The 57,671-nt window shown below is 38.4% G+C and carries 56 protein-coding genes and 1 pseudogene (1 of these 57 running past the window's edge); 8 read left to right on the top strand and 49 right to left on the bottom strand.

The genetic code is table 11. The annotated features are described in order from the left end of the window. Positions 1-137 (top strand): annotated as a pseudogene (locus KFO35_RS08955) (IS30 family transposase); the annotation flags it as partial. Positions 138-165: 28 nt separating this feature from the next. Here KFO35_RS08955 and KFO35_RS08960 read toward each other — a convergent pair. The 29 genes from KFO35_RS08960 to KFO35_RS09100 form a co-directional block, all read right to left on the bottom strand. After that, positions 166-1,626, bottom strand: a complete 1,461-nt coding sequence (locus KFO35_RS08960; RefSeq protein ID WP_025477366.1) for an AcpB/EbpR/MafR family transcriptional regulator — start codon at positions 1,624-1,626, stop codon at positions 166-168. After that, entirely contained in the window at positions 1,616-2,911 is a 1,296-nt protein-coding gene (locus KFO35_RS08965) for an NAD(P)/FAD-dependent oxidoreductase (RefSeq protein WP_002315973.1), read from the bottom strand. Before KFO35_RS08965 ends, KFO35_RS08960 begins: the two co-directional genes overlap by 11 nt. Before the next feature lie 344 nt (positions 2,912-3,255). Beyond that, on the bottom strand, positions 3,256-3,933 hold the full coding sequence (locus KFO35_RS08970) for a type 1 glutamine amidotransferase domain-containing protein (RefSeq protein WP_002310684.1): 678 nt from the start codon (positions 3,931-3,933) through the stop codon (positions 3,256-3,258). A 29-nt stretch (positions 3,934-3,962) separates the two neighbouring features. Next, positions 3,963-5,054: an NADH-dependent flavin oxidoreductase gene (locus KFO35_RS08975; protein WP_002292552.1), complete on the bottom strand. Its 1,092-nt coding sequence runs from the start codon at positions 5,052-5,054 to the stop codon at positions 3,963-3,965. Between the two features lie 102 nt (positions 5,055-5,156). After that, positions 5,157-5,591 (bottom strand): MarR family winged helix-turn-helix transcriptional regulator, encoded by a 435-nt coding sequence (locus KFO35_RS08980; RefSeq protein ID WP_002315975.1) that lies wholly within the window; start codon positions 5,589-5,591, stop codon positions 5,157-5,159. A 147-nt stretch (positions 5,592-5,738) separates the two neighbouring features. Beyond that, complete coding sequence (locus KFO35_RS08985; protein ID WP_156272239.1) at positions 5,739-7,376, bottom strand: glycoside hydrolase family 13 protein; 1,638 nt, start codon at positions 7,374-7,376, stop codon at positions 5,739-5,741. A gap of 327 nt (positions 7,377-7,703) precedes the next feature. Further along, positions 7,704-9,017, bottom strand: coding sequence for an NCS2 family permease (locus tag KFO35_RS08990; protein WP_002292548.1), 1,314 nt, complete (start codon positions 9,015-9,017; stop codon positions 7,704-7,706). A 243-nt stretch (positions 9,018-9,260) separates the two neighbouring features. Further along, positions 9,261-9,485, bottom strand: coding sequence for a hypothetical protein (locus KFO35_RS08995; protein ID WP_002315978.1), 225 nt, complete (start codon positions 9,483-9,485; stop codon positions 9,261-9,263). 19 nt (positions 9,486-9,504) lie between these two features. Beyond that, on the bottom strand, positions 9,505-9,927 hold the full coding sequence (locus KFO35_RS09000; protein ID WP_172867800.1) for a VOC family protein: 423 nt from the start codon (positions 9,925-9,927) through the stop codon (positions 9,505-9,507). Positions 9,928-10,068: 141 nt separating this feature from the next. Continuing rightward, positions 10,069-10,779, bottom strand: a complete 711-nt coding sequence (locus KFO35_RS09005; protein ID WP_002315980.1) for a B3/B4 domain-containing protein — start codon at positions 10,777-10,779, stop codon at positions 10,069-10,071. A gap of 17 nt (positions 10,780-10,796) precedes the next feature. After that, positions 10,797-11,294 carry a GNAT family N-acetyltransferase gene (locus tag KFO35_RS09010; RefSeq protein WP_029743392.1) on the bottom strand — a complete coding sequence of 166 codons (498 nt, stop codon included), beginning with the start codon at positions 11,292-11,294 and terminating at the stop codon, positions 10,797-10,799. Positions 11,295-11,330: 36 nt separating this feature from the next. After that, complete coding sequence (locus tag KFO35_RS09015; protein WP_002292540.1) at positions 11,331-11,783, bottom strand: MarR family winged helix-turn-helix transcriptional regulator; 453 nt, start codon at positions 11,781-11,783, stop codon at positions 11,331-11,333. Between the two features lie 135 nt (positions 11,784-11,918). Beyond that, a complete protein-coding gene (locus KFO35_RS09020; RefSeq protein WP_002292539.1) occupies positions 11,919-12,524 on the bottom strand; it encodes an NUDIX hydrolase in 606 nt (201 codons plus the stop codon). 196 nt (positions 12,525-12,720) lie between these two features. After that, positions 12,721-13,341: a P-loop nucleotide/nucleoside kinase family protein gene (locus KFO35_RS09025; RefSeq protein ID WP_002341037.1), complete on the bottom strand. Its 621-nt coding sequence runs from the start codon at positions 13,339-13,341 to the stop codon at positions 12,721-12,723. A gap of 1 nt (position 13,342) precedes the next feature. Further along, positions 13,343-14,212: a class II fructose-bisphosphate aldolase gene (locus tag KFO35_RS09030; protein ID WP_002310673.1), complete on the bottom strand. Its 870-nt coding sequence runs from the start codon at positions 14,210-14,212 to the stop codon at positions 13,343-13,345. Positions 14,213-14,234: 22 nt separating this feature from the next. Beyond that, positions 14,235-14,642: a hypothetical protein gene (locus KFO35_RS09035; protein ID WP_002315984.1), complete on the bottom strand. Its 408-nt coding sequence runs from the start codon at positions 14,640-14,642 to the stop codon at positions 14,235-14,237. An 18-nt stretch (positions 14,643-14,660) separates the two neighbouring features. Then, the gene (locus KFO35_RS09040) at positions 14,661-15,950 is read right to left on the bottom strand and encodes a PTS sugar transporter subunit IIC (protein ID WP_002315985.1); all 1,290 of its coding nucleotides are present in this window, start codon (positions 15,948-15,950) and stop codon (positions 14,661-14,663) included. Positions 15,951-15,975: 25 nt separating this feature from the next. After that, the gene (locus KFO35_RS09045; RefSeq protein ID WP_002292534.1) at positions 15,976-16,278 is read right to left on the bottom strand and encodes a PTS sugar transporter subunit IIB; all 303 of its coding nucleotides are present in this window, start codon (positions 16,276-16,278) and stop codon (positions 15,976-15,978) included. Positions 16,279-16,313: 35 nt separating this feature from the next. Continuing rightward, positions 16,314-18,395: a BglG family transcription antiterminator gene (locus KFO35_RS09050; protein ID WP_156272237.1), complete on the bottom strand. Its 2,082-nt coding sequence runs from the start codon at positions 18,393-18,395 to the stop codon at positions 16,314-16,316. 694 nt (positions 18,396-19,089) lie between these two features. Then, positions 19,090-19,431, bottom strand: a complete 342-nt coding sequence (locus KFO35_RS09055; protein ID WP_002315988.1) for a type II toxin-antitoxin system PemK/MazF family toxin — start codon at positions 19,429-19,431, stop codon at positions 19,090-19,092. Further along, entirely contained in the window at positions 19,431-19,661 is a 231-nt protein-coding gene (mazE, locus tag KFO35_RS09060; RefSeq protein ID WP_025477367.1) for a type II toxin-antitoxin system PemI/MazE family antitoxin, read from the bottom strand. The genes KFO35_RS09055 and mazE overlap by 1 nt, the downstream gene beginning before the upstream one ends. Positions 19,662-19,927: 266 nt before the next feature. Beyond that, positions 19,928-20,692: a TIM44-like domain-containing protein gene (locus KFO35_RS09065; RefSeq protein WP_002292530.1), complete on the bottom strand. Its 765-nt coding sequence runs from the start codon at positions 20,690-20,692 to the stop codon at positions 19,928-19,930. Positions 20,693-20,803: 111 nt separating this feature from the next. Continuing rightward, positions 20,804-21,673: a triphosphoribosyl-dephospho-CoA synthase MdcB gene (mdcB, locus tag KFO35_RS09070; RefSeq protein ID WP_002315990.1), complete on the bottom strand. Its 870-nt coding sequence runs from the start codon at positions 21,671-21,673 to the stop codon at positions 20,804-20,806. A 21-nt stretch (positions 21,674-21,694) separates the two neighbouring features. Then, positions 21,695-22,780 carry an acyltransferase family protein gene (locus tag KFO35_RS09075; protein ID WP_002329651.1) on the bottom strand — a complete coding sequence of 362 codons (1,086 nt, stop codon included), beginning with the start codon at positions 22,778-22,780 and terminating at the stop codon, positions 21,695-21,697. 23 nt (positions 22,781-22,803) lie between these two features. Further along, positions 22,804-23,397 carry a malonate decarboxylase holo-ACP synthase gene (locus KFO35_RS09080; protein ID WP_002315992.1) on the bottom strand — a complete coding sequence of 198 codons (594 nt, stop codon included), beginning with the start codon at positions 23,395-23,397 and terminating at the stop codon, positions 22,804-22,806. Positions 23,398-23,400: 3 nt separating this feature from the next. After that, a complete protein-coding gene (mdcD, locus tag KFO35_RS09085; RefSeq protein WP_070704849.1) occupies positions 23,401-25,077 on the bottom strand; it encodes a biotin-independent malonate decarboxylase subunit beta in 1,677 nt (558 codons plus the stop codon). Further along, positions 25,067-25,366, bottom strand: coding sequence for a malonate decarboxylase subunit delta (locus KFO35_RS09090; RefSeq protein WP_002292523.1), 300 nt, complete (start codon positions 25,364-25,366; stop codon positions 25,067-25,069). Before KFO35_RS09090 ends, mdcD begins: the two co-directional genes overlap by 11 nt. Positions 25,367-25,467: 101 nt before the next feature. Then, positions 25,468-27,114 carry a malonate decarboxylase subunit alpha gene (gene mdcA / locus KFO35_RS09095; RefSeq protein WP_002292522.1) on the bottom strand — a complete coding sequence of 549 codons (1,647 nt, stop codon included), beginning with the start codon at positions 27,112-27,114 and terminating at the stop codon, positions 25,468-25,470. A gap of 6 nt (positions 27,115-27,120) precedes the next feature. Continuing rightward, a complete protein-coding gene (locus KFO35_RS09100; protein WP_025477368.1) occupies positions 27,121-28,032 on the bottom strand; it encodes an ACP S-malonyltransferase in 912 nt (303 codons plus the stop codon). 119 nt (positions 28,033-28,151) lie between these two features. On the opposite strand from KFO35_RS09100, the gene KFO35_RS09105 reads away from it, so the two are divergent. After that, positions 28,152-29,009, top strand: coding sequence for a LysR family transcriptional regulator (locus tag KFO35_RS09105; protein ID WP_025477370.1), 858 nt, complete (start codon positions 28,152-28,154; stop codon positions 29,007-29,009). A gap of 184 nt (positions 29,010-29,193) precedes the next feature. Here the strand turns inward: KFO35_RS09105 and KFO35_RS09110 are convergent, their stop codons facing one another. Continuing rightward, complete coding sequence (locus tag KFO35_RS09110; protein WP_002315996.1) at positions 29,194-29,556, bottom strand: MmcQ/YjbR family DNA-binding protein; 363 nt, start codon at positions 29,554-29,556, stop codon at positions 29,194-29,196. Between the two features lie 143 nt (positions 29,557-29,699). Here KFO35_RS09110 and mafR point away from each other — a divergent pair, with 143 nt between their 5' ends. Continuing rightward, positions 29,700-31,139: a global transcriptional activator MafR gene (mafR, locus tag KFO35_RS09115; RefSeq protein WP_002315997.1), complete on the top strand. Its 1,440-nt coding sequence runs from the start codon at positions 29,700-29,702 to the stop codon at positions 31,137-31,139. 6 nt (positions 31,140-31,145) lie between these two features. On the opposite strand, the gene KFO35_RS09120 is transcribed toward mafR, so the two are convergent. The 4 genes from KFO35_RS09120 to tdc all read right to left on the bottom strand — a co-directional run bounded on the left by KFO35_RS09120 (position 31,146) and on the right by tdc (position 38,728). Then, positions 31,146-33,698: an HAD-IC family P-type ATPase gene (locus tag KFO35_RS09120; RefSeq protein ID WP_002315998.1), complete on the bottom strand. Its 2,553-nt coding sequence runs from the start codon at positions 33,696-33,698 to the stop codon at positions 31,146-31,148. 112 nt (positions 33,699-33,810) lie between these two features. After that, positions 33,811-35,142 carry an amino acid permease gene (locus KFO35_RS09125; RefSeq protein ID WP_025477371.1) on the bottom strand — a complete coding sequence of 444 codons (1,332 nt, stop codon included), beginning with the start codon at positions 35,140-35,142 and terminating at the stop codon, positions 33,811-33,813. Next, positions 35,108-36,586: an amino acid permease gene (locus KFO35_RS09130; RefSeq protein ID WP_025477373.1), complete on the bottom strand. Its 1,479-nt coding sequence runs from the start codon at positions 36,584-36,586 to the stop codon at positions 35,108-35,110. The genes KFO35_RS09125 and KFO35_RS09130 overlap by 35 nt, the downstream gene beginning before the upstream one ends. Positions 36,587-36,892: 306 nt before the next feature. Further along, a complete protein-coding gene (gene tdc, locus KFO35_RS09135; protein WP_156272235.1) occupies positions 36,893-38,728 on the bottom strand; it encodes a tyrosine decarboxylase in 1,836 nt (611 codons plus the stop codon). A 469-nt stretch (positions 38,729-39,197) separates the two neighbouring features. Here tdc and KFO35_RS09140 point away from each other — a divergent pair, with 469 nt between their 5' ends. Next, positions 39,198-40,625: a helix-turn-helix domain-containing protein gene (locus tag KFO35_RS09140; RefSeq protein WP_002316002.1), complete on the top strand. Its 1,428-nt coding sequence runs from the start codon at positions 39,198-39,200 to the stop codon at positions 40,623-40,625. A gap of 160 nt (positions 40,626-40,785) precedes the next feature. On the opposite strand, the gene KFO35_RS09145 is transcribed toward KFO35_RS09140, so the two are convergent. Beyond that, on the bottom strand, positions 40,786-41,151 hold the full coding sequence (locus KFO35_RS09145) for a DUF1622 domain-containing protein (RefSeq protein ID WP_002292507.1): 366 nt from the start codon (positions 41,149-41,151) through the stop codon (positions 40,786-40,788). Beyond that, entirely contained in the window at positions 41,148-41,513 is a 366-nt protein-coding gene (locus KFO35_RS09150; RefSeq protein ID WP_002316003.1) for a DUF1622 domain-containing protein, read from the bottom strand. The genes KFO35_RS09145 and KFO35_RS09150 overlap by 4 nt, the downstream gene beginning before the upstream one ends. Positions 41,514-41,953: 440 nt before the next feature. On the opposite strand from KFO35_RS09150, the gene KFO35_RS09155 reads away from it, so the two are divergent. After that, entirely contained in the window at positions 41,954-42,082 is a 129-nt protein-coding gene (locus tag KFO35_RS09155; RefSeq protein ID WP_002287569.1) for a hypothetical protein, read from the top strand. Between the two features lie 56 nt (positions 42,083-42,138). Further along, a complete protein-coding gene (locus KFO35_RS09160) occupies positions 42,139-43,833 on the top strand; it encodes an oleate hydratase (RefSeq protein ID WP_002292503.1) in 1,695 nt (564 codons plus the stop codon). A gap of 403 nt (positions 43,834-44,236) precedes the next feature. Here KFO35_RS09160 and KFO35_RS09165 read toward each other — a convergent pair whose 3' ends face one another. Further along, the gene (locus KFO35_RS09165; protein ID WP_025477375.1) at positions 44,237-45,097 is read right to left on the bottom strand and encodes a hypothetical protein; all 861 of its coding nucleotides are present in this window, start codon (positions 45,095-45,097) and stop codon (positions 44,237-44,239) included. A 290-nt stretch (positions 45,098-45,387) separates the two neighbouring features. Here KFO35_RS09165 and KFO35_RS09170 point away from each other — a divergent pair, with 290 nt between their 5' ends. Further along, a complete protein-coding gene (locus KFO35_RS09170) occupies positions 45,388-46,521 on the top strand; it encodes an alcohol dehydrogenase catalytic domain-containing protein (RefSeq protein WP_025477377.1) in 1,134 nt (377 codons plus the stop codon). 30 nt (positions 46,522-46,551) lie between these two features. Further along, the gene (locus tag KFO35_RS09175; protein WP_002292499.1) at positions 46,552-46,866 is read left to right on the top strand and encodes a YrhK family protein; all 315 of its coding nucleotides are present in this window, start codon (positions 46,552-46,554) and stop codon (positions 46,864-46,866) included. 136 nt (positions 46,867-47,002) lie between these two features. On the opposite strand, the gene KFO35_RS09180 is transcribed toward KFO35_RS09175, so the two are convergent. From KFO35_RS09180 to ulaA, 12 genes are all read right to left on the bottom strand, one after another. Beyond that, on the bottom strand, positions 47,003-47,461 hold the full coding sequence (locus KFO35_RS09180; protein ID WP_002292498.1) for a GNAT family N-acetyltransferase: 459 nt from the start codon (positions 47,459-47,461) through the stop codon (positions 47,003-47,005). A gap of 221 nt (positions 47,462-47,682) precedes the next feature. Continuing rightward, positions 47,683-48,936 (bottom strand): PTS sugar transporter subunit IIC, encoded by a 1,254-nt coding sequence (locus KFO35_RS09185; RefSeq protein WP_002316009.1) that lies wholly within the window; start codon positions 48,934-48,936, stop codon positions 47,683-47,685. 28 nt (positions 48,937-48,964) lie between these two features. Next, positions 48,965-49,282 (bottom strand): PTS lactose/cellobiose transporter subunit IIA, encoded by a 318-nt coding sequence (locus KFO35_RS09190; protein WP_002292496.1) that lies wholly within the window; start codon positions 49,280-49,282, stop codon positions 48,965-48,967. Between the two features lie 24 nt (positions 49,283-49,306). Next, a complete protein-coding gene (locus tag KFO35_RS09195) occupies positions 49,307-49,627 on the bottom strand; it encodes a PTS sugar transporter subunit IIB (RefSeq protein WP_002316010.1) in 321 nt (106 codons plus the stop codon). A gap of 312 nt (positions 49,628-49,939) precedes the next feature. Continuing rightward, positions 49,940-51,355, bottom strand: a complete 1,416-nt coding sequence (locus KFO35_RS09200; protein ID WP_002316011.1) for a glycoside hydrolase family 1 protein — start codon at positions 51,353-51,355, stop codon at positions 49,940-49,942. A 16-nt stretch (positions 51,356-51,371) separates the two neighbouring features. Then, positions 51,372-52,688 (bottom strand): PTS sugar transporter subunit IIC, encoded by a 1,317-nt coding sequence (locus tag KFO35_RS09205; protein ID WP_002292491.1) that lies wholly within the window; start codon positions 52,686-52,688, stop codon positions 51,372-51,374. A gap of 149 nt (positions 52,689-52,837) precedes the next feature. Continuing rightward, positions 52,838-53,536 (bottom strand): FadR/GntR family transcriptional regulator, encoded by a 699-nt coding sequence (locus KFO35_RS09210; RefSeq protein ID WP_002316012.1) that lies wholly within the window; start codon positions 53,534-53,536, stop codon positions 52,838-52,840. Between the two features lie 276 nt (positions 53,537-53,812). After that, entirely contained in the window at positions 53,813-54,769 is a 957-nt protein-coding gene (locus KFO35_RS09215) for an aldo/keto reductase (RefSeq protein ID WP_181728966.1), read from the bottom strand. A 142-nt stretch (positions 54,770-54,911) separates the two neighbouring features. Beyond that, the gene (gene msrA / locus KFO35_RS09220) at positions 54,912-55,712 is read right to left on the bottom strand and encodes a peptide-methionine (S)-S-oxide reductase MsrA (protein WP_156272231.1); all 801 of its coding nucleotides are present in this window, start codon (positions 55,710-55,712) and stop codon (positions 54,912-54,914) included. A 234-nt stretch (positions 55,713-55,946) separates the two neighbouring features. After that, positions 55,947-56,690, bottom strand: coding sequence for a tRNA pseudouridine(38-40) synthase TruA (gene truA / locus KFO35_RS09225; protein WP_002316014.1), 744 nt, complete (start codon positions 56,688-56,690; stop codon positions 55,947-55,949). Between the two features lie 135 nt (positions 56,691-56,825). Continuing rightward, positions 56,826-57,563: a sugar isomerase domain-containing protein gene (locus KFO35_RS09230; RefSeq protein WP_002316015.1), complete on the bottom strand. Its 738-nt coding sequence runs from the start codon at positions 57,561-57,563 to the stop codon at positions 56,826-56,828. Beyond that, positions 57,564-57,671, bottom strand: partial view of a PTS ascorbate transporter subunit IIC gene (ulaA, locus tag KFO35_RS09235; RefSeq protein WP_044382708.1) — the final stretch only. It continues 1,143 nt past the right edge of the window; 108 of the gene's 1,251 nt are visible here — the last part of the coding sequence; the start codon falls outside the window, past its right edge — the gene reads right to left on this strand; the stop codon is at positions 57,564-57,566.

The following is a 57,671-nucleotide window of genomic DNA, read 5'->3' on the forward strand; positions in this document are numbered from 1 at the left end:
ATTCAGTAGATGAATTTTTTATTCAATCTGTCGCATCTAAACGAAATAATATTCCTAGAAAATCACTGGATTATCGAACACCTTTGGAAGTATTTTTGAGTTACGTAAGTATTGATGATCTGTCTAACTTAATTTGACAATTAAGATTATGATGCTAGTTTTTGATCAATTCTTTTCTTTTTTCAACATTTCTATTCTTCTTTTCAATCGGATAATGTCATAAGGCGACGCAAATTCTGATAGATAATATTCATTCTGTTGCTTGTTTCTCTGACAAAACGTTATGACCAAATCATAGTTTTTTCCTTCTTCATAACTTTCAATCTCAATACCGCTGACTCCTCTCAGTTCTCTGTTCAGATACTGTTGGAAAGCAATACGGTAAATAGGCAAACTTTCTAAATCGATCCCTATCACTACTGGTTTCGCAATATAAAAATCGATCATCAAAAGAACATTGGCATACTGGATCATCAGATAACTAAGTGCACTGTCTTCGGTGCTTTTCCTTGGCAATTGCTGCATCGCTGTTTCCTGTAGTTTCTCCAATAACTGTGTTAAGGAATGCCCAAGCATTTTTTGCTGCTGCTCCAAAAGCCGATCACGCTCGTAGACTTCGATCTTTCCAACAAAGAAAAACCATTCATTGTTGATTTGTGAAATTTGGTAGCCTACTGCTTTTTCCTCTTTGATTTTCAAACGACGAGGACGATAATGCCATAGCATCGTTTCCCGAATATAAGTATCCAAAACAGCGGTGGGTAACTTTTTGCTCCGTGTCAAATCATATTGATAAAATATTTCTTCGTCGACTATCGAAAAAGAAACAAAAAAGCTGTAAAACATCATTGTTTCGTATACATTCAGTTCTGCTGCTGTTCGACTAAGATGCATCACGATGATTGGATCGATTGCTTGATAAAGCCGGTCCGACTGATAGAGTAATTTCTTTTCTTTCAAGGTTTCGTACGTACTTTTTTCATTCAATAGTCTTTTTTTCGTGATCCCGAGCCAGCAAGCAATCTGTGCTTCTGCTGATGCCGTAAACGTCGTTTCTAATACGCGGCCCAATCCTAGAATGAATGGTCTTTTTTCTGGTGTATTTTGCAAAAAAAGCGGTCGTTGATCTTCCGGGATATATTGGAATAATTCATAATAAAAATATCGGATCTGTAGCTCTTCTCCGTATAATTGTCCGTTTTTGATTTGTAATCCAAATTCCTCTAAGAGCTGGTTTAATTCTTTGATCTTTCGAAAAACAGAAGACTCACTGATATTAAACGCTGTCGCTAATCGAACGATGGATACTTGCTGGTGTTCTAATAAATAGACAAGCATTTTAAACTTCAAGCTTTCCTGTAATAAAAACAAAAGAATTTTTTCCAAACTGACATCTTCGTCCAACACAAGCAGCGCCTGATACTCGTTTCGCTGTACTTCTACTTTTTTTCCCATCATCCGTCCAATCAATTCAATATCTTCCAAATATTGATCAAAAGAGGTTTTTGACAGTTGGACATGCTCTCTCAATCCATTGATAGAGGCTGTTCCCCCTTGCAGAACAAGGTTTCGCAAAATCAGGATCTGTAACTGCTCTTTTCTTTCTAATAATGCTTCAATCTTCATAGGCAGTATTCGCCACCTTTGACCACACCATATTAGGTACACGATATTCTGGCTGGAAAAACAGCTCATGTTCTTCTAACTGTTCGAACGTCCAGCCTTCTTCTACTGCGATTGTCAGTTGGTCAAGAAGATGGAACATTTCTTTTCTGCTTTGGAGCTGTGCTCCAAGAATCTTTTTTTCAGAATCAAATAGGAATTTGACTTTGACTTTGCTCTGGTTTATTGCTGCAAGCTTGTATTCCGCGTACCCTGTTTCAATTTTTTGGGGATAAAAAATGCTTTCTTCTTCTGTCATACCTACGCTTCCTAAGAAATAGCCAAACCACTGATTGCCGACTGGTCGATAGGTTCCCTGATCCTTTGTCGCAGAACCACTAATTGTCTTGCTGACATTTCGCGCTGTACGGACAGCGTTGTTTACTAGAGAAACGTACATTTTTTCATTTGTTGGGCGAAAAGTGACTTGGATTGCATCGCCAATTGCATAGACGTCTTTTTGAGACGTTTGCAAATAGTCATCTACCCAGATCGTTCCATCATCATTCAATGTTAATTGTTCTTCCCACATCTGATTGTTGGGGCGAGAATGGTTAGCCAGCAAAACAAGATCATAGTTTTCCCTTCTTCTTTCCGTCTCTACTACAGCGGTTTCATTTTCGGACAAAGATACGACTTGCTCTTCTAAGAAAAGCGATATCCCTTGATTTTTCATTTCCTTTACTAACGGCTCCGTCATTTCAGGGTCTAGGTAACGAAAAAGAATCGACTTTCGGCTTTCATAAAGATGGATTTGTGTTTTTCCTGATGCTAAGCCTTCAGCTATTTCGATCCCTGCTTGACCTGCTCCAATGATGGCAATTTTTTTTGCATCCATGATCTTTTGCTGAAGAGCAGCTATGTTTTGTATCTTTTTAACTGGGTGAATGAACCTTGCTTCTGCAGGAACATTTCGAAAATTTTGATTTGAACCAGTCGCCAAAATCAAACGATCAAAATCCAGTTTGTCTCCGCCTGCTAAAACGACTTTCTTTTCTTCCAATCCTATTACCGTCTTTTCTGTGTAAACATGGATACGATAGCGGTCGATCAGCTCTTCTTTGGTGATCCAAGAAAGTTGTTTTTCACTGGTGACCTTTCCTTTTACTATCAGATTGAACCCGCTGGGAATCCACCCTAACTTCGATTGCTTTTCAATCAAATATATTTCACTTGTTGGTATCAATTGGCGAAGATAAATAGCCGCATGAATCCCTGCAAACGACCCGCCGACAATTACAATGTTCATCTGTATTCCTCTTTCTTATTAAGTGTGCGACTGCCAACATGGGCTGAAATCACAATGTTCTTAAACCATGTTTACTCATTCCTATGATCCATAGCAGCGTAGCAGAAAACACTCTGTCCATCCTACCGTGTGACTAGGTCTGCTTCTCAGTAATAAATTAGTTGACCTAATTGAAGAGTATCATTTCTGAAGAGATGTTTCAAAAAATGTACTCTTAGAAAGGCAAAAAACCCGCCTTTTGCGTACCTCTGTCCAAATAGGAAACAGAAAAGAACGAAAAGACGTGTTTTAGCGTGTGTAATGTAATAGTTAGAATAGGCAAAACATTTTTATGCTGACAATTTTTAATGCTTTAATGCTTCAACCACTACTTCGCCCAATTGATGAGCAGATTGAGGGTTTTGCCCTGTAAGAAGACGTCCATCGATTTGAACGACTTCTGAAAAAGCTGGACCTGACTGATAGTCAGCTCCTTTTTCTTTCAAAGCATCTTCTGCTAAGAATGGTACTTCATTCGTTGTACCATTGGCTTCCTCTTCTTCATTACTGAATCCAGTCACTGTGCGTCCAGCTAAAATAGACTTTCCAGATTCATCTGTAACTGGCAACAATCCGACAACACCGTGACAAACAGCTGAGACCAGTCCTTCATTTCGATAGATTTGTGAAGCAACTTTCCCAAGATCTGTTGCTTCTGGAAAATCCCACATTGTTCCGTGGCCACCAGCATAATAAACTGCTGCATAATCTTTTGCATCCACATCATCAGGACGTAAGGTATTTCCCAAGGCCCGATTTCTGAAATCTTCATCTTTATAATAGGCCCAATCGATTTCATCCATATTCAAAACACTTTGCGGTTCTAAAGGTACATATCCGCCTTTAGGACTGACAAAATCTGCATCGATCCCATTTTTTACTAATACATCATAAAAATGAGTCAGTTCACTTAACCACAAACCTGTAGGACGCTCGATCTTTTCGTACTTTTCTACATTTGTTAATACGATCAATACTTTCATTTTTCCATCCTCTTTCTATAAAAATTGAGTTATTGATAACGTGCTTTCAAGAAATTATATAATGGACTTGGCAAATAAAGCTCTTTATATGCTTCTTCAAAAGGTTTCGTTACAAATTCATCCTCACGGTTTTCCAATAATTTCTCTGCCCAGTCAGGATCGACGATCATTTGCTGTCCAATTGCTGCAAGTTCTGCATATTTCAGTACTTGCTCTACGTCTTTGCGAGTACGGATGCCTCCGACACCAATTAAAGGGATCTTTCCTTGGATCGTGTCATGGACAGCTTCAAGAATCGACTGATCGCTGTATTTATCAGAACGGGCTCTTCGATCATACGCATTTAATGAAACATGCAGATAATCTAATTTTGTCTCACGTAATCGTTCAAGAAGCCAGATCGTGTCTTCAAAACGGATACCTGGTGTTTCATATTCTTCTGGCGAGAAACGATACCCTACGATGAATGGTTTTTTTGCATATTTTTCAACCGTTGAGAAAACCGTTGTTAATAATTCGTCAATAAAACGATAGCGATTTTCTAAGCTACCGCCCCATTGATCCTCTCGTCTATTCGAATGCGGAGAGAAAAATTGTTGGATCAAATACGTATTTGCTCCATGCAACTCGATACCATCAAATCCTGATTCAATCGCTCTGCGTGTGGCTTCGCCAAATGCTTGGATTGTTTCTTTGATTTCATTTTCACTTAATGCTCGCGGTGTTTCTGCATCAGGTCGTTCCGCTGCAACTGCACTTGCAGATACAGGCTGTTCTCCGGATAGAGTAGCTCGACTAGTCATTCGTCCACCGTGGAAAATCTGAACAATCGCTTTTGCACCTTCTCCTTGGATTGCTTTAGCTAGTTCACTTAACCGAGGAATCATTTCATCGTGAGCGATGCTCAGTTCGCCTGGCCAGCCTTTTCCGATATCTTGGACATTTGCAGCACCAGTAATAACAGCACCAAGTCCTTTAGAACGTTGTTTATAATAAGTGATCTCATCTTCGGTGATCACTCCATTGAAGAAGCTGAGTTGTGTCGTCATAGGCGACAGCATCAATCGGTTCTTCAATTGAACTCCTGAAGGTAAAATAATTGATTGATCAAATTGTGACATTGTCATTCCTCCCATAATTCGCTCTGATTAACCTATCGAGAATCATTTATCATTAAACCACTCGGTTAGTTGCACATGCAACTAATTTGCTTAAAAAAATTTTTATTTTTTTTGTAACTTATCTGTTGCTTCATTCATTATCTCGGCTAATTCTTTACTTGCTTCATTTCCCAAGACTGCTTTGTACGACTGATGGAGTTCTTCCCAGCTACCATCGACTTCCTTAGTAAATTGGCGTCCTTGTTCTGTAAGATAAACTAATGACAAGCGCCCTTCGCTAACTGTTTTGACGTATCCTTTATATTCTAATTTTTCAACAAAACGAGCGATTGTTGAAGGCGCAGAATAGAGCATTTGTGCAATATCTTTTTGCGGTATACCATCTTTTTCTTTTAATATCAATAAAATAAATCCATAAGTTGGTGCCAGACCTGTTTTTCTAAACGCTTCATCCGCTAATTTATTCAATAGGCGATCTAGCTTTTTCACGCTAAAGAAAAGACATTCATCCAACGCTTTTTCAATTGGCTTTTCCATTTCATCCCCTCCATTGGCGTACATATCATAGTATGATTTTTATTTTTTGTCAAAAAACACGGAGTAATGACCGCCTCCTCTGTTTAGTTTTGAGAAAAAGAAGTTGTGACAAAAAATGTGTCACAACCTCTCGGTAATACGTTTCAATCAAATAAGCTTTTCTTTATTTACTTCCATCACAAATGCTTCATATGGTCGTAACTCGACTTTGCCGTCTGGTAACCGTTTCAGAGGATAATTTGACACAATAATCCTTAAAGCTTCACGTGGAACAGTGAACACCTGTTTTTCACTGGACATATTGCAAACAACGAGCCATCGCTGGTCTTCATATATGCGAGAATAGGCAAAGACATGCTCTGGCGTCTCTTCTACTAATTCATAGTCTCCCCAGACGATGATGTCATGTTTTCTACGCAAATCGATCAATTTCTTGTACATATAAAAAACAGAATCTTGATCTGCTAACGCTTCTTCTGCATTGATTTCTTTATAATTTGGGTTGACTCGAAGCCATGGAATTCCAGTAGTAAACCCAGCATGTTCACGGGCGTTCCATTGCATAGGCGTCCTAGCATTGTCTCTTCCTTTCGCATTGATTGATTCCAAGATTTCCTCTTTTGTAAATCCAGAAGAAATCCTTTCGTTATACATATTGATTGTCTCAATATCTTTTGCTTCCGAGATATCATCAATTGGGCAATTCGTCATGCCTAATTCTTCTCCTTGATAAATATAAGGAGTGCCTTTCATCATATGAAGCAAGATAGCAAACATCTTGGCACTTTCTTTTCGATACAAATCGTCATTTCCCCAACGTGAGACGATTCGAGGCAGATCATGATTATTCCAAAATAAACTATTCCATCCTTCATCACCCAAAGAAGTTTGCCATTTCGATAATACTTTTTTCAGTTCAGAGATACTTAAAGGTTTCAAATCCCATTTGTCTTTGCCTTCTTGCTGATCTAATCCTATATGTTCGAATTGGAAGATCATGGATAATTCCTTTCTTTTAGGATCGGAATAAAGTTTAGCAATCTCGGTAGTTGCTCCCCATGTTTCGCCAACGGTCATCAGATTTTTGTCGCCAAAAGTTGCTTGATTCATTTCCTGAAGATACTCATGCAGTTTAGGTCCATTACTTGTGATTTCTTTATCCGGTTCTTTGCCAATCATATCGATCACGTCCATACGAAAGCCACCAATACCTTTGTCGATCCAGAAATTCATCATTTGATAAATCGCTTGGCGAACCTGTTTGTTTTTCCAATTCAAATCAGGTTGACGCTTGCTATACAAGTGCAGAAAATATTGCCCTGTTTGCTCATCCAACTGCCAAGCAGGTCCACTGAATATCGAGCGCAATCCATTAGGCTCCTCTCCATTGACTGGATCACGCCAAATATAGTAGTCACGATAAGGATTTTCTTTATTTTTACGTGCCTCAATGAACCACGGGTGTTCATCAGAAGTATGATTCACCACCAGATCCATAACGATACGGATGTTTCTTTTCTTTGCTTCTTCAATCAGTTCCTCCATTTCTTCCATCGTACCGAATTCTGCCATGATTGCTTGATAATCGCTGATATCATAGCCATTGTCATCATTTGGAGACTCGTACACCGGCGAAAGCCAAATCACATCAATGCCCAAATATGCCAGATAATCCAATCTGGAAATAATCCCTCGCAAGTCTCCAATCCCATCTTGATTTGAATCTTGAAAACTTCTTGGATAGATTTGATAAACAACTGAATGGTGCCACCATTTTCGTTCCATGATTTTCCTCCTATAAATGGATGTTTCTATTTTTCGCTTAATCATCTAGTTTAGTTTCTTCTACCAAAAATTGTAACGCTTTCAAATAGTCATTGCACCTTGTTATCGGTAACAGAATAAAACAAAAAAACAGCTGAGGAAATTTCCTCAACTGTTTTTTGAAAGGATTGATTGATGCAGGGAAGAACGCTGATTTCACAACCTCTTTATAAACGGTGTTCACTCAGCTGTCCCTCGGTATTAGCTCCAAAAACGGCAAAATAGGAGGAACTATTTTTTCGTTTTTTTCTCTAATACTCAGGCCAGAACGCTGATTTCACAACCTCTTTATTTCACATTCAATATCCACATGAATCCCACGAATACAAAGAACAGACCATACATGATTGGAGATACTTCTTTTCCTCTTTTAGCCGCTAACATCGTAATTGGATAGAAAATAAAACCTAATGCAATCCCATCTGAAATACTATAAGTTAAAGGCATGCCAATCAAGATCAAGAAGGAAGGGATCGCAATTTCTAATTTTCCCCATTCGATTTGACGTAATGATTGAGCCATCAAAACACCTACCATGATCAATGCTGGTGCAGTTACTTGTGAAGTAACAACTGACAGTAATGGAGAAAAGAACAAACCTAACAAGAAGAAAATCCCTGTAGTAATAGCTGTGATTCCTGAGCGTCCTCCAACAGCAATCCCAGCTGATGATTCTACGAATGCACCAACAGGAGAAGTACCTAATAAGGAGCCCGCAAGCATAGCTGTTGAATCAGAAGCTAAAGCTTTCCCTACACGAGGCATCTTGTTGTCTTTCATAAAGCCTGCTTGATTTGCTAATCCAACTAAAGTTCCTGCTGTATCAAAGAAAGTCACAAGCAAGAATGTTAGTACTACGACCCACATTTGAAGAGAATTGATGTCCCCTACATGTTTTAACGCAACTAAAAATGTTGGTTTCAAACTTGGTGCTGCAGCAACAATTTCAGAAGGCATTGGAATCAAACCTGTGACCAGACCTAAAATCGTTGTAGCTGCCATCCCGATGAAAATGCCACCTGGTACACGTCGAACAAGCAAGATAGCCGTGACGACTAATCCAAAAATCGTCAACCAAGTAGAACCAACGTTGAGTGATCCTAATCCTACTAATGTAGATTCATTCGAAACGATGATCCCACCTTCGCTCAGACCAAGGAAAGCAATAAATAGACCGATACCACCAGAAATCGCATATTTCAAATCTGCTGGGATCGCATCAATGATCATTTCCCGCAGTTTGAAGATTGTAATCAAAATAAAGATCAAAGAAGCAACGAATACGCCGGACAATGCTGTTTCCCATGGGATCCCCATCCCTAAACAAACAGAATAAGCAAAGAAAGCATTGATCCCAAGAGCAGGTGCCGTTCCAATTGGATAACGGGCTAATACCCCCATCAAAATACAGCCGATTGCACTGGCTAATGCAGTCGCAGTGAACACCGCTCCTTCATCCATTCCAGAAGCGCCTAATACAGTTGGATTTACAAATAAGATATAGGCCATTGAAATAAATGTCGTAAATCCTGCCAGTACCTCACGTTTTACCGTGGTATTCAATTTTTCTATTTCGAAGTAGGAAAGTATTTTTTCCTTCATCTTCCATCCCCCTAAATCCGAACATTATAAATAAAGTCCGTTAAAATTTCGATTGATTAATAAAACAACGTGTTTTATCATATACTAAAACAAAACATAAGTAAACAAAAAATTCGGATTTTAAGCAAAATCCGAACGTTCCATCTGTTCAAATCCCTTTATCTCAAAGTCCATGAACATTCACTTTGGATCAAAAGAATTTCTTTATTGTGTTAAAAAAGTTTCTTCATTCTAGTATCAAAATCAATAGTGTGATTTGACTTTACCATTTCGTTTCTGCTCTTCTTTGATGAATTCTTTTGTATCGACAGGATTTAGGTTATTTAGTCCGCCAAAACCTGTATCGACCATTTTTCCCCAGCCTTTTGTCTTCTTTTTCCCTGATTTGAGATTCCTTGCTCGAAGCTTCTCACTATGTTTTGCTCGCCGATACTTCAAATAACCTTCTAGCCTTCCCATTAGATCCACTGTTTTTCCTCCTTTTTATTCAATCAGACGACTCAGCTTTTCCTATAACAAAATAATTGCCTTCAGGGTCCGAAAAATTGAAAGTCAAGACGCCATTGTTGTCTGTGATTTCTCCAGGTTCGTCCATGTTCTCGTAAATAGTTTCAAATTCATCCGTAAAAAAGACTAAAGAAGGTGGCGGTCCCAATACTTCTGGTGAAAACTTCTGCACAAATACTTTTGGAAATATACCTAATTCTAATTCTTTTGAGATACTCAGCACAATACTCTTAAATTCTTCTGGCAATTCGATCGTTTCTGAAATTTCTGCACCAATTTTTTCTACAAAGAATCGGCAAATCATCTCTACGTCATTGACATAAAGCATCACACGTGTTTTTTGTATCATCGTTTGACCCTTCTTTCTAGTTGATTTTCTTTCCTGTCTATAAACTGATTCCATTATATCACGAAAGCGCGAACACCTTGTGTTTGATCCTATTCAAGAAAAATAAAGCAATAGTTTCTAGACTTGCTTTCCTCCACAAACTTTTTTTACAAAAAAAGAACGGCAATGAATGCCGCTCTTCTTTTTTCGATTCTTTTATAATTCTGCTTCTGATTCATCTTTGGTTAGTGTGTGTCTGACACTGGACACGCCAAATGTTTGATCGATTTTTTCCTTCAACGCTTCGATTGCCTGTGCGCCGCGTGCCGCTTGTTCAGCATTGATGGATTCAATGACCAGCACCGCTGCTTGCGTTTCTTCCGTCAGCATCGTTCTTTGGGCTTCACGCCAGTTGAGACAGCGACAGATTGCTCCTTGTTCATCATAGTAGATGATTTCTTCCGGAAGTGCCGGAGCATCGGAATCTGCACCTAAAGGCAGGAATGATTCGCCACCTTGGGCTTTTCCTAGATGCAGATTTCCTGAAATCTTTTCGATATCTTCTCCGCCGCAAGGTACGCCAAAAGACAAGGAAATACTATTATAAATATCTACAAGCGGATTGATTGGGAAAAATTCCCGTTCTTGATTTGCACGTTTCAGTAAAGCTTCAATAGAAGAACGTGCACCTTTTTTAGTCTTGAATGTGGTAAAAGCCTGACGCCACTGAGCAATGACTTCGTTTTGGCTGAATGTTTCTTCCGTAAGGTAATTTCTTGCTTCTTTTGCCGCGCTATTCAATAATTGATGATACATTTCTTCATTTTCTTCTGTTACGTGATTATCGATACCACTCACGGATAAGATTTCGATGGTTGCTTCAGGAAATACTTCCCAAAAATTGGCATCCACTATTACTTTTTTCATATGTTCACACCTCTTGATTAGAATAATTGCTTGATGAATAGATAGTCTGTTTGGGGATCATCTCCCATATAAAAAACATGTTCACTGTACTTGGTAAATCCTCTTTTGCGATAGAAAGCGAGCGCAGCATCGTTGTGTTCCCACACACCGAGCCAAATGGCTGTTTTTTGCTTTTCTTTTGCTTTTTTGATAGCTGTATCTAGTAAAAACGTACCAATACCTTGATGTTTAAATTTTTTTCGTACATAGATTCGCTCGATTTCTAAAAAATGATCATCCATTTCCTCAGATTGACTCGTTCCTATATTTAGTTTCAGGTAACCCGCAGGCTCTTGGTCCATACTTACTAGTAAAAAATCAGTTTCTTTCTCTTTTAGCTCTTCTGTAAGTTTTTCTGGCGCATAAGCTTGTCTCAAGTAAGCAGCTAAATGCTCCGGCGAATTATCTTTTCCAAATGTATCTGTAAATGTTTCGATACTGATTTGTTGTAGTAAGTCTACATCTGAAGGCGTCATTTCTCGAATTTCGTATTTATTCACGGCTTCTTCCTTTCAATAGATCCTTTTATTACCTTTTTTGACAAAATTCCAATCTTCGCTAACATTCTTGCATACTTTCTTTAAAAGATATTCCAATTGTTTTGCTTCCTCGTCAGACAGACCATTTAATGCGACTGCATTAGAGTAGTTGTTTTCTCGGATGATGAAAGGATAGATTTCTGCTCCTTTTTTAGTCGGATAAAGTTTCTTGATTTTTTTATTTTCTTTATCTTCCAAACGTTCGATCATCCCATTGGATTCTAATTTCTTGATTGCTCGTGCAGTCGTTGTACGATCTACTTTGATCATTTCTGCTAGTTTTTCTTGGATGATTCCTGGATTTTCGCAAATACGTACTAAATAAAGATACTGCCCTCTTGTTAAATCAACTTCTTTGAATTCGATATTGCTGATAGAATCCAACGCTCGGGCAATCATTCCAATGTCTCGAAGAATTTCAGCCATTTCACCCCACCTTTATTTTGTTTGTAAGACTAGTTTACCTCTTTTTGTTGCAAATGCAACTATTTTTTAATAAAAGAACGAGTTCTTTTTTAGAGAACTCGCAGAGTAAACAGCTTTCTTCTTTTACGAAAAAACTCAATCGCAATAGAGCTGATTTTTGTTTTCTAAAATAAGCAACTGCTTCTTTGTTGTTCGTTTTTCTGATAGCTTTGGCAGCTCTTCTATACTAAAAAATCCCATGTCGGAAGTTTCATTGTTCTCAATAAATTTTGCATCTTCGTCGTGGATCGTACAAGCAAAAACAAGCTTATAATACTGAAAAAGCTGCGGAATATCTTTTTGTTTATTCGTATCAAAAACCGCTTGCAGCTGAGTAGATTCTACTGTTAAACCCGTTTCTTCATAGACTTCTTTCCGCACGTTTTCTTCAGGGGACAAACCTATTTCGGCAAATCCGCCTGGCAGTGACCATTCTCTCGTCCGTTTATCTTCGATTAGTAGGATCTTGCCGTCCTTTCTGATATAGGCACGAACATCGACTTTTGGTGTGGGATGACCTTCTTCAATAACTGTAAGTGCTTTTATTTCTTCGAAAGTTTCTTTTCCTATTTCACTGATCAATTCCAATGAGATCGTCCGAATCTCTTCAAATCGTTCTTTATCGAATACATCTTTTCCATAATACAGACCAGCTTGAGAAAGTGCGAGCAGTCTTTTGTATTGGGCCAACTTGTTATTCATTCTCTTCCCTTCTTTTCAGCAAATGTATGACTATGTAATCAAGTATAGAAGACTGACCTAATTACGGCAAATAAACACAAGGAAATCGGCAATAAATAAAAGAATATGAAAAAACATTTTAGAACAAAAAGACATTTGGCTCCTCTGGGGACCAAATGTCTTTTTTATTACCTGTCACTATCAAACCATTTCTTCGTTACTTATTGTCATTGATTTCTTTTTCTAATTTATCCAATAGTGGAGTGTAATCTACTTGAGTATAGTCTGTTACATCAAATTCATATAGTGTTCCTAACTGAAATTCGTCATATTTTCGGTCAGTGATGATTTTTTTGAATGCTTCTTTCGTAATATGATTCGTCCCTTTCGATCGATCTTCCAATATGTCGCCATAGTGATAATGATCCATGATATAGCTCAAATGACGATCTGGTTCACGATCACGTTTGTACCGACGTTGCCATAACACTTCAAAGTCTGCTGTTAGGCGAATCGTCATTACCTGATATCCGTATCTTTCTGCTAATTCTTGGAGTCGAGTTTTTTGCTTATCACTAAAAGGATACTCTGACACAATCACTTTCTTTCCTGCTTCCATATACAGATCAAGTGCTTTGTAATAGAAAGGATAAACTTTCGTCCTTTCTTGTTTCGCCCGTTCTTCCAAGTTGTTAAAACCGATGGATTCTGCATAATATTCCTTGATTTCATCGAGCGTGATGGCATACATATCTGGAAATCGTTCCCGTAGTTTATTCATAAGATATGTTTTTCCTGTACCAGGACTACCAGCTAGAAGAATGAAATACTTTTTCATCTCATTTGTTTCCTAAGTTAATTGGACTTTCCAAGTTCATAAACAGTCCAATCTTATGCTTGACAATTTCTTTTACTGCTTCATTTGCTGGAATCACATTATGGCGAAGAGACTTGTTGATTTCTGTTTCACTAAAGGTTCCTTTAGCCACTTTTGTCCAGTTGACTAAAAGCTCCGTTCCAACATTGAATTTGCGGATCCCGTTATTGATCAATTCGGGATAATCTTCTTCTTTCACACCTGTTCCGCCATGGATAACGAGGGGGACATCGACTACTGCATCGATTTCTTTCAGCAAGGGAATGTTCACTTCTGTTTTTGATTTGAATTGTCCATGATTCGTACCGATAGCAATAGCTAATGCATCCACACCTGTAGCTTCTACAAATTTCACTGCGTCTTCCGGTCTTGTATATACTTTGTCATTTTCAGCGACATGGATTCCTTCTTCTGTACCGCCGATCGTCCCAAGTTCTCCTTCTACGGAAACACCGTGTGCATGGGCATATTCTACCACTGCTTTCGTCTTCAAGATATTTTCTTTGAAAGGCAGATGGGACCCGTCATACATGACAGAAGTATATCCGCTATCGATTGCTTCTTTGATATCATCAAAGTCTCGGGCGTGGTCTAAGTGCAAGACTGCATCAACCATTTCTTCTTCTGCAATAGCTGTCATTACATTGACTAACACATGCATACCGATATATTTTGCGGTGTCGACACTTGTTTGAATAATGATTGGCGAACCCATTTCTTTTGCTGCGCCTAGCATGGCAGGAAGCATTTCTAGGTTATGCGTATTAAAAGCTCCAACTGTAAAATTCAACTCTTCTGCTGTTTTTGTTACTTCTTTCAATGTTGTATACATTTTTTATTGCCACCTTATCTTTTTATTTGTTTCCTTTGATCGTTACTTGTTTTGCAATTTGTCGCATCACATCCATTTTGCCCATGTAGTAATCGATCCCTTGATCATCACCCGCACGAGCAGCATCTGCACGCTTCTGATTATAGAGGCTCATCAGTTTTTTATACCCATCTCCGATCGTCTGTTTATTTTCCAAGCTCTTTTCTAAATATTGGATGGCTTGATCGTTCTCATACAATTCAGAAAATTTAAGTCCAACTTGTTCGTAAAGTTCCGCTAATTTGGGCTTCTCTTGGGTCGTTGAAATCTCTTGGTTTAATTGTGTAATCTCTGATTGAATCTTTTCGGTCACTTCTGGCGAGAGGATTTTTTCCTCTTTTATCGATCTTTTTTTTGGTTCATTTTCTTTTTTCTTAAAAAATCCGAACATCATTTTCCCTACTTTCAATTAAAATGCTTTCAAAATTGGGCTTAAGATCCAAGCGTATAAGAGTGCGGCGGCTACTGTATCTACATCGGTTGCTGTAGCATTGATGAATCCCATCGAATTAAAGATCGTTACTAGCAAAGCAGGCAATAATGTAATAAAGAAGCCATGAGCAATACCGCCAATGATCGCTCCTCGACGTCCGCCAACTGCGTTACCAAATATCCCCGCTGTTCCTCCGGCAAAGAAATTCGTTAGCATACCTGGTAAAATCATCGCTAAGCCGAACATCGGCAAAGTGAACATGGCAATAATCGTACCGATTGTTGTCGTAATGAAACCTAAAATAACAGCATTTGGGCTATAGGGAAAGAAAACTGGACAATCTAAGGCAGGAATCGCATCAGGAACTAATTTCATAGCTATCCCTCGAAATGCCGGCACGATTTCACCTAACAGTAGACGTACGCCAGCTAGCAATACATACACACCCACTACGAATTGGATAGCTTGTAAAAAGGCAAACATGATATAGTTTTGATCTCCTGATAATTCAGAAGCGAATGGTTCACCTGCAAACAAAACAGTGATGATATATAGTGGGACCATCACGACCATGACAGACAAATACGTATCTTGCAGAAACTCGAAATGCGTGGGCAATTTGATCTCTTCAATCGATTTTTTATTTTCACCTTTCTCACCAAAAAGTTTAGCCACGCCAGCTTCAAATAAGTATCCAATCGTACAAAAATGCCCTAAAGCAATATCATTCGATCCTGTAATCTTACGTATAATTGGTTGCGCTACTGCTGGCATAGCAATGGCGAAACAAGCTCCGATAAAACCACCGACTAAGATCAATACGATCCCTCGCAGACCAGCGAAATAACCAAAGACCGTCGTCATCGTCGCCATCCATAAAATGGCTTGACCAGTTAGAAAAATGTACTTCCATTTTGTGAAACGAGCCAAAATAATATTGAATACAAAAATCGCTAAGAACGTCAGTGCAATATCTCTACCTAAACCTAAATCATTCATTGCTTGACCATTGATAGACTCAATAGAAGGAATGATTCCTTGCATATGAAATCCTTCAGTAAAAATTTTCCCGAAATAAGTTAAACTTCCAACGATGATACTCGAACCGGCACTCAACACTTGGAATCCTAGGAGTGTCTTTAACGTGCCAGAAATGACTTGTCCTGCTGATTTCTTCTGCAGCAGTAGACCCAACATAGCAATCAATGCAATGGTGATCGATGCCTGAGTCAAAATATTTTCGATGATAAAATTGATAACGCCCATGTTTTTATCCTCTTTTCTTTTTTATTTAGATAACTCCCTTATCTTGTAGAACTGGGGTGATTTTTTCTTCAATTTCATTTTTCGAGACAATATTTTTCAAATAGATCATCGCTGTTTTAGGATCGACTGAGAATTTTTCGAACTGCGAGCGAAAATTTTCTGCTGTGATGATCACATCTGGTTTCATGGACACTGCAGAAGAAATATCACAATGGTCCAGTTTAGCTTCTACTCCTAATTTGTTCAAAACATCCTCAGCAGACATCTGTGCTGCAAAACTACTTCCTAAACCTGCGCCGCATACGAATAAAATGTTTAATTTGTTCATCTTTGTTCTCCCCCGTATCATTTATTATTTCTCAACTACTGAAAAAGCAGTTGTTTGAAATCTTCAACATTTGTGCACTCGATCAATCGATCCAACTTCTCTTCATTGTTGATCAGTTCGATCAGTTCTTTCATGATGTTCAGATGCGAGTAGGAATCTACTGCCGCTAAACAAAAAATAATCTTTACTGGATCCATTTCAGGATTACCGAAATCGATTGGTTGTTCAATCGTAGCTACGCTGACTCCTAACTTATTGACCCCATCTTCTGGTCGAGCATGGGCTAGCGCCATGTGTTTGCCAATCACGATATATGGCCCGTATTCATTCACTGCGCGAATCATCGCTTCGACATAGCGTTCTTCAACAATGTTTTCTTTGACCAATGGTTTAGCAGCTCGTTCAATCGTTTCCTCCCATGTAGCGGCTTTTTCTTTGATCATGATATTGCTGTCCGTCAAAATATCTTTTAACATAGGCTGGATCTCCCTTTTGTTGATTTCTAGATTGTTTATTTCAAATAATTTTTCCAACTTGCCATAGATGATGCGATCTACTCGGCCACCACTTTCTTCCATGACACCGATTATTTGAGTGAATAACTGCGTTGATTCATGACTGTTAGGTTTTAACCGCTGCAGTTCTTCATTTCTTTTCAAAAAGTCTTCTATAACTAAAATATTCGTCTCAGTCAAAATTGGATCGATAACTAAAAGCGGCTTATTTCGATAATTCAATTGAAAGGTGCTGAAAACCAGATCGACATCCAGTTTATCCACTAATTCGATTTCTTTTGAACTTAAAACTGCAGTAATCTCGATTCGAGGAAATTTTTCTTTCAGATTTTCTGCTAACAGATTCCCGGTAGCCATGCCGTGATTACAGACAACAACTGATTGATAAACATAATTCAGGTCTCGCTTGATCACACTGGCAATCGTCGAAAAGTGGATGACAAGAAAAGCTATCTCGTCCTCCAGTATCTTGCCGCCGATTACTTCTTCGATCGTAGGAACAAAATGAGTGACTGCGCGGTGGATTGGAAAATAATTTGTACGGATGTTTTCTTTCAATGGATTCATGACTTGAATAGCATGCTTGATTCTTATGATCAGTGCAGCCATGTGTTTATAGAGATTTTCGAATAAAGCTTCTTCTTTTAGATGAAAAGGTATGTGTGTCTCGTTCTCTACAAATTGGATCAATTGGATCGTTAGTAGTTGAGCTTGTACCCACTCAATCGAATTGGAGATATCTCTAGCATTGAACGTCTCGATAGTGAAACGAAGATAATTTCTTTCTACTTGTGGAACATTGTCCAATTGAAATTCCGTGATCATGTAGTCAATAAATGCAGAGAAGCTGCTGTCTTTTATTTCTGTATTTTTCCAATTAATGGCAGAGATGAATTCATGTTTCCTGATTCGTTGGATCCAGATCAATGTAAAAAGCAGAATTTGCTTTTTATAAATATCATCCTCTTGTTTTAACAACTTATTGGAATAGATCTCCTCTATTTTTTTGATTTCCGCCAAAGGAAAATAATGGAAAAAGATTTTTTGAGCCGGTGTTAGTTGTGCATCTTGATTCATAAAGAAGTCGGTCATCCCCAGATTCTGATTGATAAAATCATAGATCATCGTACGGATAGATCGTTCTGAACCTTTATAAACCAGTCCCTGCTTTCCATAACTGACGATCTCGATTCCATAACTGACCAGTGTTGCTCGTAATCGTCTCATATCTTCATCTAACGTACTTTTAGAGATTTGAAATTCTTCTTCTTTTTTGTTTAGATGGATCGGGTTTCGGCTGTAAGCAATGGCTAAAACTAAATCAAAAATACGTTCCCGCCGATTCAAAAAGCCGTCTTTCACCTCTTTTATTTCAGTTTCTAATCGAACTTGCTTGTCATTCTCCAGTTTCAACGAAAAACCTTTGTTGCGAATTGTTCTGATTTCCGGAAGCTTTTTACTACTCAACCAGATATTCGCTTCAAGAACTTCCTGACGGATCGTCCGCTGACTGACATTGAATTCAGCTGCTAGACGTTCCGCTTTTACTGGATATTGGGCTGTCATGATTCTGTGAAGTATTTCAATTGTTCTTGTTTTCATAGAAATGATCTCCTTCTGATTCCAAGTATATGGTTCCGCTTACATAATAAAAAGTAGATATTTCTGCCACTTGAAGTGGAAAGAAAGTAAGCATAGCAAACAAAAAATAAGCCGTATGCTTTTTCAACTTCTCAACGAAAAAGACATACGCCTATTATTACAAAAAAGAGGTCATGAAAAAGCTGTCCTGCATCAAGTAAGAAGAACAGCCAAACAAAAATAGTGCTTCCTATTTTTCGTTTGGTTGAGCTTATTACCGTAAATGTAAGCTTTTGAATACCATTTAGTGGAAAGGTTGTGACAGAGAGGTTCAGCCTTGAGCGATAAGAAGCGATTTTGAAAAATAGCTTCCCATATTTTACAAAATCGTGCCTTATTGCCGATAGGCTATCTCTGGAACACCGTTTATTCAGAAAAAGGAGCTGCGACAAAATTTTTGTCACAGCTCCATTCATAAATATTTCCTGTCAATCCAGCATAATCGGCTGAATAAAATCGGCCTGCCATCTTTTTCACTAGTCAGATACGACGAGAATGTTTGTTTTCTTATCCCTTTTGAAATGTCCCCCCAAGAGTTAAATTTGGGGGTCATTGCTATTTAGATGCTATTTTTTATTGTCACTTTTCTTTTTAAATGTCAAAAAATTTTGTTAAGTTTAGCATATAAAAATATTGTAGAGTTTAGTTACAACGCTTAAAACATATATTGTATAATCTGATCAATTTTAGCCATGTCTTGCAATGGCAGGTTTTCTATTTTTTTGAGTCTTCGTTCCTTAAAATCAAGTGATTTTAATTGAGAAATAAGTACTTGTCCTTTTATATCTAGCTCTTCTGGTAATGAGTAACGTGTCGGTAAATTCTTTATCGTGGAAGTAATCGGACATATGACCGAAAACATTGTTTTACGATTAAACTCATAACGAGAGACGACTAGTCCTGGTCGTCTTTTTTGAATTTCTTTTCCTATCGAAGGATCAAAATCAATCCACACAATATCACCTTTTTTAGGAATATAAATTCTTTCTTCTGACACTATAACCTTTCTCTCCCTTCAGGAGTTAAATCTTCCCATTCGTCTTTTTCATAATATTCGGCCTCTTCTCCACCACTAAATGGATCTTCAATTTTTGGAACTAACGTAATTGTCCCATCGTCAGAATATACAACGATATATTCTTGGTTTTCTGAAGGTTTCTTTCCGTTATCAGAAGGTAAAGTAACCACTACAGAACTTCCTTGTAATCTAGATTTTGTAACAAGCATCATCATCACCTCTTCAGTAAAAGTATACTACACAACACTAAGTAACGCAAAAGTACCCTTTGTAAACTAGATGGAGAAATGATCAAAAGCATTTTGAGAAATGGTGCACTTTGAAAAATTAGCAGCTTGGAAATGGAGACAAATGTTTTCTATTTCTATACAAAAATAGACAAAAGTAACAACCTACACTCTTCGTAAAGAGGCAAGGGATACCTTTGTCTACAGTCTGACAGCTCAACTTTTTAGTGAGCTGTTTTATTTATTTGTCAATCCAGCATAATCGGCTGAATAAAATCGGCCTGCCATCTTTTTTCTTTCTCAGAAAAATCAAAATACCATATCTGAGAGAAATACTGTCGTTGCGTCGTACTTCCTGAGATCAAGCGTCCATCTTTTCGATCAACTAAATAATCACAGCATCTGAAATCAATTCGGATGGCAAAACTATTCTCGTGGATCTGTCGATAATTTCCTACTTCCTGAATAGTTACTTTTTTAGTATGATTTCTTACACCGTCTGCTTTGTTTTTTTGCAGAACTTTCTGATGTTCGGCAAACAGCTTGTCTGTATAACAGCTTCTGGCTTTTTCAGGAGTTTCTTCTTCCCAAGCGGATTGGATCTTCATGAATATCTTTTGGATTTCCAGAAACTGTGCTTTCTTTTCTTTAGCCGTTCCTGACATGCGGGACAATATCTCCGCTTTCAGCCTTTTCTTTTGTCTTTTATTCTTGACGATAGAAAAAGCGGAAACCCCTCCTACTGACAAAACAGCTAATGCAAGAAATCCCGTTTGCTCATAACTAGAAGGACCTGTACTTGGACCATAATACCCATAAGAATCTCTGCCGTAAGAACGACTGCCAAAATAACTGCCCCCATATGAACGACCGCCAAATGAACTTCTGCCCGAACTTCGACCGCTAGATGTTCCGCCGCCATGACCACCTGCGACAGCGAATCCTTGGGTAGGCAAAGCAAACAAACATAACCCCACTAACAAAATGATTGCTAAATAATTGATTTTTTTCATTGTCTTCCTCGTTATCTTTTATTACAAAAAACTATTTTTATCATAGCCTTGCCGAAAAGAAGAGTCAATAACCAGATGCATAAACTGTTTTTTTAGCAGTTTTGTCTTAATTTACTCATTGAGTAACAGCGGACAGACATATGTGTTGGCAGCCCATATTTCCTCTATCTTCAGCATGAACAAGCTGGCAGACAAAAGATCTGCGCTTCCTCCAGGAGAGATTTGGTTTTCCTGACAAAAGTGCAACAGTGCTATAAATGGACGATTTGGTAAAGCACTTTGACTAGCAGCATGAGCAAGTTTTTGCATTTCCACTAACGTTTTCTGATCACTGCGATGCAATACGCAGGTGTCATCTAAGGAACTCATCAAAACTAACAACATATGCATTTGTTTCTGTACATCAGAATCATTATCTAGCTCCTTAGCAGCTTGGATTGCAAGCCTGATATGCGGATAACCCAACACTGCTTCTTCATATGCACCATTTACGCCGTATTTTTGCTTCACCGTATGCCCATGAGTGGTTTTTTTATGACGATATTTTGTATCAGGAAAAGCAGCAAGCTTGCTGACATCACCGAGTATTTCCGTTAAAGAAAAAGGCTGTTCCATACTGATTTTTTGTGCAGTCACACTGGTCAATAGCCCCATTGCCCAAATCGCTCCTTTATGGGTATTGATGCCATCTGTAGCAATCAACATCGCTTTTTCCGCTTTCCGTCCAATCTCAGCAATCTTTTCTCTTAACTCCTGATCGATAGCATGTTGCCATGCTATTTGAGCCATTTCTTCAAAAAAAGGAGTCAGCGTCTTCGCAGACTTAAGAAATAAAGCATAGTCCATATCGGAATGTGCACCCGCATCCAGTGCATCCACTAATCCAGGTTTTGGGCTTAATGTTACTTCTGCGAGCAATGCTTCCTCTACCAACGCAGCGAGTTGCTGAGTCACTGCTTTTTTTCGTTCGTCATTTATCATGACACTCACTCCTTCTTTCTATTACTTGTTGAACCCTTTTTTGATGGCTGCCCAAATGATGTGAAGCAACCAGCTTAAAGCAAATGCACAACTTGCCGTCATTAGATAAGCTACAAGAATCATGACTCCTGAAGGTAACTGCAGCCAACTATCTTTAAACAATAACAACAGTACTTGGAACACAAATACATTGGCTAAATACGTACGGTAAGCATAAACAGACAACCATTTGAACAATGGTAATTTTGGCGAATCATTTACAATCATTTTTGAAGCGCCCATGAAGACAGCAAAGATGATGACTAAGCTGTACAAACTTTGGATCGTATTCAAGTAAGGCGCATTCGCAAAGCTCAAGTCTCCTGGATGTGCGAGCAATGAACGGACAGAAAAGAACGCGATAACTAAGCCAACAGGTAAGAAAAGATAACGTACTCTGTCCAAATATTGATAGACTTTTTCGTGATAAACAAATGCGGCTACCCCATAAATCCCGTAAATCATGAAACTAGCAACAAACCGATCTAACAAGTACCAGCTGTCATGATAAGGACCAGTCAATACTTGTGTTTGATAGAACAGATACCATGCAACATATAAAATCGTTGAACCAATCAATACTGGCCATACATATTTTTTATTAGCAAATACTTTGTAACCGAGCCAAACAAAAAACGGCATGAACAATTGAATCTGCAGCATCATCACGGTATACCATAAATGAGGCGCTCCATCACCTGTGACATATTTCAGTAAAAAGCTTGCAGTATCCGTATACGGAGTTTGTTGTTGGACTGCTGGAAATAGCCAAAGATAAGCCGTCGTCCATAGAAGATACGGAACGACTAGTTCAAAAAACTTTTCTTTCAAAAATTCCCAATAAGACAAATGCTGACTTGTTTTTACCATATTATAGACAATTGCAAAAATAAACATTGGTGCTGTGTATTTAACGATGACGTAAAAGGTACCAAGAAAAGCTGTATTTGTTGCGCTGTGGCTGTTTGCCAAAGCAAAGCTCAATATCGTTTGCATCATAACAGCCGTTACAGCTGATACTTTCTGGAAGTCACTTACGTTGATTTTGATTTTTTTGTTTTCAAACATCTCTTTCTCTCTCTTTTTCTTTATTACCAAAGTTCTTTGGTTAATTTAGGTCCTTCGACTGTTTTCAATAGAATTTTTTTCTCTGGCTCTCTCAAATACTCTTTTAGTGAAAATCCGCCTTGCCGAGTCACTACTTGGGTATCGAATTGCTCAAAAAAAGCAGGATGCGATCGAATTGCCTGAATTGGCAATTCAATCGGAGAATCTGCGTACAGCAGCAAATCAAAATCACTGGTTTCTTTTACTGCCGGAATCCCAGTTGATAATTCAAATCCTAAGCTGCCGCCGATTCCCCACTTGCATCCTGATAATATGTTTCTAGCAGCATGAAATTGCTGATAAACAGGATAATCCATGATTTCCTCTTGTCTATACGATTCTTGTTCGATGATGTCCCACGGATGAATGACTTGTTTGACAGCATGTTTTGAGATTTCTGTTGCCCATCTCTGATTGCGGGCAGGGCCACGTAATCCAATCGGTAGTATTTCGGCGTGATCTGTCAACGCACGACGGACTGTTCCGAACATCTTTTCAGTGAGAACGACCCATTCAGGCAAGGGAAACCTTTCTATTTCATGTTTATCAAAAAGAACAATATCATGTGCTTGAATCATTGTTTATGCATCCCATTCTTCGTCCATTTTGGCACGGACTTTATTTGTTTCGACACGTCCGAATGTTTTGGCTGTTTCGTTCGTGTATCGATTTGTCAGCATCGTGTCATTTGTATTGCGGACATCTTGAATGGCTTCATTAATTGCTTCGATGACATTGTTGACATTTTGTTCTGAAGCAGCTTGGTCGGTGATATCTTCTAGGAAGTGATAGATTGCTCCTAGTTTTGTATAATTATTGATATCGTAAGCGATAGCTGGAACTTTTTCAGCAGCTGCTTCGATTTCAGCAACCGAACGTTTTGTCACACGTGCAGCACTTTCTTTTGACATCGCTTGGACAGTGATTTCTTTATTGTTTAAAGCAATCAAGCGGCTTGATTGTAATCCATGCGCTAAAAATGCACCTGAAATAGCATTTCCTGCAATCAATCCAATAACTGGATGTCCAGCTTGACGGAGTTTTGCATAAGCAGCAGCACTATTAGCCAAAGCCACATGAATACCGATCAATTCTTCGTTATAGCCGTATGCTTGGCTTGGTACATCGATCACAACGACGATTGGCCGTTTCACTTTTTTATCTTTATCTTCTTCGTAAACGTGATCCAAAATTTGTCCCATGCGGAAACCTTCAACTAAACCAACTTCACCGTTTCGTACACGGTACATCGGATTTTTAGGATCAGGTACGATCGAGGTCACGATGGCTTCTTCTATGAATTTACTTGATTTACCATAATACACAGTACTGATAGAAGAAGTTGGATTTTTCATGCCAGTTAGTGCCGCAAACCAATCGTAACCAACACTTGCTGCAGCTGGTTCATTTCCTTCTGCTACTTCTGGTAAGTCCATTGATTTTGCTTGATGGTTAGCAATCGCTTCATTGTAATCGTCAATGCTCATTGGTTTTGAAAGATCCAAAGAATCAAGTAATGATAAATAAAATGCTGAGCTTTCACTGCGATGCGTGTCTTTTCGTTCGTCCATTGCTGCGATGACAGCAGCTTTGATTGCTTCTACACTATCAGTCACTAGTTCATCAATGATTTTTGATTCTACCCGTTGACGAGATCCTAATGTATTCCAAATCAAGTCTTTGTCACTAGAATCAAATTCTCGAACACCTGCTTCTTGCTCAATAACTTCTGGTCCATTCAAACCGACTCTCGCTTTTTTTGTTGCGATCAAATAACTCATCAATGCTGAAGTAATCGACATACCGCCAAATGATCCTACACGTCCTGGAATCAAACCGATGACTGGTACATATTGTTTTAGAGCAATGATTGCATTTCCGATTTCTGAAATAGATAACAGTCCGTAGTTCGCTTCTTGCAGACGAACACCGCCTGTATCTAGTACGATGACTGGAAAGATTTCATTTCCTTTTTTGTTTTCTTCTAATACATGTTCGAGTGCAGCAACGATTTTTGCACCGGAAACTTCACCGATACCGCCACCTTGGAATTTTCCTTCCATAGCGATTACTACTGCCTGTTTGCCATTGATCGTGCCACGGCTGACAACGATCCCGTCATCACTTTCAGGGACGATTCCTTGTGCTGGCAAACTTGGCGCGATGATTTGATCGAATGGACCAATCAATTCACGTCCATTGTCAAGTAGAGCGTTCACTCGTTCTCTGGCGTTTAATTCTACAAAACTATTTTTCATCTGAAAGTTCCTCCATTGCTTGCGTCAATCGTAGGTACACAACTCCTGGTGTAGCACCGAAGTCATTGATCACGATATCTGCTGAAATTGGATAACGATCAAAAAATCTCGTTAATACGTTGTTCCATACTTCGCCGAAGCCATCGCTTCCTGTACAGATTTTTACAGTAGATTCTTTTTTTTCTGTTGGAAACATCAAGATTTCCAAATCACCTGAACCGACCACTCCTACATGGATTTTCTTATTGATCGGCTGTTTCGTTGGATATTTATAAGCTAATTGTTCCATGGATCTCTCCCCTTTTTGTAAAACAGAGCATACACGTTCTGCTTATTCGTCTTTCTTCTTCCATCTGGGTAAATGGCGACAAAAGGTTTTCCTCGCCAATTTTATGACCAAGTTCTGAATTTCATTGGTGGTTCATATAAGCCATCTGACCATTCGATCAAATCATCGATGGTTTGTGCAGCTAATAATGAACGTTTCGCTTCACTACGTTTGATGCCTAGATCTTCTGGTAATTTCACGATGCCGGCTGCACGCAAACGGTCTAGTGATTCTTTGGTGCTTGTCATCCCAAGAGGTGTGACACCGCCAATGGCTGCAATTGCTGCTTGTCGTTCTTCTTTTGTTTTTGCTTTGTACAAATAAGCGATTCCTTCTTCTGTCACGATATGCGTGGTATCCTCGCTATAGATCATCACTGGTGCATTGGCTAAGCCTGCCTGTTTTTGAACAGCTAATGCATCTAATTCTTCGACAAAGACTGGCTTTTTATTTGAACCATATGTTTCAACCATTTGAACAACTAATTTTTGGCCTTTCCCTAATGGATCATCATTGTCGCGAAGTGATTGCCATGCTGGTGTAGAATGACGACGACCGCCAGGATTATGTCCCATGTTAGGCGCACCGCCAAAACCAGATAAACGTCCTTTTGTTACGGTAGAAGAGTTTCCTTCGTAATCTAATTGCAAGGTTGAACCGATAAACATATCGATGGCATATTGTCCTGCAGCTTGTGATAATGTTCGGTTACTGCGCATCGTGCCGTCTTTACCGACAAAAAAGACATCGGGGCGAGCAGCAATATATTTTTCCATACCAACTTCGCCACCAAAACTATGGATGCTTTCAACCCAACCTGATTCGATGGCTGGAATCATAGTTGGATGTGGGTTCAATACCCAGTTCTTCGCGATTTTCCCTTTCAACCCTAGTGATTCGCCATAAGTTGGCAGTAACAATTCGATAGCTGCTGTATTGAATCCAATACCGTGATTCAAAGATTGTACGCCGTGTTCTGCGTAGATTCCTTTGATTGCCATCATTGCCATTAGGATTTGCAATTCTGTGATGTTTTGAGGATCTCGTGTGAATAAAGCTTCTAATTGATAAGGTTGATCTGCTTTCACGACAACATCTACCCAGTCACCAGGGATATCTACACGTGGTAAAGAATCGACAACTTCGTTGACTTGAACGATCACGATACCATCTTTGAAAGCTGCAGCTTCGATGATTGTTGGTGTTTCTTCCGTATTGAAACCTGTGTACAAGTTGCCGTCTTTATCTGCTTTATCTGCAGCTACTAAAACAACATTTGGAATCAAATCGATGAATAAGCGTCCATAAAGTTCCAAATAAGTATGGATATCACCTAATTTCATTGTGCCGTCTTCAATCATTTGGGCGACACGCAAGCTTTGTGCACCAGCATAAGAAAAATCGATCTTACTTGCGATTCCTTTTTCAAAAATATTCAAATGTTCTGGTCGTGAGATACTAGACATAATCAAATGCAGATCATTCACTTTTTCTGCATCTACTTTTTCAAGACTTTCTGAAAGAAAACTTGCTTGTTTTTGATTGTCGCCTTCTAATACAACTTTATCGCCGGGAGCAATCAGTTTTTCCATTACTTCTACGATTTTTTCAGTTTCTACATACTTGCCATTGAGCAAGTTGCTGATTTTTTCCAATCGCTGCGCTTTTTTTTCGCGTTTAGAAGCCCAGTTGCGGTTTGGTTTTTCCATAATTAGTCATCTCCATTTTTGATATAGAAACGTGGCGTCATCAATACCATGTTGGTCTAGATTGATCGTACGGATCCCTTTATCTACACCAAATTTTGTATGAATCAGCTTTGTCAAAGTATTGCCGGGGGGAAATTCAATCGTCAGATCCATTCCTAATTCTTTTGCCAAGTCCATCATTTGGTTCCATTGCACAGGGAAAGCTAGGTTTTCCAACAAATCTTTACGAATCTCTTCTGCGTCCTGAGTGGCTCTTCCATCCGTATTTTTTATATACAAACATCTAGCATCAGATAGATGGACAGACTGCATATACGGCTTGAATTTCTTGACTGTATCATTCATCAAGAGACAATGAGATGGCACAGGAACTTTCAGCAGCTTCGCTGTTTGCGCTTGGCGGCGTTTGGCTTCTGCCAACGTAACGGATAAACCTTCGATACTCCCAGATAGCGTATGTTGCATCGGACAATTTTCATTTGACAGATAGACTGGGTGGTCAGGATCAAACGTTTTTGCTACAATTTTCTCTGCTTCGCTTCTCGTCACACCTACTACTACGCCCATTGCATAACCGCTTGGATAAGCTTCTTTCATTAAGACTGCGCGGTGATAGACTAGTTCCGCTGCATTCTCAAATGTCAAAGATCGACAAGCAACAGCTGCACAAAAAGCACCGATCGAATGTCCTGCTGCAATATCAGGCTGAATACCGTTTTTTTCCATTTCATCTAAATAAAATACTGCTTTTGTCAGTAATGATAGCTGGATAAAAACCGTATCTTGATAGTTTTCTTCTTTATCAACTAACCGATACCCCGTCACATTTTCTAAACGTTCCATGTACATTTCAGGGATATCCGCTAACATCCCTAACTTCTGACTGCCTTGCCCAGGAAATAAGAAACCTGTACTCATGAGCCTCGCCTCCTTAGCACTTACTTTTTCCACTGCTATCTTAGTCAATTTCTGCTATAATAAAAAATGCCAAAAAAAGAAAAAACCATAACAAAAAGGTATGGATGGGATGGATAATTATGAAATTGCTTCATCTACAGTATTTTAAAAAAGTGTTCGAAACAAAAAATGTCACCCAAGCAGCCAAAGAATTATTTATTTCTCAACCTGCCTTGAGCCGTGCGATCAAACATTTGGAAAACGAATTAGGAGTCCCTTTGTTTTACCATAGCGGCAGAAATATTGAGACAACTGTTTATGCAGAAGAATTCTATCCATATGCAGTCAAGACATTAGACACATTAGAAGAAGGAATCAAATTATTGTCTTCGGTCAATGAGAAGATCGTTACTTCCGTCATTTTGTATTTAGAGGTAGCCTCTGTTTCTATTCCGAACTTGGTCCGAATTTTTATGGAAAAGCATCCTGATATCCAATTAACGATCATGCAACATCATTTACCAGATGATATTACCGACCCTGTACTGTACATCACTTCGGAGATGAAGCCTGGCATGACCAATATTCCTATCATGAAAGAACCTGTTTATGTAGCCATTCCTAAGAAACATCCTCTTGCGAAAAAAGAACATCTGCAATTAGAAGATATCCAATGCACCCCCATCTTGATGCTGTCAAAGAGCAATGCCTTCCGTCATACACTGGATGCAGCACTTGAAGCGAAAAGTATCGAATTGACGATCAGTTCGACGACAGATGATCCTGCGACATTACGTTCTATTGTCAAGCAAGGCTTAGCCGTTAGCTTTTTCCCAAAAGTTTCTTGGTCTTACGATAAAAATGATCCTTTCGTCTTGCGGGAAATCAAAGATTTGCCCTTGACACGAACAATTTATTTATCTTCTAGCTTCACAGAAGATCATCCTTTGATCAAAATGATTGCAAAAACGATGCGGGAATTTTATTTAGGAAAATAAAAAAAAGAGCTGGGACAAAATTCTTGTCGCAGCTCTTTTTTTGAACAAACGGTGTTCCAGAAGTAACTTCTTCAGAAATAAGCCCAAATTCCCCAAAAATTTGAGAAGCAATTTTCGTAAATTCCTTCTTATTTCTTGAAGCTAAACACTTCTGTCACAACCTCTTCTCTATTTTTCCTAGAATTCATTGCGTTGATTTGAAACTTCCATCAATCAAACTTGCTAGTTCATCTAGTTTTTCTATTTTACGTAGATCAACAGAGATCCAATGTTCTTTATTCATGTGATAGGCTGGAAAATACCCCTCTTTTCCTCGCAAAATTCCGCCAAGTTCAGGATCGACCTTCAAATCAAGGATGTCGATGATCCTATGGTCACTTGCATCATCATAGATTTTTTCTTCTGGAACAGACATCAGGACCCCAAACCATTTTTTGCTTTTTTGATGTCTGAATACGCAATAATCAGGAAATTTTTTAAAAATATATTCTGGAGACAAATTGTATGTTTCATCGATGTGATCGATTAGTTCTTTTTTCGTTAGCATCTGCTTCCATCTCTTTCTTATTGATTCACTTTATTCAAAGATACCACGTAAGAATAGAAAAATGAATACTGGTTGAAAGATCAGTTGAAACTTGACCACCGTTTATTTTCTCCGTATTCTTAGAATAGAAGGGAGTCTGATTTATGTATTCACTAATGAAAAAAATCATTACCGAAAAAGATATTCGACGTCATGTTTCTTTAGTCGAACAATTGCTGAATCATACAAAGATAACGGTAAATGAATTAGCTGAAATCATAGGGACAACCGAACGAACGATTTTTTCTGACCTTCAATCTATTCGCTCTCAGCTGCCCGAAGGCTGGGACATCCTCAGCGATCAAGCAGGAATAAGTTTGCAAAACCATCAAAATTTATTAACAAATGACCTTTGGGAGATTTTTTTCAAACAATCAGTCAGTGTTGAGCTGCTGAAAAATCTGCTTTTTACAAAAAAAGTTGCTGTCCCTGATTTTCTAGCGGATCACGGGCTTTCTTATGGGACATTAAAAAGACATGTGACTAAAATCAATCAGCGTTTAGCAAGTTACGACTTGCAGATCGATTTGACGAAATATACAGCTTGTATTCTTGGAAAAGAGCGTGCGATTCGTACTTTCTATCATCGATTGCTGATTCCTTTCACTCATAACAACTATTTTTTCGAGGATTATTCGATCCATGAATCCCATTATTTTCAATTTTTAAGAAACCTCAGTCAAACTGAACTAGCTGTTGAAACAGAAGAGATTTTCGGAACATGTTGGTTCTTTATCAATACGATCCGTATAAAAGCGAATTGCCGATTAGATTCTTCTATCCATATCAACAGCACACTCTCCTCCCTGTATGACTCTGCATTGAAAAAATTGTATTTAACGGAAGGTATTTATCTTAAAGACACTGAGCTTTCTTTTGCTTCTTTCTGCTTTCTGGAAAGTTGGAATTACAACAATAACTATGGACAAGAAATCGCTCGCTGCCTGCATCATTCTCCATTTTTAGAGGTCCTCGAAACGTTTGTAGAGGAACTAGCTTCAGAGCTGTCTCTTGATCAACTAAAAAAAACATCTCTGACTGATAACTTGGCTCTCCTCGTATTAAAATATCATGAATCGCCGATACTGATTGAACCTTTGGAACGCCAATACCATCGTTTTTTAGAGACGTATGATCAGCAATATGCACACTTGTATCAGCAGAAAGAGAATTTACTGAACGATCTAAAAAAAGAAATGGAAATCAATGAACCAAATTACTTTCTTCAACTCTTGTCTTTACTGATCCAACAAACGATTTTTTCTATCAAACCGAATTTGTTCAATGTCTATTTTATTTTCCAAGGAGAACCTTCATGGAAGGCGTTCTTGCAGCAGGAATTAAAAGATTACTTGGGAAAACGTGTCTGCTTCTTACCTATCGAACTAACCGATCTTTCCACTATTTCTTTTGAAAAAACAGATATCTTGATTTCCAATTTCCCTCTGGATTCTCTAGATATCCCTATTGTATACATTTCTTCTATTCCAACGAAAAATGAGCTCAATCGTTTGACTGAACTCACTTTCAAAACTTTTTTATAGTAACGGCTAGCGACTGAATTCTCTAGCTGTTTTTTCTTTTTTGCGAAACAGTTTATTCATGATCCCTTTTTCTATTTCTACAACTAAGAATAGAAGAATCACATTTGCCCCAATCAATAACTGTTGTGTCATCGTTAAACTTACTGTACCGATCAGCTGCTGGCCGCTTGGCAGAAAAATAACCATCCCCTGCAATAAAGCAAGGATACCCAATGAAAGAAAAAGCGATTTGTTTTGCAAAAGACCTTGGTTCAACGACGGCTTGGACAACTCTCTGCAATTGATCATGTAAACAGCTTGAGCTAAGACGATATTTTGCAGAAGAATGGTTTGCTGTAAGCTTTGCCCTTCAAATTGCATAGCCAATAAATAGGCAGGAACCATGATCAGTAGTGCGACATAGATGATCCGAAACAAGTGATAACCTGATAGGATTCCTTGCTTTGGATCTCTTGGTGGACGCTTCATGATTTCTGGATCTGGCGACTCGAACCCTAATGCATAAGATAAAGTGATTGTCGTTACCATATTGACCCATAAAATCTGTACTGGGGACAAAGGTAGCGGCCGATTCAGTATCAGCGCCCAAATCAAGATCAATCCTTGAGCTAACGCAGTTGGTAAGAAGAAATTGATGGTCTTTTGCAAGTTATCCAAAATGCGCCGACCTTCTTTTACGGCTTTTGCGATCGTATGGAAATTATCATCTCCTAAAACCATATCAGCTGCCTGTTTGCTTACTTCACTACCTTTGATTCCCATAGCGATTCCTATATCGGCTCTTTTCAAAGCAGGTGCATCATTTACGCCGTCTCCGGTCATTCCGACGATTTCTCCATTTTTCTGCAAAGCTTTCACGATTCGCAGTTTGTGTTCTGGTGTCGTTCGAGCAAAGACATCGACTTTTGGTACTTGTCGAATCAACTCTTCTTCAGACATAAGATCCAAATCGATCCCTTCTAAAACTTTAGCAGTATGTTTTAAGCCAATTTGTTCCGCAATCGCTTTTGCTGTGTCTTTATGATCCCCCGTAATCATTTTCACTGAGATCCCTGCTTGTTGGCATTCCTTTACAGCCTTGACTGCACTTTCTTTTGGCGGATCGATCAACCCGGCAATCCCTGCAAAAGTTAATTGGGTTAAAGTCTCATGCGTGAGTTCCTGTTTCGAATCTACTTTTTTGTAAGCAAATCCTAAAACACGCTGACCTTTTTTCGCAAACGCTGTGGCTGTTTGACCCCATGCTTCTTGTTCTGAAGAAGAAAGAGTTGATTTAGCCAATAATACTTCTGGCGCACCTTTGACGTAAATCACCGCTCCTTTTCCCTCCGTATGCATCGTTGCCATATATTTGTATTCAGAGCTGAACGGAATCTTTGCTTCTATTTTTTTCAAAGGCAGATTGGCTGTTTCAGTGTGTCGAATCAGTGCAAGTTCTGTCGGATTGCCACTTAAATTTTCTGTTTTCTGTTCTTCTTTCGTCTTTAACTCCTGACAATTTTTCATATTAGACAGTACGCGAGTTTCTTCCTTTGCTGCTACATCCACAACTGTCATTTCATTTTTTGTCAATGTCCCTGTCTTATCTGAACAGATCACTGTCATAGAACCTAATGTTTCTACAGAAGGCAGTCCTTTGATGATTGCCTTTTCTTTTGCCATTTCATTTACTCCGACAGATAGGATCATGGTCAAAACAGCTGGCAATCCTTCGGGTACCATTGACACCACCAAAGCGATCATAGCTGAAAGAAGGATAGGCCAATCCATGCCATAGCTGAATGTTGTAAAAACAACTAAGAACAAGATCAAACAAAGAATGCCTTGAAAAATTTGTTTGTTCAATCGGTTGATCTTCTTGATCAGAGGCGTCGTTTGTTGTTCGACCGATTGCAGTGCTTGATTGATTTTACCGATTTCTGTCGTGTTTCCTGTTTCTACAACGACACCGACTGCAGAACCAGATTGTACAAGTGTTCCTGAAAAAGCCATATTTTTCTGGTCACCGATTGATTCTTCTGCTGCCAAAACAGTATGATTTTTCTCAGATGCTTCTGATTCTCCCGTCAAAATCGATTCTTCCACTAGTAGATCATGTACTTCGATCAACCGAACATCTGCTGGAACAACGTCTCCAGCACGTAAGACAATGACATCTCCTTTTACTAGTTCTTTCGCAGGAATTTTTTCTTGCATCCCGTTCGATAGTACTATCGCTTCTTGTCCCATCAGCTGCTTCAAACCATTCAACGATTCTTCTGCTTTTCTTTCTTGCCAATAACTAACGAGTCCGTTGACGATCACTACGAATAAAATAATACTTCCTTCGATGTATTCGCTCGAAGCAAATTTCAAAAAAGAGGCAATGATCAACACGATCATCAGCAGATCAGTAAAGTGCTTTACTATTTTTTTCCATCGTTTTGTCTGCTGTCTTGCTTCTATCTCATTATATCCTTGATCAGTCAGGCGTTTCTGCCGTTCTTCTTGCGACAAGCCTTCTGTTGATGTTTGATAGTTTTTCAATGTATCTTCTACCGTCAATTTATACCAGTTCATCCTATCCCCTCCTACTTAATTGATACTTTTATTATACGTAGGGAGATCTTTCAGGCGTATCGATTATTTCAGAGAAGTCTGAAATAATTCGTTTTGCCGGATATATTTAGTCTTAATTGATATTTCTATCGCTTATTCTTTTATATACAAAACTTAAGAGAACAAACCAGATAACTAATAAAAAAGGAATAAAACGTGTCATTCTTTCGAATAACAAGCTGAAAGCAATGGCCGCAAAAAATACCAACAAAGCAAGGTCTTTATATCTTGGTATAGTGTTCCGTTTCTTTTCTTTAACAAATTGAATATGTGCACATAAGATCGAAGACCACACAAATAGAAAACAACTCGTTGTCATACCTGCCAAAAGCTGAAAAAACAATCGACTATCAGCGACAAAAAAATGTAGACAAAGACCTGCAAGAAATAACGTTCCTGTAATCAAAATACCGTGTAAAGGTACGCCTTTCTTAGAAAGCGCACAAAACCAAGGGGGCAGACTTTTTTCTTTTGCTGTTTGATATAAGATCCTGCTAGTACTGTAAACCGCACTATTTGCCGAAGACAAAGAAGCAACCAGAATCATCAGATTGACGATTGCTGCCCCGCTTTGGCAATGGATCATTTGCAACATAGTGACTAAAGGACTTTCTTTTAAATCTAAACAATGCCATGGAACAACGAATAAAATCGACAGAATCGTTCCTACATAGAAAAAGAGGATACGCCAAGGCAGACAGTTGATTGCATTTTTCAAATTCTTTTGTGGGTCACTCGTCTCACCAACTGTTAATCCGATCATTTCAATTCCAGCAAAACTGAATAAAACCATAGGAAATGAAGCAATCATTCCAGCAAAGCCAAACGGGAGTAATTCATTGAGCTGTCCAAAATTTGCTTTGATTCCGATAGACTGGGTATGAAAATATGAGACGCTCAAACCTATACCCAATAAAATAAAAAAAACAATCCCCAAAATCTTGATGATTGAGAAAAAAGATTCCAATTCGCCAAACCATTTGACGGCAACAAGATTGACTGCCATTAAGATCATTAATGCACTACCTCCGCTTATCAAAGCTGGTACATGTACAAACCAGAAATGGATATACAATCCTATTGCTGTCAATTCCGCAAGTCCAGCTCCAAGCCAGCAAAGCCAATAAGTCCAATTGACAAAAAAGGCCCACTTTTCACCCAAATAGTAGTCAATGAAATCACTGATAGAGTTAAATTTACTATTTGCTAAAAACAAATCACCCATAGCCCGCATCAAGCCATAAATAGCCACACCGCATATCAAATAGACGAGAATAACAACTGGTCCTGCCAGTGCAATTGCCTTTGCTGAACCTAAGAATAATCCTGTTCCAATTGCGCCACCTAGTGCGATTAACTGGATATTTCGATTAGTTAGAGTCCGTTTCATTGCCGGTTTTTCCATCAAGTTCACCTTTTTCTTTTTCAAGCAGCATGGCGACTTCCTGTTCCCAAGAAGGTTTCTTTATTTTTTCAATACATAGTGGTACTACAAACAAAATGACACTGATGGCTGTGACTGCAATTAGATTGATCCATGTTCCAGCTTTCATCGTCAGTCCGACAGAAAAGCCGATTGCCGCAAATAAAACAATAACGATCGCCCAGACGCCAAGATTGCTTTTGTTCTCTTTTTTTCCAATTCTGAATGGACGGTTCAACTTTGCATGTGTATAACGTAATCTCAAAACCGAGATCCCCATAATGACATAGACGATACAATAGATTACAGTAGTTGAATTAACTAGCATCAAAAATGCTTGATTGACGCCAGGAATCAGCAAATAAAAAAGTGCAAAGATTGAGATAATGACAGATTGAGTCAAAATAACGGATTTGGATACGTCAAATTGATTTGTCTTCCAAAAATTGAATTTTGGTGGATACGCACCTTTTCTAGCACTTTCTGTCACTGTCTTTGCAGGTCCTGATGCCCAAGCAGATAATTGGACGGCCACACCGATGAAGACAAGCAAACTAAACAGATTCACAATAAGATGCGGCAAACCGAGAATTTGGCAATAAATCGAAATAGATTGTGCGATATTATTCAATTCCATTTGACCTTTTGGTACGACATTTGCTACAACTAAAGCATTCAAAATATTGACGAAAAATATAAAAATCAGAGCAGCAAATACTCCGCGAATATACGTTTTCACTGGGTTCTTCAATCGAGTGATATACACGGAGGACATTTCGATGCCAGTAAAAATAAACATGATCGGCGCAAAATAAACAAATGAGGATGCAGTCGTACTATCTGGTATTACTTTGTCCCATGAAAAATTGCCTAATGTTCCGGTTGGTACGATTCCAACTTTGATCCACGCAGCAAGCCCTAATAAGAGCATCATCGTCAAAGGCACATATAGACCTAACCAAACACCGATTTTTCCTCCGATTTTTGCCATGTCGAATGTTAAATTCAAAAAAGTGATGATCCAATAAACAACTAAAATAACAACTAATGTAAATTTGCTGTTCAGCCCAAGCGGCACATTATCGATAATATTACCAAACAACGGAGCGAGTGCTGAAGCAACCATCACCATCCCTGGAAACATTTGGACCCATAACAGCCAGGAGACAATGAATCCCCATTTTTTTCCTAGATCATTCGATACCCAAAGTTCTGGACCACCTTTTTGAGGAAACATTCCGGCAAATTCACCAGAGATCAATGAGATCGGAAAGGCATATAACAATACGGCAACCAGCATGTAAAAAATCATCGTCCAGCTCGTTGCTGCCACATCTGGAATATTTCGTACACTTGCTACAAGGGCACAGGTCATCCCGATAAAGGTCATGGTCGTGATTTGTTTTGATGAACCAGCATCTTTCATCTTTATTCCTTCTTTCTTTCAATAGCGACATGTTTTTCGTTTTCTTTTATTTTTGTTCAATAACAAAAGTGACAAGGCTTCATCGATTCAGTACAAAACCCAGTATCACCGAAACATCCATTGAACGAACTTAGTGAACTGGGTTTGATACGTGAAACGAACGAACCAACTATAGAAAGATTTATAAAAAAGAATGTCTTGCTGAGGAATATATGAAAAACAGGGGGAAATACAACTGTTTTGATGAGGCAAATAATTGTCTGTTCTCCATATGTCTCTTGCTATTCTTTCACACAAAAATCAGTTCTATTTGATGATTTCGTTTAGTTTCTTTTCCATTGCTTTGGCGATTTCTTTTGTATAAAAATTGAAAATTCGATCATCATTCAAATAAGGAGTCATGATAGCCGCACGTAGCAGAGTGATTTGCTGTTCTTTTTGCCATTCTTCTTTCGATAGACCCATTCTTTCAATAAAACGGATCGGAGAATCACCGTAATCTTCTTGTGTAAATGTCGTATGAGAAGTAATAAACCGTTCACCATAAACATCGCCATCCATATAAGAAGACCGATCGAACATTTTTTCATTTAATTCATTGATAGCGTTCAAATCTGTACAATCTTGTACTTTAAATACCCAATTGACCATATTAAAATCAGGATGATTCAGTGGATAGACTTCGATCGTTTTTCCTTTTACAGTAAAGTGTAATTGTTCTAAAAATTCTCTGAATCTTTGAGCTGCTTCGATTGATGCACCAATCAATTGACCATATCCGGTCACATTCAATGGCAATACACGATGAGCTGTCCAGACTGCAGCAGCCGTCGCTCCTGCTTTTGAGCCTTCTAAAATATAAGCACCTAGCATATCTGGTGCTTCGACTGATTTTTCAAACACATATGGTGCAAAATAAGAAATGATATTTCTCATATTTTTATGTTTGATTACGATTCCTCCAGCAGCATAAGGGACATAGCCCATCTTATGCGGATCAATCGTGATAGAATCCGCTTCTGAAATAGCTCTGAATCCTTCATACACCTCTTTGTCGATCGTTACGTAATGGTGGAATACATGATGCTCTTCAAAGAATTCAGCTAAGGAAGCATATGGCACAAATTCTCCTGCTTCGTTTAAAAACAGTGAACGCGCGTACCCGCCATATGCAGCGTCAACATGTAAATAGAAATAGATACCTTCATCTTTTAACTTTTCTCTTAACTGGATGATTTTATCTACACTGTCTACTTGTCCTTCTTCTGTTGTTCCTACGACAGCAACCACACCTAGAATCGGGATTTTTTGATCAGCTAATTCACGAATTGTTTTTTCCAAAGCGTTGATATCCATTCGATAATCCTCTTGAACTGGGATAGCAACCATCTGATCTAAGCCGACTCCGCAAATATCTAACGCCTTCATCCAAGAATAGTGTTTTGTTTGAGGAACCAGCCATTTCCCTAATTTTTGGATATTCTTTCCGCTACGAGAAGAAGCGGCTTTGACCTTATCCATCTCTTCATCCGTAAAGCTTTCGGTCATTTCCAAAATTTCTTCAACAGACAGATTCAAAAGAGCCCACTCAGACATGTTTTTCACTTTTTCAGGCAGAATTTCTTTGACAGCTAAAGGAATCGATTTGATGCAACGGGCGTACCATAATCCTTCAAGGTTAGCAATAGAACCATCTGCTGTAATATGTCCCCATCCGTCTGCCAGGTTGAATAGTGAGGCAAAATCCTGTCCTACTTCTGCTTCCATCTGCGAAGTTGCCATAGAAGATTCTAGTGCAACGTTATTGGGATTCCATAGCATCGCATAATTGTAAGCTAATAAAGCAGGCATCAGTGTTTCAGCGTTCATTTGTCCCCAGTAACGGCCTGCTGAATGCCAGGGGATCGATCCTGCGCGTAATCGCTGACTGACTTCATCCAAGACTTCTATCATATGGTCGCGGGTGGCTAGATAATCTGGAGTTAGCTTATCTCCTTCGCTAATTGCAGGCATATCTGAAGGAATATAATTTTCTCTCCAGCCAAGATGTTCATCTACCATCTTGTTCAACAACATTTTGTAAACTGGTCCATTTTCAGCTTTGTCGCCTATAAAGACTGCCTTGATATCCATATCTTTCATGTTTCTTCCCTCCATATTTCGTTGGTCAATGTCTCGCAGATACATGTGCTTATCTGTAACACCTCTTCACTATAGCGCCAAAAATGAGAAAATTTTTTTTATAACATCAGATTCACGTAGAATATTTCAAACAAAAATAAATAAAGTCGGATTTTTCTGATAATTGAACGTGGAAAAACGAACAATTTTTTAATAAATCAGACTTCTAAAATGGATAGTCTAAAAAAAACGAACAAATAACTTAAATGACCATCATTCATTCATCAACTGTATTTGCATTCCTTTTGCTTGTTAGAAATTCACAATCTATTTTCTAATGAAAATATTTATTTTTCAATTTTTATAACATAAAAATCTTTCATTAACGGAATTTACAGGCTTTTTCAGAAATTAATTGATGATTTCCAAAAGAAAACATGTCATAATATTTTCCATATTGTGCAAAAAAATACAAGATGGAGGCTTTACTATGATTGAAGAATATATTGAGAAGAATATTTTGAGACAGCTGTTTTTATGTGGACAATTCTATGTAAATAAAGAAGTCAATCTAGAAAAGCTCTCCAATCTTCTACATGTTTGCAAAACCACTTTACTCAATGATATCAATAACATAAAAAAAGAATTTGAAGAACAAATTGTTTATACACATCGGGAAAAGGATTGTTACACTTTATATTTTTCAGAACATATACCTCGATGTAAGATCATGCAGCAATTAACCCAAAATTCGTTGTTTTTAAAAACTTGCCTGCTTTATTTGGAAGAAGATGAACCTGATTATCTCCAATTAACTGAGTGTGAATTCATCTCTGTCAGCAAAGCTTACTCCTTAAAAAAACAAGTATTGGCTTATTTTCATGATTGTGGGATCGAAATCGACCGCTACTCCCCTCGATTCACTGAAATGGAAAGACGTCTGTTGCTTCTTAATGTGGCTTATCGTTTAGGCAGCTTTAAGTCCTGGGAGCTACCTGAATCGTTTTTTGAACGTGCGGATCGTTTCATTGAATCTGTAACGGAGAATAGCGGTAGATTTTATGATAAAGAAAATAAAGAAATCTTATCGATTGGTTTTGCTATTAGTTTCTTGCGCCAACAGTTGGGTACTGTGACAATAGATCCAACATTTATCGAAGAAATCAAAAAACGTCCTATTTACAATTATGTCGAGTCAGCATGGGAAACCACTGATTTCCAAACCTATTATAAAAAAGAAGAATTTGTCTTTATTTTGACACTGTTCAATCTTTGTAATTATGGTTTCCATTCTTATCAGTTGATTGCGGAAGATTTTCAACAGCTACACCAAGTGTTTATTGATAATACTCCCGAAATAAAAGAACTAGTTGCTACCTTTGAAACTCATTTCCGTCAAGAATTATTCGGGAATCAGCCATTTGAACGTGCACTGATTCATCTGATGCGTTCGGCTTGGGATAACTATCAATTATTCATGCCGGAAAAATTTTATCTTCTAAATGAGGAACAGGCAAATTTATACAAAGACGTCCAAACACTTTTTTCCAGTTGGGCCAAACGGCTACCTTATGATCTACGGTTTAATCCTAATTGCATGCGAGCTTTTGTCATCGAATTGAGCGGAATTCTCCGTCTGACAAAAGAACGTCTGACTATCTATATCGTCACAAATTCGGATGTTCATTATCTGATTTATCGGGAAGCCTTGGAAGCTGTAACTACTTTCGATTTTCAAGTTGCACCAACAATCTATGCAAGTATATCTGATATAAAGAAGTATGCACAGCAACCCTCGAACCGAGTGTTATGTGAACGTACATTATATACACCGGATGCAGTCCAATATGAGAATATTATTCCTATTTCAATCAATACGATCGAACGAGCAATCATTTCAGCTGTGCAAAATAAATAAGAGGCTGTGATAAACATCATGTCACAGCCTCTTATTCTGAATAAACAATATTCCAAAAGTAACTTCTTCGGAAATAAGCCGAAATTTTCATAAATTTCTTCTTATTCCTTGAATCTGCCCACTTCTTAACAACCTCTCGATAAACGGCGGGCTCATAACCTCACTTATTTGGGACGTCTACTGGCCCGATTTCTTTATTTAAAAAATAAGAAATGATCGTTCGGATAACTACCAATGCAGCTAGCTGGAAAATATCCTGCAAAGTAGGTTTGATAATCGATTCGATGATCCCAGCCGAAACAAGAATTTCTAAACTTAGGAGTATATAACCTCCTAACATCTTTTTAATAGCATTGTTCTCGCTGACTCGGTCGTTTTTCGCTTCTGTATGGACAAATAAGTATTTCAAGAAATCCTTAATCGACAGACAAACGCCCCAAATCAATAAACAGATAGCAAAAATATCAAGTCCCAGTACAAGTTTTTCAAAATATGGAAGAAGAAACTGCATCAACTCTGTCGTCATCCTATCTCTCCTCTTCTTTGTTTCTCTTTGTCTTCTATTTCCTGATTCAAGAAATAAGAAATGACTGTTCGAATGATAATAATAAGTGCAAGCTTCAAAATATCTGTCCAAGTCGGCTTGATAACTGACTCGATGATATCAGCAACGACTAGCACTTCCAAGCTTAACAAAATATAACTTGCTAACAGTTTTCTTGTATCTGCATTACGAGTATTACGTTCTGCATAGTTTTTCTTGACATGAGACCAATCAAAAAGTTTGAATAGAACAAGAACGATCCCAGCAACTAATATACCGATAGAACAAATATTTAAAATAGCAATGATCCATTCTAGAAATTCAATCAAATTTGAGTGAAACATATAAGCTACCTACTTTCTTTTGATTTGTTCCTATTCTTTTATTGTAAAAGAAAGAGACCTTGTTCGTCTATTTAAAAGTTGTTTTATTGATCACACCTTGCCTAAAATCCTCCTCTTCCCTTTCTCATTCTTCACCCTCCATACCATCCATACATCATGGAAGTATCCAAAACAACATAGCAAGTTAAAATAAGGCTTAGTCCGTCATCAGCTTTTCAAAGTGGCACTGTCTCGCGCTTTTTTTACCCAAATTTCTAAAAATAGAACCATACATCTCCTCAAAACTTTTCTTCTTTCCTACCCTATTACTAATTACAGGAAAATCAGACACTTCTTCTTTTTTGTCAAAAATTCCTTTTTCTTCTCACCCTATCATTTGGCATTCTCATAAAAACGAACTATCCTTGGATATAGAAAGAGAAAACAAGGAGGCGTTTTTCATGAGTAAAAAATTAATCAAAGTCGGCATCGGTTTAGGTTTGCTTGCCCTTGGCGCTGCATATCTAGGAAAAAAAACAGGGCTATTCGAAGATGACAGTCATTTATATGATGAATTTGAATCCATCTAGCATCTTATTTCGTTGAATCACTACGGACATACTTGGAAGACATTGGAGGAATCACAATGAGAAAAAGTAAAGCAATAATGATTGGTGCCGGTATTGCCAATATGGCAGCGGCTGTTTATTTGATTCAAGAAGGCAAATGGAAAGGGGATCAGATCACCTTTTATTCATTGGATGATCACGGTTCAAATGATGGTGCACCGACCGACACTGTAGTGGATGAATATTGGAATAAAAATCATCCATTAGAAAACCAAAAAGGCTATATTGCTCGAGGCGGTCGCATGCTTAATTACCGTACCTATGTAGATTTGATGGATCTATTAAGTCGAATACCTTCTGTTACTGAGCCAGGAATGACTGCTGAAGAAGATACGAGAGATTTTGATGCAAAACACCGTACCTTTGACAAAGCACGTTTGATGGAAGGTGGTAAAGGGATCATTGACGGCGGAAAACTGGGCTTCAACAACAAGGACCGTATTCTTCTGACTAAACTGATTGCCATGCCTGATTCAGAAGAAGAAAAACTAGACAATATCACTATCGAAGAATATTTCAAAGATGATCCACACTTTTTTGAAACAAACTTCTGGTTTATGTGGGAAACAACATTTGCTTTCAGAACACGTAGTTCTGCTCAAGAATTGCGTCGCTATATGCATCAAATGATTTATGAATTCACTCAAATCGAACATTTAGTGGGCGTCAATCGAACACGTTACAATCAGTACGAAAGTATCATGCTTCCTTTGATCGAGTACTTGAAAGAACAAGGATGCAAAATCATTTTGAACCGCCGTGTCACTGACTGGGAATTCAAAGATACACCGATGCAAGATGAAATCACTGTCACTGGTTTGAAAATGACTAATACATTGACTCAGGAAGAGGAACATGTCACGGTAGATGAAGATACAGCGGTCATTTTCACGAATGGTTCCATTACAGATTCAGCTACTTTGGGAGATTACGAAACACCAGCTGTAGAAAATATGGATTATGGTGCAGCTTCTAGTCTCTGGAAAAAAGCCAGCGAACGTTTCTATAACTTAGGAAATCCCGACAAATTTTTCGCGGATCGAGATGCGAGCGAATGGGTCAGCTTTACACTGACGACGAAAAACCACCTGTTATTGAATGAAATCACCCGTATCACGACTCAAGAACCAGGAAATGCCTTGAATTCATTTATTTCAACTACACCGATCACGCCATTAGGCCAAAAAGATGTCAATATGTCTATCGTCGTGCATCATCAACCGCATTTTACGTCTCAAAAACCAAATGAAACAGTTATTTGGGGTTATTTCCTTTATCCAAGACGACGTGGCGAATTTGTGGATAAACAGTATATTAAGATGAACGGAAAAGAAATGTTGGAAGAACTGATCGGACAACTTTCAAAAGTAGATCCTGGTCCAGTGAATATTCGGGAAAAAGAAACAGAGATTTTCGACAGCGTAATAAATAATATCCCTGTCTATATGCCTTATGCTTCCGCATTATTTAATAACCGTGCAAAAAGTGATCGACCAAAAGTCATTCCTAAGCATTCAACCAATCTGGCCTTTACAGGAGAATTTGTTGAGCAGCCTTATCAGATGATCTTTACTGAACAAAGTGCTGTACGTTCTGGAGAAATCGCTGCTTTCCATTTTGCGGGCATCCCTATGTCCCGTCTTGTCAAAACACCGCGTTACGACAAAGACATCCCTACTCTAGCTCGTGCCGCAAAAAAAATGTTTGAATAATCAAGAGGTTGTGAAAAAGCTGCCTTGCATCAAGTAATAAGAACAGCCAAGCAAAAACAGCTACTTATGTTTTTGACTTGGTTGGACTTATTATCGCAGATGCAAGCTTTTGAACACCGTTTATCAAGAGGTTGTGAAAAAGACGTTTAATTTCGAGTATTAAGAAAAATTTTGTGAAAATGGTTCCTCACATTTTTGCATAATTTGGCTTAATACCGAGAAACTGGCTTTTGAACACCGTTTACCAAGAGGTTGTGAACCTACCGTTTAGCTCTGAGTCACAAGAAGCAATTTCAAAAAATAGCTTCCTATGTTTTATGAATATTGTGACCGAGGAGTTGGTAGGGGAACCCCATTTATTCATAACAAGAGGTTGTGACAGATTTCATGTCACAACCTCTTATTATTTATATCCGTTTCTTTTTGAAAAAACCTTTTTTTCAGTATTCACTCTCTTGCCAATCCACCATAATCCAGCTGCTATCACTACTTCAACGATTGCTACTACACTAAAAAATTGGATGAATGACAAAATATATGTGTCTAACAAATGTTCGAGTGCTTGGGTTCGAATATCTAACTGACTGGCCATATCGTACAAATAGAGACTGACTGACAGACTTAATAATTGGAAGCCCGCACCTCCTATCACCACTGCAAATGACCAAAGAACTTTTTTCCAAGACATTCTGTATAAATAAAACACTCCGCTCAGCAATACAAGCAAGATACTACTGATCATTGGAAGAAAAGAAACCATTCGCTCTCGTATCGTCAATATCTGATCGATGAACGACATCAAATAGATTGATTGTATTCCTCGTCGAAAAATCCCAGAAGTCATATAGATGAGTAAATTGTTTTCTTCACTAGCAAATGGATCATCCTCTGCTTCTTCTTGTTTGTATGTATTGATTATCTCTTGGAGCTTTTCTTCTACTTCCTTTTCTCCAATCAGTTCTACTGGTTCTTTTTCATATCTGTTGCGGATGAAAAGCTCGATATTTTTTTGTACTAGTTCTTCAGAAACAATCTTTTCCAATGCTTCAGCCGGAGCTCCGATCTCATAATGATAGCTTTGGATCTCTCGATTGATCTCAGCAGCTACTTTTTTCGCATAGTCCGATTGCATGTTTTGCTCTAACATAAAATGTTGATTTGCCAAGGTGCTTATTAAACAAAGCATAACAGTCAGGCAAAACAGGCAGACAGAACTAATCATAACAATGATCCGTTTATTCCATTTATTTTGAATTTGTTTCATTACGCCTCCTCGTATTTGTTTTTTCACTGAAACGAATGATGGTTGGTTATTGTTTAAATAGTTAAAATGATTCAATAGTTCAACTATACTTTACTGTACGTAAGGATACAATGAAGGCACACTCCTTCTTTTTCTAATAAAAAAAAATTTTGGAACTCTTGCTTTTTTGAGGATTTTTATTTTGAGAAAAAAGCGTTTCATTATCAAAAAGATAAGAACTCCTTTAGAATGAAACTATCTGTAGTACCAATAATGCAGACAATTTTGTGAATCTGAAAGGAGCATCTCCAATGAAAGCAGTCACTTGGCAAGGAAAACAAAAAATGGAAATCAGAAACGTAGATGATCCAAGAATATTAGAACCAACAGACGCAATCATCCGTATCACAGCAACCGCCATTTGCGGCTCCGATCTGCATCTTTACCATCATGGTGAAGCAGTTTTGGAAAAAGGGTATGTTGTAGGTCACGAACCTATGGGAATCGTTGAAGAAGTAGGATCACAAGTTCAAACATTGAAAAAAGGGCAACGAGTGGTTATCCCTTTTAATATCAGTTGTGGTCATTGTCATTTCTGCCTGAATCACATGGAAAGCCAATGTGATGAAACAAATCCAGATCAGTTATATGGCGGGCTTTTCGGTTTTGGCAAGTTGAATGGCAATCATTGGGGTGGGCAAGCAGAATACCTAAGAGTACCTTATGCAGACTCTACGTCGTTTGTCGTTCCAGATAATAATCTTCCTGATGAAAAAGTTTTGTTTTTATCAGATATTTTGCCTACAGCTTATTGGAGCGTTGAAAATGCAGGCGTAAAAAAAGGCGATACAGTTGTGATTCTAGGATCTGGTCCAGTCGGTCTATTTGCTCAAAAATTCGCTGTAATGGCTGGAGCAGAGCGCGTGATTGCAGTGGATCCAGTACAACATCGTTTAGATAAAGCGGCTAATTACAACGGCGTGGAAACTTATTTCTTAGAAGACACAGCACAAGCTGGAACGGAATTGTATGAGTTGGCTAAAGGTGGTGCCGATGTCATCATCGATTGTGTAGGAATGGATGGGTTAGAACCTGTAAAAGAAAAAGCAAAAAATTTGGTGAGCCTACAAAGCGGCACGATTTCTCCATTACAGATGGCTTCGCAAGCTGTCAAAAAATTCGGAACCGTCCAAGTAACTGGTGTGTATATGACGCCAGCTTCTTCTTACCCGCTTCAAGAGTTTTTCATGCGAGATATTGCGGTCAAGCATGGACAGGCACCAATTATCCATCTGATGCCGAAAATCTACGAAATGATTGCAGAAGGACTATTTGATCCTACACAGATCATTACTCATTCGCTGCCACTAGAAGAAGCAGCACAAGCATATGAGATCTTTGACAAAAAAGAAGATAAAAATATAAAAGTTGTTTTGAAACCTTGAAATCAGTAAAAAATACAGGTGATTTTCTTTATGCCCAAAATCAAACGAAATACCCATGAGATCGAAATAGGAAAAGAAGAAGATATCGAAATACGAGGACGTCGCTTCCGCTTCTATTTCCAAAACCGTTACACATTGATCTCACTAGCTGTCGACTTATTAACCGGGATTTTCTATATTTTTGGAAGCCTTGCTTCCTTAACTAAAATCCCCGATCGATATGGCACCTATTTTTATTTGGCTGGTGCTGTTTTCTTGACGATTCGTCCTATTCTCAGAATCGTTAGGAACATTTTCATTTACGACGAGAAAAGAACAAGGAAAAAGCATGGGAAGGCAGTTTAGCCTTCTCCATGCTTTTTTGTTATTCTTGTGTTGTGCATATTTCGCATACTGCGATTCGAAAAATTTCTAAGTATAGAACAATTTTTCGGTTTCCTTCTCTATATACTCACGTCTATGCTGTTTCATGTATCTACTCTTACAGCGTCATTTGGTACACTCGCACAGGAATTCCTTCATTATCCTGAGCCATCCCGATAAACTGCCAATTGTATTTTTCATAAAAATCCGTATGATCCGTCACAAGGTAAAGCACCTTTACGCCCATTTCTGCAAAGTCTTGCTTGATCGTTTCTAAAATCATTTTGGCAATCCGTTGGTTTCGGTAGTCTTTTTCAACAAACAGCGCACAGACATTCGGAGTCAAATCTACTCGATCATGAAAATCATTGTCAACAACACCTGCACCTGCAATAATCTCTCCCCATTCATTCAACACCACATACCATTGCGGAACCGATGTGTTTTTTCTCGTGCTTGCTTGGATACTTTCTTCATAAACAGCAACTGGCAGATGCCATTTTGAAGCAAACCATTCGGCTGTTTCTTTTATCAATGTCGGTCGATCCCGCAATTTTATGACTGTTCTTCTCTCCATTTGTACTCTCTCCCATTCATATTTGGTCTATTATAGCACCTTGTATTTCAAATAGCTTTCCAATCGCTCGATTTTTTTGAATGAATGGGATTTTTTATTTATACACAAATTTCAAGACAAATATACCTCGATTTTCTCATTCATTATTCGATCCTAAGTTTTAAATTACTTATTTCCATAAAAAAACAGAACCAGATAACCGGTTCTGCTTTCTTTTTTCATTAAGCATCCAAAGCTTCTTTTCTTCTTTCTTGGATCGTAGCTACCTTGACGAACGGCAGATAGATCAAAATAGAAAGGATCAGATTGACAGCGGCCAGTACACCACCTGCAATACTCTTCGTTGCCAATACACCGCCAATAACTGGTGGTGTTACCCATGGTGGCATAACAGTAGCTGCTGGCACTAAACCTGTAGAAGTCGCAAAGTACGCAACACTAACTAAGACCATTGGTGTCAAAATAAATGGAATGAACATGATTGGATTCAATACGATCGGTAAACCAAACATCGTTGGTTCATTGATATTGAAAACACCTGGCGCAATCGACAAGTTTGTTACAACCATATACGGTTTGTTTTTACGTCCTACTAAATAAATAGCTAACAGTAAACCTAATGTTGCACCTGTTCCTCCTAAATTGACAAAGCTGTCGAAGAAAGGTTTGTTCACGATAAATGGTGCGCTATGTCCAGCTGCGATCGCATTGACATTTGCTTCGATTGCCGGCGCATTGATCGTTTGCATCAAAGGATCGACCATATTCGCCCCGTGTAAACCAAAGAACCATAAGAATGGTGTGATAAATGCAAGCAATAATGCAGATGGATAAGAGTTCGCAAGTCCCATAAATGGTTCTTGGACCACTGTATAGAACGAACCTACGATATCATCAACCCCAAATGCAGCAAAAATTGCAGCAACTAAAGCAAAGGCAGAGATAGTGATCATTGCTGGCAGTAATGAAGCAAATGCTTTCGCAACTGCTGGTGGCACACCATCAGGCATTTTGATGATCAATTTTTCATTTCCGCTTAAACGTACAAAGATTTCTGTTGAAATAATCCCAACAATAATAGCAATAAACAAACCGTTTGAGCTCATACCTAATGCTCCGCCTAAAGCAAAGAAAGAGCCTAAAGAAATCACACCTGCGGAAACACCGTCTTTTCGGTAGCCGTTAGCTAAATGATACGCAAGTAAGAAAGCAATCAAGACAGAAAGAATGGCAAATGTGCCGTTCCAAGCTGCAGCCCCGAATCCTTTCCATGATTCACCGCCAAAAATTGAATTCATCAATTCTTGGAATCCGGGAATCGGTAAGTTATTGATCATTACTGCTAATGCTCCTAAAATCATTAACGGCATACTCACCATAAATGAATCCCGAATCGCAACTAAATGCCGTTGTGCACCAATTTTTGATGCGACAGGTATAAAATGTTTCTCCATAAATGCAACAAATTTATCCATAAATCTTCCCTCTTTTCTTTACTGTGAATTACGCGTCCAACCGACGATACAGATCAATGATCTCTTTTGCTAAATCTGTAAAAGCAATAGATGTCATCAGGTGATCTTGACTGTGAACTGTCAAAAGTGTTACTTCAACGTGGTTTCCTTGTGCTTCTTGCGTCAGCATCTCTGTTTGAGAGTGATGTGCTTGGACTAAAGATTCCTCTGCATCTTTGATTTTTTCATCTGCTAAAGTGAAATCTCCTTTTTTCGCAGCAGCAATCGCTTCCATTGCATCGCTTTTTGCATTTCCGCCAAACATGATCAGACCCATGATGGCTTCTAGATTTTTTTGATCTTCCATTTCTTGTTTCCTCCGATATTTTTATTATTTGTTTATTAGTTTTTCTGCTTGGTCGAGTACTTTTTCACCATTCATCATGCCATAGTCAGCCATATTGATCACATCTAGAGGAATGCCTTTAGGTGCTAGCTTTTCAGCAAATTGATTTTGCATAAAACGTACTTGCGGACCTAAAAGTAAAACGTCTACATTTTTAGATTCTATTTGATTATCTGCATCTGAGGCAGAGACAGCAAAGATATCTGCTTCCATTCCTTTTGCTTCTGCTGCTTTTTGCATTTTTGTGACTAGGAGGCTTGTACTCATTCCCGCTGAACATACAAGCATGATTGTTCTCTTTTCCATTTTAAACACGTTCCTTTCTATTCTTACACTTGTATATAAAGCAAGTAGTGTGCCAACTTTAAAAGCGCTTTAAAAAGTTGATAATATCACGTTTATGGTCTATACCAAGTTGCATACACACTAAAAAAGAAAGCGCACACTAAACACACAAATTCTTTTTTATTGTATTTATTTCTTTTAACGTGCACAAAAAAAGTTGTGACAAGTCTTTTGTCACAACTTTTTTGAATAAGAGGTCAAAATGCTACTTTCACAACCTCCTTTATTCCAAATAACCATCAAATACAATCAATATCTTCGAAAAACTTCTAGTTATTTATAGGCTTCATCAGGTAAGCTTAATTCTCTCTTATCAATCAGAGACTGATACCAGGAAGCAGACTTTTTCAATATTCTGCTCCGTTCATCGTTCAATTCGATTCGAACTAATCCATATCGATTCTTAAATGCATTCATTGGTGAAACACAGTCAGTGAATGCCCATAGCATATAACCTTCGCAATTTGCACCTTCTTCTGCTGCTTTGATCAAATAACGCAAATGCTGTCCGATAAATTCGATACGATAGTCATCTTGCACGATTCCTTTCTCATCCATGTACTGTTCTTCATGTTCTCTTCCCATACCATTTTCTGTTATCAGCCAAGGGATATTATGATAATTTTCTTTTAGATACATGGCTATATCGTACATGATTTTTGGATAGATCTCCCACCCTCTAGAATTGTTCATTTTCTTTCCAGGTAAATCAAAGACTTCATAATATCGTTCTGGATGGAAAGGTGTCTCTTCATTCCATTGATAACGAGGAGCACGAACGCGTTTAGGGTAATATTGATTGATCCCAAGGAAATCTACTGTATGATGCTGAACCGTTTCTAAATCCTCTGTTGCAGGATCGAAATAAATCGATTGTTTTCGACACAACTCTAGGAACTCTTCTGTGTAGTACCCTTTTACCATCGGATCAAAAAATACTCGATTATAAAACAGATCATACATATAAGCAGCTTTTTGGTCTTCTGGAGAACTGGAACGAGCATAGACCATCTCAGGATTTAAAATACAGCCAATCCTTCCGCCATAATTGCCACTATGGTAAATTTCTACAGCTTTAGCCGTTGCTAATACTTTGTGATAATTCCACATCATCCATTTTTTTGTGTTTTGTTCATGCGGCCAGCGAACAGCATCCAAATAGCAACGCGTTTGGGGAACGATTGGTTCGTTGAATGTAAACCAGTTTTTTACCCTGTCACCGTAACGATCAAAAGCAATCTTTGCGTACTTAGCATAAAAATCAACCACTTTTCTTGAAGACCAGCCATCATATTTTTCCAAAAGAAAAGCAGGGACTTCGTAGTGTTCTAAACAAATCATCGGTTCTACGTCTGCTTCGATCAAAGAGTCGATCATTTCACTTATATGCTGAGCATATTCTTCATCTACTATACAATTCTCGTAATCAGTGAAAAAACGAGCCCAATTGATAGAAGTCCGATAATGTGTCAGATGGATGGATTTCATCAAATCTACATCCTGTTGGTACTGCTCCATAAAATTAGTTGCTACGGCTGGACCATACCCATTATGCCAAACAAAATGTTCATTTTTATACCAGCTATCTATAAACGAATCCTGTCCTTCTTTTTTTCCTTTCCAACCTTCCGTTTGCCAAGCAGAAGATGCTGCACCAAGAATAAAATTTTCTGGAATAGTAATTTTCATGATTTCCTCCTGTTTTTTAGATCACATCATTTTCCACACGATTTGCTACTTTTACGAATGGCAGATAGATCAAAATAGAAACAACAATACAAACAAGTTGCGTAATAACTGCACCGATATTTCCTGCTGTGGCCAGATAAGCATTGACGATCGGCGGCATCGGCCAAGGAACCATTACAACTGCTTTTGCCGCAAATCCTAAAGCGGTTGCAAAATAACCAATCGTTCCTGTAACAAGCGGCGTTAAGATAAACGGGATAGCTAAAATAGGATTCAGCATGATCGGCATACCAAAAATAACTGGTTCATTGATGTTGAAGATCCCAGGAGCAAGAGATAACTTGGTGATTTGTTTCATATCTTCTCGCTTTCCCACTAGCAATACTGCTATCAGTAGACCTATCGTGACCCCAGACCCGCCCATACTCATATACATATCCCAAAATGGCATAGTGATAATGTTTGGTACTTCTTTTCCAGCTTCAAAAGCTTCCGTATTTACAGCAATTGCCGCTAAAAGCAACGGTTCTCGAATTGGCTTCACCATTTGATTTCCATGGATACCAATCACCCAAAAGACTTGCGCAATGAACATCAATAACAAAATACCTGGTAGCCCTTGAACGACACCTTCTAATGGGCGTTGTACGACATTGTAAATGATATCATAAAGGTACATCCCTGTAAGTTCTTTGATGATAAACCCCGCAGCCGCGATACCTGATACTGTCAGAATCGTGGGAAATAACGCAGAAAAACTGGCAGAAACATTCGTTGGCACGGTATCAGGCATTCTCAGCTGTAGTTTTTTCTGTTTCCTCAACCAGCAATAAAGTTCAATGGAAAGGATGGAGACCAACATTCCCAAAAATAACCCTTTCGTATCTGTATATTGTTTAGCCAATACGTTCTCTACTATAACAGTCTGATTTTCATTCACTAATTCATAAACAGTTGGATTAACAGATAAATAAGACATCACTGCGATAATACCAGGGAATACACCATCCACTTTATTCAGCTTTGCTAATTCGATCCCTATCAGAAAAACAGCATAGATGGTCAAGAAACTTAGTGTGACATAGCTGATGGCAGATGCGATAGGTTTTAATTCTTCTAAAAAACGCAAAAAACTTATCTGTGCTAACCCATTTTCCGAATCAAAGACCATTGCTGAAAACAACGTGCCAAAAGCACCCGTAATAATTACCGGAATCAATGCAGCAAATGCGTTTTTTATCACCATGATATACCTTAAATTATTGATTCTCGTTGCCACGTTCCCTAAAACATTGGCTAATTTATCCATAAAACTCATTCCAGATCCCCTCATTCCTGCTTCTTCTCCTTGCCGTCATCTCTTTTTGCCTGTTAGTAAGCGCTTACATTTCGGTGAATAAAAACTATTTGCTTGTCCGTTTTACCAAATATAAAACAAAAATTCATCTGATGTATTTATCATAAAATACATCAGATGAACTGTCAATTAGTTTCTTTCTTCCCAATTATTTTCTGTAATTCTCTCCGATTTGTTGCCATATGGACAGTCATCGCATCAAATGCCGCAAGTACATTCCGCCTCTCGATAGCCTGAACGATTTCTGTGTGGATATCGATCGTCTCGATTTTCAAATGCTGGATATCATAATTTTTGTTAAATAAAGCAATCGATTCATTAATGATCGGAATGATATGCAGTAACGCTACGTTTCCGCTAGCTTCTGCAATCGTCGTATGAAAATCGATGTCTAATTGAACATGATCTTGTGTACCTTCTCGAAAAGACGTTTCAATCTTTTGCGTTAAGCTTTTCATTCGGCTGATTTGATTTTTCGTTGCATATTCCGCCGCTAACCCTGCCATCTTTGGCTCCAGTAAATATCTCAGCTCAAACAAGTCTCGTATCATCCGGTCCTGATCTTCAATCAAAGAAAAACCGAGTGGATCATTAGCAATCCCTCGCTTATCACTGACAAATGTCCCCGCCCCTTGCCGAACTTCAAGAATATTCCTAGAAGCAAGCGCTCGGACAGCTTCTCGCACCGTGCTGCGTCCCACCTCTAAATAATCGGACAACTCATATTCATTCGGCAATTTATCTCCTACTTGCAACTGCTTTTCCTTTAAATATCTAAGGATCTTGTCCGTGGTTACTTCTACTAGGGTTTTATTTTCTTCCAAACCACATACCTCCTTTTCATCTGATGTATTTTTTCGTAATTATTATAACACGTTTGAATCATCTGATGATTTTTTGTATAAAAATCGATTCATCCGTTCATGGATATACAAACGAAGCTATTTACCATAAAAAAAGACTAGGATAAAATTCACTCCTAGCCTTCGATCATTTTTATTTTGAACGACAAAACGTATGATGTTCAATAATAGATGAGCTTCATTCGATTCTTGATGACATTTTTTGATAGATGGATAAAAAGTTTGATTACATCGTTTCTATTCTAGAATTTGGTCGATCTTCAATTCTTCTTCTGGTGAGAAATCTAAATTATCCATCATTCGAACACTTTCTTGTAACTGACTTAACCGACTTGCTCCAACCAGTACACTCGTAACAGATTTTTGTCGCAAATTCCATGCAAGGGCCATTTGCGCTAATGATTGCCCTCGTGATACGGCGATTGTCTGCAGTGCTTTGATTTTTTCCAGAGTTGATCCAACTTGTTCTTCTGAAAGGAATGGTATTTCCTTACGATGTGCTCTAGAATCTTCAGGAATCCCATGCAGATAACGATTTGTCAGCAAACCTTGGGCAAGCGGGCTGAACGTGATTGCTCCTAGACCTTCTTCGTCTAATACTGGAGATAAGTCGTCTTCTAGTAGTTCACGAGAAAACATATTGTAGCGCATCTGATGAATAATGAACGGTGCTTCTTTTCTTTTTAAAATTTCAGTCATTTTTTTGGTATCTTCTCCATTATAGTTGGATATACCAATATATAATGCTTTCCCTTGTCTTACAAGTTGCATCAATGCTTCTGCTGTTTCTTCCAAAGGTGTATCAGGGTCTGGACGATGATGATAGAAGATGTCGACATAATCTAGCCCCATTCTTTGGAGACTCTGATCACAACTTGAAATGATAGATTTACGAGAGCCCCATTCTCCGTATGGACCTTCCCACATATGATAACCTGCTTTGCTAGAAATAATCAGTTCATCACGGTAGGCTTGAAAATCTTCTCTAAAAATACGCCCGAAGTTTTTCTCTGCAGCTCCAGCAGGGCCTCCATAATTATTCGCAAGGTCGAAATGGGTAATTCCCATGTCGAATGCACCTCTTAAAATCTCTCTTTGGTTATGGATAGGATCATAATCACCAAAATTTTGCCATAATCCGAGAGATAAAATCGGTAATTTCAAACCTGAATGACCGGATTTACGATATTCCATTTTTTCATAACGTGCACTATCTGCAATATACAAGTTTTCTCCTCCTTACCATTTTTAAAACGCTTTCTTTCGTTCTGCTTTTAGTTTACTACATTTTAAAGAAAAGGAGTTAGTCAAAATGATTTTTTCTTGTATTTTTTTACTATTTGTTTTTTATTCGTTGATAGATCAGAAATTGTTTACGTGCTTGCTGAATTTTTTTATAGCGTTTCGGTTGTTTTTTGTAAAATTGCTGATGATAATTTTCTGCTGGCCAAAACGTACCAACTGGTTCAATTTTTGTGACGATTGGTTGGCGGAACGTTCCTGAACTGACTAGTTCCTGTTTCGATTGCTCCGCTAATTTTTTCTGACGTTCGTCTTGATAAAAAATCACCGGACGGTACTGCTTCCCTCTATCTTGAAATTGTCCAAAGGCATCTGTGGGATCAGTTATTTGCCAATAGATTGTCAACAAATCGCTATAACTTATCTCTCTCGTATCATAAATGATCTCCACAGCTTCCACATGGCCTGTGTAACCACCACTTACTTGATCATAATTTGGTTTTTCAACATGTCCGCCCGTGTATCCTGACAAAACGGATAGGTTCCCTTTTTTCGATTCAAACGGCTCGACCATGCACCAGAAACATCCCCCTGCAAATACTGCACGTTCTTGATAGTCAGCATCTTGCATAGCATGCTTGGAAAAGTCATATTTTTGTTGCGTGTCAAATCCTTCCGTAAGCAATAAATAAAAGTCCATTACGTCAGGCGTCAGATTCATTCGGATAGCTAATGGACGTAGTGTTGCTTCTAGTTTTGATAACTGTTCTTTAGCGGATGTATTCTCTCTTATGTCATTCTTTGTCTGGATCAATACTTTTCGTTCCCAATCTCGTGTATTCGGATTTAAAATCAGATTATAAAGTGTTTGAATGAATACTTGTTCCTTATCCATAGACTCTCCTCCTTTCCGAAGAAGACAAGCTAGTGACTTTAGCTGTAATTTATCATAAAGTGAGGAAATAAGCGATTGAATCGTATCTATTCAAAGAAGATAAGCGGCTTCAGATGATATAAGATGATCTTTATCTTAAAAAGTATACTCTATGGTTTGGTTTAACTAAAAAACGACCTCTGAAAAAAGGGATGTTCTCCAGTTCTCAGAAGTCGAGTAAAGATGATTCTTTTTTTATGAACGATAATAAACTTCATCCAAAAACAGACCTTGTGCAGGGACGGTTTCTCCTGCATGCTGCCGCACTTTGCTTTCGAATATTTCATCGATTGTTTCTATCGGCATGGCACCTGTACCGATTTCTAGTAATGTTCCCATGATGATTCGCACCATTTTATATAGAAATCCGTCTCCGACAAAAGTAAAATGAAGCATTTCTCCCTTACGTTCGATAGATAATTCATCAATCGTACGTACCGTAGATTTTTTTGATTTTTTCAATGCAGAAAAACCAATGAAATCATGTGTACCCATCAATTTTTCGCAAGCTGCATTCAGCTTATCCATATCCAACTCTTGAGGAAAATAAAAGCTGTGATTTCGTTCAAATGCTGAAGGAATCACGTTGTTCCAAACATAATAGCTGTATTTTTTGCCCACCGCATTATATCTTGCATGGAAGCGCTCAGGCATCTCTTCGATTCTTTTGATGACAATATCTCGCGGAAGATAGCGATTCATAAAGTCGATCATTTCTGCCAGTCCAATTTCTGAGTTTGTTTTGAAATTTGCCACTTGTCCTCGCGCATGCGTGCCGGCGTCTGTTCTTCCTGATCCAATAATTTCTATCTCTTCATTTGTCATCTGATGCAACACTTTTTCGATTTTCCCTTGGATGGTTTTATCGTCATCTCCAAGTCTTTGCCAGCCTGAATATCTTTTTCCGTCATATTCGATCGTCAACTTGATGTTTCTCATATTTTTGTGGCTCCTCTATATTCCATTTGGTCTTCTCTCTACCTTTTTAAGATTGTAGCACAAATTAAAGCTACTTGCTTCTCTGTGAGAGAAACCAAGTAGCTTTAAATAATTGTTTATGAACAATTGTATTATTTATAATTCATAATGAATCACTTCTTTATATTCCTCATATAATTCTGCGTTTCGCAGATCGCCCCCATCTAAATTCGCCGAATAAAATATAGGAGGATGTTTTATCCCATTTGCAATAAGCTGTTCGCAAACTTCCACGATGATCGTATTGAGGATGGCTGCACCGATTACAGTAGAGGAAGGACCGGCTTTTTGTACGATACCTGTCAGCTCACAGCAAGCATCTCCTATATCCCCATGGTTATCGATAACTATATCAGAAACCTCAAACAATCGTTTCCCTGATGAATGACGACTAGTGACCGATCGTGAATATTGGACATTCGTCAAACTAATGATTTTTACGCCCTTCGCTTTTGCAGTTAACGCTAAATCAATAATGATTGGGTTTCTTCCCGATACCGAGTGAAGGATCAATACATCTTGATTTTTAAATGAAACTGTTTTTGCTAAATTCGTTCCATATCCTTCTAAACGTTCCATTTGACTGGTAAAGGTGATAGGGGAACGATCTAGCATCACTTCTCGTCCAAAGATAGCATTGATGGTCATCATCCCACCTGCCCGATAATACATCTCTTCCGCTAAGATACCAGCATGACTAGCACCAAAAATATAGACCGAACGTTTTTGCAGATTCGCTTGGGTCAATACATCGATTGCTTCTTTGATTGACTTTTTTTCTTCCTTTTCAACCAAATCTAATAACTGTTTGATTTTATCCATATATTTGAACATCTAGAACCCTCCAAACAAACCGCTAAATCCTCTACCGATCATTCCCCATAACGACAAATCGTTTCCGCCGAAAATCAATATCCAGCTTTGGATCGTCGTACTAAAAAC

Source organism: Enterococcus lactis (assembly GCF_015751045.1).
GTDB lineage: Bacteria > Bacillota > Bacilli > Lactobacillales > Enterococcaceae > Enterococcus_B > Enterococcus_B lactis.

Excerpts from the sequence above, each read along its gene's own strand:
- KFO35_RS08960 (WP_025477366.1), bottom strand. The coding sequence starts at position 1,626 with ATGAAGATTGAAGCATTATTAGAAAGAAAAGAGCAGTTACAGATCCTG.
- KFO35_RS08965 (WP_002315973.1), bottom strand. The coding sequence starts at position 2,911 with ATGAACATTGTAATTGTCGGCGGGTCGTTTGCAGGGATTCATGCGGCT.
- KFO35_RS08970 (WP_002310684.1), bottom strand. The coding sequence starts at position 3,933 with ATGAAAGTATTGATCGTATTAACAAATGTAGAAAAGTACGAAAAGATC.
- KFO35_RS08975 (WP_002292552.1), bottom strand. The coding sequence starts at position 5,054 with ATGTCACAATTTGATCAATCAATTATTTTACCTTCAGGAGTTCAATTG.
- KFO35_RS08980 (WP_002315975.1), bottom strand. The coding sequence starts at position 5,591 with ATGGAAAAGCCAATTGAAAAAGCGTTGGATGAATGTCTTTTCTTTAGC.
- KFO35_RS08985 (WP_156272239.1), bottom strand. The coding sequence starts at position 7,376 with ATGGAACGAAAATGGTGGCACCATTCAGTTGTTTATCAAATCTATCCA.
- KFO35_RS08990 (WP_002292548.1), bottom strand. The coding sequence starts at position 9,017 with ATGAAGGAAAAAATACTTTCCTACTTCGAAATAGAAAAATTGAATACC.
- KFO35_RS09000 (WP_172867800.1), bottom strand. The coding sequence starts at position 9,927 with ATGGAATCAGTTTATAGACAGGAAAGAAAATCAACTAGAAAGAAGGGT.
- KFO35_RS09005 (WP_002315980.1), bottom strand. The coding sequence starts at position 10,779 with ATGAAAAAAGTAATAGTGGATGCCAATTTTTGGGAAGTATTTCCTGAA.
- KFO35_RS09010 (WP_029743392.1), bottom strand. The coding sequence starts at position 11,294 with ATGACGCCTTCAGATGTAGACTTACTACAACAAATCAGTATCGAAACA.
- KFO35_RS09015 (WP_002292540.1), bottom strand. The coding sequence starts at position 11,783 with ATGGCTGAAATTCTTCGAGACATTGGAATGATTGCCCGAGCGTTGGAT.
- KFO35_RS09020 (WP_002292539.1), bottom strand. The coding sequence starts at position 12,524 with ATGAATAACAAGTTGGCCCAATACAAAAGACTGCTCGCACTTTCTCAA.
- KFO35_RS09025 (WP_002341037.1), bottom strand. The coding sequence starts at position 13,341 with ATGAAAAAGTATTTCATTCTTCTAGCTGGTAGTCCTGGTACAGGAAAA.
- KFO35_RS09030 (WP_002310673.1), bottom strand. The coding sequence starts at position 14,212 with ATGTATACAACATTGAAAGAAGTAACAAAAACAGCAGAAGAGTTGAAT.
- KFO35_RS09035 (WP_002315984.1), bottom strand. The coding sequence starts at position 14,642 with ATGTTCGGATTTTTTAAGAAAAAAGAAAATGAACCAAAAAAAAGATCG.
- KFO35_RS09040 (WP_002315985.1), bottom strand. The coding sequence starts at position 15,950 with ATGGGCGTTATCAATTTTATCATCGAAAATATTTTGACTCAGGCATCG.
- KFO35_RS09045 (WP_002292534.1), bottom strand. The coding sequence starts at position 16,278 with ATGAACAAATTAAACATTTTATTCGTATGCGGCGCAGGTTTAGGAAGT.
- KFO35_RS09050 (WP_156272237.1), bottom strand. The coding sequence starts at position 18,395 with ATGAAAACAAGAACAATTGAAATACTTCACAGAATCATGACAGCCCAA.
- mazE (WP_025477367.1), bottom strand. The coding sequence starts at position 19,661 with ATGCTTGTTACAAAATCTAGATTACAAGGAAGTTCTGTAGTGGTTACT.
- KFO35_RS09065 (WP_002292530.1), bottom strand. The coding sequence starts at position 20,692 with ATGAAAAAAATCAATTATTTAGCAATCATTTTGTTAGTGGGGTTATGT.
- mdcB (WP_002315990.1), bottom strand. The coding sequence starts at position 21,673 with ATGATAAATGACGAACGAAAAAAAGCAGTGACTCAGCAACTCGCTGCG.
- KFO35_RS09075 (WP_002329651.1), bottom strand. The coding sequence starts at position 22,780 with ATGTTTGAAAACAAAAAAATCAAAATCAACGTAAGTGACTTCCAGAAA.
- KFO35_RS09080 (WP_002315992.1), bottom strand. The coding sequence starts at position 23,397 with ATGATTCAAGCACATGATATTGTTCTTTTTGATAAACATGAAATAGAA.
- mdcD (WP_070704849.1), bottom strand. The coding sequence starts at position 25,077 with ATGAAAAATAGTTTTGTAGAATTAAACGCCAGAGAACGAGTGAACGCT.
- KFO35_RS09090 (WP_002292523.1), bottom strand. The coding sequence starts at position 25,366 with ATGGAACAATTAGCTTATAAATATCCAACGAAACAGCCGATCAATAAG.
- mdcA (WP_002292522.1), bottom strand. The coding sequence starts at position 27,114 with ATGGAAAAACCAAACCGCAACTGGGCTTCTAAACGCGAAAAAAAAGCG.
- KFO35_RS09100 (WP_025477368.1), bottom strand. The coding sequence starts at position 28,032 with ATGAGTACAGGTTTCTTATTTCCTGGGCAAGGCAGTCAGAAGTTAGGG.
- KFO35_RS09105 (WP_025477370.1), top strand. The coding sequence starts at position 28,152 with ATGAAATTGCTTCATCTACAGTATTTTAAAAAAGTGTTCGAAACAAAA.
- KFO35_RS09110 (WP_002315996.1), bottom strand. The coding sequence starts at position 29,556 with ATGCTAACGAAAAAAGAACTAATCGATCACATCGATGAAACATACAAT.
- mafR (WP_002315997.1), top strand. The coding sequence starts at position 29,700 with ATGTATTCACTAATGAAAAAAATCATTACCGAAAAAGATATTCGACGT.
- KFO35_RS09120 (WP_002315998.1), bottom strand. The coding sequence starts at position 33,698 with ATGAACTGGTATAAATTGACGGTAGAAGATACATTGAAAAACTATCAA.
- KFO35_RS09125 (WP_025477371.1), bottom strand. The coding sequence starts at position 35,142 with ATGGAAAAACCGGCAATGAAACGGACTCTAACTAATCGAAATATCCAG.
- KFO35_RS09130 (WP_025477373.1), bottom strand. The coding sequence starts at position 36,586 with ATGAAAGATGCTGGTTCATCAAAACAAATCACGACCATGACCTTTATC.
- tdc (WP_156272235.1), bottom strand. The coding sequence starts at position 38,728 with ATGAAAGATATGGATATCAAGGCAGTCTTTATAGGCGACAAAGCTGAA.
- KFO35_RS09140 (WP_002316002.1), top strand. The coding sequence starts at position 39,198 with ATGATTGAAGAATATATTGAGAAGAATATTTTGAGACAGCTGTTTTTA.
- KFO35_RS09145 (WP_002292507.1), bottom strand. The coding sequence starts at position 41,151 with ATGACGACAGAGTTGATGCAGTTTCTTCTTCCATATTTTGAAAAACTT.
- KFO35_RS09150 (WP_002316003.1), bottom strand. The coding sequence starts at position 41,513 with ATGTTTCACTCAAATTTGATTGAATTTCTAGAATGGATCATTGCTATT.
- KFO35_RS09155 (WP_002287569.1), top strand. The coding sequence starts at position 41,954 with ATGAGTAAAAAATTAATCAAAGTCGGCATCGGTTTAGGTTTGCTTGCC.
- KFO35_RS09160 (WP_002292503.1), top strand. The coding sequence starts at position 42,139 with ATGAGAAAAAGTAAAGCAATAATGATTGGTGCCGGTATTGCCAATATG.
- KFO35_RS09165 (WP_025477375.1), bottom strand. The coding sequence starts at position 45,097 with ATGAAACAAATTCAAAATAAATGGAATAAACGGATCATTGTTATGATT.
- KFO35_RS09170 (WP_025477377.1), top strand. The coding sequence starts at position 45,388 with ATGAAAGCAGTCACTTGGCAAGGAAAACAAAAAATGGAAATCAGAAAC.
- KFO35_RS09175 (WP_002292499.1), top strand. The coding sequence starts at position 46,552 with ATGCCCAAAATCAAACGAAATACCCATGAGATCGAAATAGGAAAAGAA.
- KFO35_RS09180 (WP_002292498.1), bottom strand. The coding sequence starts at position 47,461 with ATGGAGAGAAGAACAGTCATAAAATTGCGGGATCGACCGACATTGATA.
- KFO35_RS09185 (WP_002316009.1), bottom strand. The coding sequence starts at position 48,936 with ATGGATAAATTTGTTGCATTTATGGAGAAACATTTTATACCTGTCGCA.
- KFO35_RS09190 (WP_002292496.1), bottom strand. The coding sequence starts at position 49,282 with ATGGAAGATCAAAAAAATCTAGAAGCCATCATGGGTCTGATCATGTTT.
- KFO35_RS09195 (WP_002316010.1), bottom strand. The coding sequence starts at position 49,627 with ATGGAAAAGAGAACAATCATGCTTGTATGTTCAGCGGGAATGAGTACA.
- KFO35_RS09200 (WP_002316011.1), bottom strand. The coding sequence starts at position 51,355 with ATGAAAATTACTATTCCAGAAAATTTTATTCTTGGTGCAGCATCTTCT.
- KFO35_RS09205 (WP_002292491.1), bottom strand. The coding sequence starts at position 52,688 with ATGAGGGGATCTGGAATGAGTTTTATGGATAAATTAGCCAATGTTTTA.
- KFO35_RS09215 (WP_181728966.1), bottom strand. The coding sequence starts at position 54,769 with ATGGAATATCGTAAATCCGGTCATTCAGGTTTGAAATTACCGATTTTA.
- msrA (WP_156272231.1), bottom strand. The coding sequence starts at position 55,712 with ATGGATAAGGAACAAGTATTCATTCAAACACTTTATAATCTGATTTTA.
- truA (WP_002316014.1), bottom strand. The coding sequence starts at position 56,690 with ATGAGAAACATCAAGTTGACGATCGAATATGACGGAAAAAGATATTCA.
- KFO35_RS09230 (WP_002316015.1), bottom strand. The coding sequence starts at position 57,563 with ATGTTCAAATATATGGATAAAATCAAACAGTTATTAGATTTGGTTGAA.